The following is a 57,671-nucleotide window of genomic DNA, read 5'->3' on the forward strand; positions in this document are numbered from 1 at the left end:
TGTTCCGGAATAGGAGGTGAGAACATTGGCAATCGTTCAAAACCGGCTGCTTGAATTGCTTCGGGATGATTTGAACGGCCATGTGGCAAATGCTTTGGTAAACGTCGACGGGCAGGTAAAAACCTACCCCATTTTCAAGACAAGCATCAACGGGATGAAGGTCACCAAATACATCTATTTGGACGACGTGCAAGCCCAGGGACAAATTCAGGCAGCGTCTTTGGTCGATAGCACCGGAAACGCCCTGGCGACGAAACCCCTAAGCATCACAAAAGGCGACAGCGGCTTGCTGATCGCTTTTGAATTTGAAGTAAAAGTGGAGGTGAGCACATCATGAGCTATCAAAAGAATACATGGGTCGACCATATCATCGACCCGAGCACTGGCGAAGTTGTCCAGCAGGGGACAAAGGTAACGGCGAACCGCCTCAACAACCTGGAAAGCGGAGTTGAGAAGGCGCACCAGTTGGTTGAAAGCCTCGCCCAGAGCGTTATCGGCAGCTCTGTCATTTCGGGACTGACCTTCATAGCAAATGGATTGATCGCAAGTTGGACGTCGGGGTCAGCCTACGTGAACGGCGTGCGCTTCGATGTCTCGGCCGGCAGCATCGCGCTGAACCCGACACAGGGCCAATACATTTACCTTGATTCCGACGGTGTGGTCAAAATCACTACGAACCAAGCAACCGCGCAAGCGAAATGCCTTCTTTGGTATTTTGCTACGGATGCCAGCAGCGTCATCACATCTAATGACCGGCGCGCAGTCGTTGACAGTTCCACGTTTGTCAAGCAAACCGAGGTGGCTGCGAATGGAGCAAACAAGATTCCTCGGCTGAACAGCACGGGGAAAGGTGAGTTCTCCATTACCGGAGATGCTGACACCGTGGACGGCAAACACGCCTCCGACTTCGTCCAGCAGTCCGAAGTAGCAACGAACGGCGCCAACAAGGTGCTGCGCCTGGGGGCGGACGGTAAAGCAAACGTGAGCATCACAGGTGACGCGGCCAGTGTGGGAGGCAAGACCGTGGGAACCGGCGCCAATCAAGTCCCTACGAGAGACGGGTTCGGGAGGATCGTGGCCGACAAGTTGGCCAACTACAAGGTATCCAAGAGCGGGAAGGACGCGAACGGCATCTTCACCACCGTGGAATACCGCCGCCAGGACGACACACTGTTCATGCGCTCCGTCCTCAGCAACCCGGACGCAAATGGAAACTACCAGACAGACACTTGGACCTATTACAAGGCAGACGGCGTAACGGTAGCAGAAACAAAAGTCTGGACGATTACGTACGACGTCGACGGCGACATTATCAGCATAGCGTAAAGGGGTGAGAGCATGGACGTAATGCAAGTGTTGGCGGCACATGGCGGTGCACTAGGTGGCGGGAAATACCGAAAAGGGGGCAAAATCCCTGCAACAAATCTCATTCCGCCCATCGTTCCAACGTTGGTTTCCGATTTTGCGCTGTACGTTCAAACATCATCGACATTAAGCATGTCGTATGATCCTTTTGAGGACTTAATTATCGCTACCCACTATTCGTCGACATCTCAATCAAGGATCTTGCGTTGCAAACCGAACGACATGAAAGCGATCAATAGCGTTTATATTTCAAGCGATAACAGCGGGAACAACCCATCGAACAAATTGTCGCATTGTAATGTTTATGCAAATGGGAAGTATTACACAACTTTCTCTGTTTACCCAACGTCCCAATCATCTATCCGGGTACATGATGCCGCTACTGGATCGTTAATCAAGACCATTAACGGTACAGGAATCGATTTGATTTTGCAGAGGACGGCCGACTATGTAATTTATTTCTGCAGTTACCACAAAAAGATTCACAAACTCAATTTTGCAGACGACTCAGTCAATGTCATTACTGACCTCAACTCGTACTCGAATCCATCAGCTTTGGTTGTGCATGGGTGGGACAAATTCATCATCAAAGATAATGGCAAGTCGTATCTCTATAATTACGACGGGACGTATTCCGGCACGGTGATAAATAACCAAAACATCATCCAGCCAGCTTTCTACCACCCACCGTCCAACACGATCATCTGCATGAGATACAAGTACGCAACGACCGGCGGTCATTTTATGGAAAAATACGATCCAACAAATTTCGCGTTGATTTCAAGCAAGAAGTTGACAGACAGAAACCAAGTGTCAAGTAGCGGATGGGGACCAAATTGCTACTACGATGTGGGATCAAAAGCTGTGTTGGTAACAATGACGGATTACAACACGCCCATTACCTACCTATTCCCGATTGCAGACGACGGCATTACCATCGTTGGATGGGATTACGCTCAATTACCGGGGACCAATTTGGGTAAATATGGGGGCGTGAAAAGTGGATCGTTTGAAGTTGTTACGAGGGACGGCATCGCTTCCAGGATATACGTTGATCCGGGAAGTACCGACTACACCCATGAGGTACTGCACATGAGAACGAATTTTTTGATTGGGGGTTAGAAATATGATTTTTGTCAGAGTGAAAGATAGTGATGTTTTGGAGATTCATTACCAGCCATTTGATCCAGTTTATGGTTTGGGAAAGACCGAAGAAGAATTGTTGAAAGAGGGAATTTTGGTTGATTCGGTGCCGGAGCCGGAATACATCGAGGGAAAAGCATCTGTTTTGAAATACGACCAGGCCGAAGGGAAATTGTACTATGAGTATGAGGATATTCCTTTGACGGGGGAAGCACTTCTGGAGCAAAAAGTAAAGCAATTGGAAGAACAACTTCGAATCACCCAAGAGGCAGTCGATGCCCTTCTGTTAGGATGAGAAAGGAGGAATAACCGATGGCAAGCAAACTTTATTCCTATTGTTTAATGCGCTGGCAATCTGGCGCATGGGGTGAGGATCAGCTCACCACGGCTGTGCAAAAAGGCTACATCACTGAAAACGAAAAAACGGAAATCATCACCAATCCACAACAAACAACAGAGTAAAATGACGTCTTTTCCACAGCGGGAAGGGCGTTTTTTCATGGGGAGCTGCGGCTCCCCTTTTGCATCAAGACCGTGAGTCCGCCCCGTTCCGAGCGGGGCTGTCATTTTGCCCTGGGGGCGAGGAGGATGAAGCACATTGCGCTTTGTACAAAGACTTGAACTGGAGAATATTGCAACCCAAGCAAACGCCATTGCAGCGGCGGCGGGGGCGGTGATTGCCCCTGTGTTTCATTACTTCTATGGCACCGGTCGAACTGACATTATCGTGGTGCTTTTGTTTTGTATCGTGCTGGATTGGATAACCGGCATCCAGGCAGCCAAGAAGAAAGACAAAACGTACTCGTCGGAATATGGCCTGAGTCGCATTCCGCGTACCTTGTTTCTGCTGGCCCTGCCGGCGTTGGGCAACTTGCTTGACCGTGTTATGGGAACGCCTGGATTTCTTTTTTACGGCGTCACGTTCGGCCTCATCTATCACACCTGGAACAGCCTGACGGCCAACGCAACACGAGCCGGCTGGCCGGTGCCAAAGGCAGTCGCCAAACTGGTGGAGTCCGAGATCAAAGCAAAGACTGATCGGGCCATGAGACAAAAGGAGGGCAAGTGAGATGAAAAGAGTTATTATGATCGACCCCGGCCATGGCGCGGAAACAGCCGGTAAACGCTCCCCGGACGACACGCTGCGGGAGTATGAGTTCAACCGGAATGTCGCTCGCCGGCTGGTGAAAAAACTCCAGACGTCCGGGTTCGACGCCCGACTGACGGTGAACGACGACACAGACATGCCTTTGATTCAGCGAACGAACCAGGCGCGCGACTTGAAATGGCAGGGATATGACGTCCTGCTCGTGTCGATCCACGCCAACGCCGCCGGTAATGGAGGTTGGAGTACGGCGAAAGGGATCGAGACATACACGAACGACCAGGCGGAGAAGCTGGCTCAGATCATCCAGCGTCGCCTCGTAGCTGATACCAGTCTGCGGGATCGCGGGGTGAAACGAGCTGACCTTCATATCACCAGAGAAACCGCAAAATACGGCATTCCTGGTGTGCTTTGCGAGCTGGGATTCATGACCAACCGGGACGAGTGCATGCTGTTGAAAACAGATGCCTACCGGGAGAAGTGCGCCACCGCGATTGCAAAGGCCATCTGCGAGCACTACGGAGTGCCTTTCAAGACATCAACAGAAAATCCACAACCGGCACAGAAACCTAAGGTTGCCATCGAAATTAACGGTAGCCGCCTGCCGGTCCAAGGATACCTCCGTGACGGCGTATCCTGGTTGCCGATCCGGGCCGTAGCCGAGGCAGCCGGCGGGAAAGTGGAGTGGTGCGCTTGCACGAAGCAGGTCCGCGTGAACGGAAAAGACGTGACGGAGACAATCGAGAACGGCACGTCGTATGCTCCGGCTAGGGAGCTGGCCGCCATCCTCGGTCTGGCTGTCGAGTGGTGCGGGCAAACGAAAACCGTGAAACTGAAGAAAGGGTGTGCGTAACATGAAGAAAGACGGAAACATCGTGGTGCTGATCACTGGCCTGCTGGGCGCCGCCAAACTGGCGCTGGAGGCGTTCGGATACTCGATCATCACGGACGAGCAGATCAACGCTATTGCGAACGGGGCGGCTGCCGTGGCGACGGTGGTCGCGGCGTTCTTGAACAACCGTAAACCGAAAGCAGAGTAGTAAGTGAATCCCTCCAGTGGAGAAATCTACTGGAGGGCATTTTTATTGTCTTCTTTTGTATCTAAAGTAGCAGGATTTTAGTAGTAAGTGTGGTACATATTACTTCAGGATTGGAAATCATTTCATGGAGGAGCAGCTATGTACTTTCAAAAAACCTTTGCACACATTGAAGGTAACCCTAATCGTGAGCCACAAATTCAAGCCTCCCCGAAGTCATTGAATATGAGGGAAACCCCTAACACCTTAAGTCAACCCTAAATTTTATCTCTTATATCCATCATCTGATGAAACATAATGCAAGAGGAGATCGGATTCGGTCAATCAGATAATAAATTTTTGTCTGTTCCTGGGGAGGAGTTCGAGTGGAAAGACCAGATATTATGTTAAAAGCATTAGGATTCACATTTGTCTTTTGTATTATCTTGGAAATATTAGCTGCTGCTTCTGGATTCGATCCTGCCAAGTGGATTGCCCGTGCAGCTGTATTCATAAGTCTTTATCAAGCTTTAAAAAAAGATAGTAAATAATTTTTATGGGTAAATATCTTTAAAATGACCCTTGCACCTGGTAATGTACATGCTCTTGGAATCAAGAATGATAATACTCTATGGGCATGGGGTTACAATGCTCACGGGGCATTGGGAACTGGAGAAAATACCCCATCCACGAAATTGCCTGTGCGTGTACTAGGATTTTAACTTAAAGATAGGTAGCCCTCTGGCGTTATTCGCTAGAGGGCATTTCTGCTTTCTTGGTCCTTCCTCTTCTACGCGGTGTATCGATCCACGTCTGTATTTGTTCCCGGAGCCACAACGGACCACAAGACAACGTCTTCACCGGTTCCGGAAATTGACCGCGACGAATGTACTCCTGAATATACCCCTTGGACTTTCCTGTCATTTCACAGACCTCGCCGAATCCCAACAGATCATCAAGTTCAACCTGCACGTTAATCCCTTCTTCCCATCGCTGCTGTTACCCACAAGTATGCCACCGCGACAACCAGGATAGCCTTCTGCCACCACTGATCAGTGGGCGAGTATGTGCCTAGAAGGGCTAACCCTAAAACTCCACGGGTGGAAACCAGATTTCGGACGTCTATTTTTCTTTCCTTCATGCTATACTTAGGATGGTGGGGGGAGGTTTCCCTCCCCGGTGTTACTTGCGGCGTTTACCTTGACGGGGGCGCCGCTTTCGCTTTTTCTTCCGCTTTTTCAGCTTCGGGTGTACCCAATCTTTATAGATCGTGTACAGGAAGATGATGAGCGGAAGCCAATCCTTTAACCACCCCAAGTTCTCACCTCCTTTCTGACTTTATTATACCATAATAGTTGTACAAAGTACAACAATTATTTTACAACAATTGGATTATTCCCTACAAAACAGCAGCCCTCTGCCGGTAGATCGGCGGAGGGCTAATTCAAACAAAAATAAAACAGACCCCGAGCAGAAGGATCCCACGCCTATTGGCGCTGCCGTCATCAGACGACCTTCCGTTTATCTCGCGCAAGTCTGTACCTTTATTATAACTCAATATAATCAATTGTAAACAACATTCTGAGAAAAATTGGTTAACCAAGGATATTGTTCAATTAACTGTGCTGAAGTAATTGGGTCAGGGAAAAATTTTAAGCCGTACGACGAGTAGTTTCCGTTTCGTTTATAAATGAATGGTTTTAGCTTTTCTATATATGAAGGTTCGTGTAGTCCAAGTTTTGTAATTTCAAGTGCTTGAAATAGTGAACTGGTTATTGCATCTGCGATTTGTAAATTTTTAGACTGAGCTTTTGCTAACGGTTTGAATGATTGAATGACATTCTGTCTAATTTTGTTTCCGGGCATGTTGGTAACCATATGAATATAAGACTTCAACTCGTCATATGATGTGTTACTCCTATTCTCGAAGATTAAGTTTGCTTTACCTTTCTCGTCCCCAACGAGCCAAGTGATCCTTTCCAAAAGATACCTTGTACAGTAATTATAAAGGAGGGGGCGTTTTTTTAATGGGGTGTTTTCGTCTAATGCTTCTTTTTTAACCGCAACGTATGTACAACGAAATAGGCCTACGTCAGTAATCGTCTTAATTACGAATTTTTTTCTTTCATGGGATAAGTCAGTAAAATGTAATGGTTTGGTTGGTTTTAATCCAAGAGTTTCTTTGATTACATTAATAGAACGAGAAACTGTAAGGTCGTTTGTGCTTCTAACTATGAAAGCTCCCATAACGAACCACTGAGAACTGACCCAAATGCCGTTCTTCCTTGTAAAACCTTCATCGCCAGCTTCGTCTATATATACATTAAAGACTCTTTGGTCTATCACGAATATTTTCACCTCTAAGTATTTTCCAAATCATACTTAATATACTATACTATAGATTGAATAGATAGGAAAATAGACCCTATTTATTATTCGTATCTTCATTTTTTTAAAACTAGTTAAAATTGAGCCACAAATCATTTAGGGGTGCGACTACTATGTTGAAGCAACGCTATGTAGCCTTTATGGATGTATTAGGATTCAGAACTATTGTTAGTGTTAAGGGAGAAGAATTCGTAGGACAGCAACTTTCAAGTTTGTTTAATCATGCACTAGTAGCTGCCTTAAATAACGAGACAACTACTGTCGAAGATAGACTTGTAAATCCACAAATAAAGAGTAATATTGAATTTGTTCTTTTTAGTGATTCAGTTCTTCTATATACTCCGGACGACAGCCCTGAATACCTCGAAGAAATGATTTATATCCTTAATCGCTTTATGACTAGAACAATATTTCACGGTTTCCCATTGCGTGGTGGATTAGTTAAAGGTAATCTTTATGTCGATCCGCCAAACTTTGTTGGACAAGCTCAAATTAAAGCATATGATTTGGAGCAGGTCCAAGAATGGTCTGGAATCATTGTACATGAGTCATGCTTCGAAACATCAGCTGAAATGCAAGTAAGAGACAAGCTCTTAGCTAGTAAGGATATTATTGAAACACTTGTGCCCGAGAAGGGGTTTATTACCAAAAGGAAGAGGATTAAAGAACGAGTGAGATTGAAGAGAAGAGTTGTCATCAACTGGCCTGAATATGCGGGTGTTTGGTTTAGGGGTAAAGAAGACTTTAAGAGAAGGTTTTCTGAAAACACGGGTGAACCAACAAACATTAAAGCTAAACGAAAGCGTGATTACACAGTCAAATTTTTGATGGAGAACCTAGGTGCTTCTAAAAAACCTCCTGCTTTACAGTTTAAAGCCGAATTTCCGGCTAGCTTAACTATCCCTCCAAGCAAATAAAACAAAAGCCTTTCGTCTTTTGAAAAGAACTTTCAAGCCTTTAAAACCCCCGCCTGATGACGGGGGACTTTCTGGCACTATTTGCTCAACTTGTAGAGCATATATTGGTTCAAACTTACGCCTTCCAATTGTGCCTCGACAGCAAGCTGCCGATGTAGTGACTTCGGCATACGCAGATTGATCTTGCCGCTGTACTCCTCTTGCGGTTCCGGGATCGGATCGCCATGTTCCAGCTTAACCTCTAACCAACCGCGCTTTGCTTCTTCCAGGTTACGAAGCAGTTCCTCAACCGTCTCGCCATGTGACTGGCAGCCGTCCAATTCCAGGTATGTTCCGTAATAGTACCGGCCAGATTCGTCGTCCATCGGTTTAATGACAAGTGTGTAGGGTAAACTGAGGTAATGATTCAGGTCTTTGTTTGCCATACTTATTTGGCAGAGGTTATGATTAGGGTGGAGAGGGGAGGCCGCTACCTCCCGATTCTCCTCAATACATCTTTGACGTACACCGCCTTGATGGGGTTGTGATTAGGTATCGTGATCAAGTCGCCTTCTCTGTTGCGGAAGTGGTGGTGTGAACCGGACACCCTCACTTCTATGTAGCCGTGGTGCTCAAGGACTTTGGCGATTTCACGGAACCTTACTCCATTGGGGCGGTGTATCATCTTTTCGATGATCTTTTCAACCCCTGCCATCACTTCCCTCCTTTCACCTTTATAGTACCGTATATGGTACTATAAATCAAGCTGTTTGACAGAAAATTCTTTTTAAAGGGACCTCTTTGTCTTGAAAACAGAACTAATGTTCGTATAAAATACAAACAAATGTTCTTATTCACGGAGGGAACGACTATGCTCGGGGACTTGCAGCGCTATATGAACAGCGATCATCTTGTCGAGATCATCTATTTGGATCGCCACGGCTGAAATGGATTTTAAGACTATTGATGGAGGGAAAATTATGGGGGCAAAAGTTGAAAAAACATTAAGTGCATTAAAAGAAAGAATTGCGAAAAATCAAACGTTTATACAGCAGGAAGATGGTGAGACATTTGAAGTAGATTACGTATGGAACGAGCCAGCAACGGAAGCTGAGATTTTGTCCTTAATTGAAACTACAGGCTGGATGATTCCAGAGGATTATAAAGAATTTTTACTTCTACATAATGGAGCTTCTTTATTTGTAGCTGAAATGTCAGCAATGAAACTCCACTCTATCAATGAAATTTTGACTTATTTCGAGGAATATGAGGAATTTTATAAATACTCTTATCCGAAAAGTTGGTATATGATTGGTACTTATCATGGATATGGAGAGTATTTGTTTATTGATTCAGAACGAGTTAAACAAGGAAAGAAGGACTATCTTGTTATTGTTGAAGAGGGAGATACGCAAAGAGTACCTTTAAATTTTGAAGAATGGATTGATAGATTTATTGTTTGCCAAGGGGAGCATTTTTGGAATTGGAATAGAGAAATTTAGCAGTTCGTTTGGGTATTTCAACATGGGCGAGAAGACCGACCGTGGCGAATGCTTCGTCAGGTGGCGATAGGGCGGCCAGATGGAAATGCTTCGGATCCACGAGGCAAAGCTGCGGGTCGAGGTGCAGAAGAAAATCGACGAGTTGATGATTAGGTTGGCGGAAGGACGACAATAATGACAGAGGATACCCTCTTTCACCATCCCTCGCTATTGCGGGGGATAATTTTTGCTTGTTGAGGTATGATGGTGGCAGGAGGGGATTGCCCATGTGCGGTCGTTTCACGCTGGTCACCGACCCGGAAAAACTGATGAGCCGATTTCAACTACAGGAGATCCCGCTTGATCTGAAGCCGCGGTACAACATCGCCCCCGGTCAGACGATCCCGGCCATACTTGCTGATGGAGGGCGCCGTAGAATCGGCCAACTACGCTGGGGCTTGGTTCCGTCGTGGGCGCAGGATGAGAAGATCGGATACAAGATGATCAACGCGCGCGCCGAAACGCTGCAGGAGAAGCCGGCTTTTCGGAGGCTGTTTGAACGCAAGCGCTGCATGATCCCCGCCGACGGCTTCTACGAGTGGAAGCAGATGGACCGGGGGAAACAGCCGGTGCGAATCACCATGCGGGACGGAGAACCCTTTGCCTTCGCCGGCCTGTTTGACACCTGGACAGCTCCCGACGGTCAGAAGCTTCACACCTGCACGATCATTACCACCCGGCCTAACGAGGTCGTCGCAGACATCCACGACCGGATGCCGGTGATCTTGAGGCAGGAGGATGAAGACCTTTGGCTTGACCGCGAGAGTTTTGACCCTGAACTGTTGCGGTCGCTCCTCGCCCCATATGACGCAGGCCAGATGAGAGCTTATCCGGTGCCCACAATAGTTGGGAGCCCCAAAAACGACTGTCCGGAATGTATTAAGGAGGTTTCATGGCAGTAGCCAAAACCTCCTGATTTTCGCCAAAGGATTCGATACGGTGAATGCCGAGGCACATGCATTTTTGTAAAAACATTGTCCGGGATTGAATCACTTCTCAAGCAAACGAGCTCCTAGTCAAACAGTGTCGTTGTTTGTTGAAAATTGCATTCAAAATCCTGCTTGTTTTTTATTGCAAGCCAATTTTGTCTGATCCCATTAAAATCAGGAATTTCGCAGGTTTTCGTGATTTGTGGCGTTAAGTGCTATTAACGGTGCTCAACTGGAAGTTAAGTTCTCTACTGCAGTCGACGAATCTTCTGTAATTGATTCCGCCGATGGTACGCTGAAAGATGGTGTATTCACAATTGATGAATTGACGACTGATGGTGTTGCAGCTAACGCTGTGGATGATGCAGACAATTTGAAAGCAACATTAAGCGAAGACGGAAAGACCCTTACAATTAATGCAGACACCTACTTTGATGGACGGTACGAACTCCATATTAAAGCTGACTCTGTTGCGACTGAAGACGGCACAAAATTGTCTGCTTATTCTACGGTAGTTACTGTAAAAGACACCGTTAAACCAACAGTAGTTAACGTAACCTATCCGAACAATAAAACTGCGCGTGTAAACTTCTCTGAACCTCTTTCTTATGAAGGCACTGTTACCGCAGTTTATGCTGATGGAACCAGTGCAACCGTTTCTGCATCTTTGAATCCTGGCGACAAGTACATTGATTTGGACTTGACTAGTGTCACGGCTAACAAAGATGTTACTGTTACAATCGTAGGTGCAAAGGATAAAAAAGGTAACCTTACTTCCCCGAACCCAGTAACTGTTACGGTTAAGAAAGATACGACTGATACAACTGCACCTACGGTACAATCCATTACACCGGTATCTTCTACTGCTTTTGACATTAAACTCTCTGAAGCAGTAAAATTGGCAACTACAGCGGATGTAACCACACCTGGTAAAATCTTGGTAGGAGCTACAGATGTAACTTCTAAAGCAACAGTAGATACTACTGATCCAACTGTTATTCACGTAACCGGAATTACTGCTGTGTCTGGTTTGCAAACTATCACGGTTGAAGCTGACGCTCTGGTTGACATGTCTGGAAACCCGAATGCTCAGACATCTAAAGTTGTAAACTTTAGCGCAGATACGACGGCACCAACAGTAACTTCTACGTCCGTACAAACCATTAATAATGTTAAGTACCTGGTTGTAAACTTCAACGAATATGTTACACCTCAAGCCGGCAAATTGCTTGTATTTGAATATGTAAATGAAAATGGTGAAAAAGATAGCACAACCATTACCACAGCAACATCCGGTGGAGGTCAAGGTGAAGCCACCCTTTACAACCCGGTCAATGGTAAATCCAAGTCTATCAAAATCAATATTAATAACCTGGCTTCTGAAGAGTACACTGTAGACTTGGTAGAAGGATTGGTAAAAGATTTGTTTGGCAACGACTCTGAACTTAAGTCTGATGTTGCTGTAACTATCGCGTCTGCTCCAAAACAAGAAGTATTGTTAGACGCAGATGGTTCTTCTGGCAATGACGATGACAACGGTGTAGAAGTAGTTGATAACAACACTTTGCGTGTACACTTTAAATACCCGTTGGATATCACATCTGCAACTACTGCAAGCAACTACACCGTTGAGGGTGCTACTGTATCTAAGGCCGAGATCTATAAGAACAACAGCACCGATGGTTACATCGTCGAACTGACTTTGGCGGATAATACCGTTGAAATTGATGGTGAGTATGAAGTTACGGTTCGAAATGTAAAAGCTAAAGATGGCTTGGCGATGGAAACTGCGTATACTTCTACTGAAACATTGGTTGAAAACGTAGTTCCGACCATCGTGAAAGCCGAATTGACGGACCTGGATACGATTACGCTGACCTTCTCTGAACCTGTTACAAATGCGGCTGCAGACACCGATGACTTCGAGCTCTTGATTGGTGGCGTAAAGGTGGCAGCTAATGATACCATTACCACTGCGGCACAAACCACTGCTGCGAAAACCCTCACTTTGACATTGGAAGCTAACGTAACACCTGACGATCTTGCTAAAGGACTCTCGATTAAAGCTCTTGACACTATCGATGTTCAAGATGCAAACGGTAACGTAGCGGTTGTTGCTACCCCGGTAGCTGTTACTCAGTAACCGTCGAGAAGTGGTGTGCAGTCACGCGCCAAATATCACGAAAGGGTCTACCCTGAATGGGGGTAGGCTCTTTCTGTTTCGCTTCAAAAAATAGCCCGATTGCTCGGGCCATTATCCCCCATACTTCTCCAAAAACTCCTCCACCGCCTTATTCACCACATCCTTCACCGTGTAACCGGTGCTGTTCACAAAACCCGTCAACCGCTCCGAAAGCTGCGCCTGGATCTGAATCGTCTTGGTCACAGCCGGTCCCCTGTACCGTTTCATATGTAGTGGCTTCGGCTGATCTGCGACCATGTTGAGAAGCGGCAGTCAGACTCACTGCAAAATCTTTTCAGGTCTCACTGAATAACTCTGAGAATCACTGATCGGAAAGCGACACTTTAGAAAAGTCAAGCGGAGTGCTCCTTTCTCCTCTCTGAAACCTCGCTGAAGAATATTAAAGAATGCAGTAAGCTCACCCAAAAACGCATCAGCAAGGAAAATAAGCTGTTAATATTAATGTAGATAGAATCCCTACATCGAAAAGGATGTAGGGATTTTTTCATTTTCAAACACAGAAAGGATGAGTAAGTCATGTTGTTTCCGAATTTGCCGATCAAAACGGCGGGAGGCAAAGTGTTTTGGGACACCCTGGACAGGAGAAACGGGTGGAAGCTGCAGCAGAACCTCTTCACTGGACATTTCCGCATCCTTGACCCGGACGACGTCAGACAGGCGTGGGGAACGGACGAGAGCGAGATGTGGCGGACGTTTCGCAACTTCACTGGATCAAGGAGCGAGTAGACCCGAAGGCTGACAATGACCTTCGGGATTTTTGCATTTCGGGAGGTGTCAGAAGATGGACGTGATCAGCCAGTTCGAACAGTACCTCGTCGAGAACGGGATCGCGCCGAAGACGATCGAATCCTACGTCGGCGACGTGAAGGTCTTCGCCGAGTACCTGGCCGGAATGGGCGTGGAGAATCCGGCTGACTTGAAACGCTTCTACATAGCCAGCTACAAGAACCACCTGATTGAAGCCAAGTACAAGGTGGCGACGATCAACAAGAAGATCAACTCCCTGCAGGCGTTCAACTTGTTCCTGATCAAGCGTCAGCTGGCGAAGGAACTGGTGGTGACGCTGAAGAAGGATCGCATAAAAGTAGCGGCAGGTAGCGAAGGCGAAGTGGAGGTGTTCACCGAGCAGGAAGTTAACCAGCTGCTCTTTTTCGTCCAGGACAGGAGCAGGGTGAGTCTTCGCAATCAGCTCATTGTCCACCTGCTGCTCTACACCGGCGTTCGGGTGAGCGAGCTGTGCGGCATTCAGCTCGGTGACATCGACTACCTCACCAGCACGCTCCGTGTGACGGGCAAGGGAGGGAAGTACCGGGAGATACCGCTCCGTCCCGACCTGATCGACCTGATCAAAGAATACGTCCGGACGGATCGGCAGGAGAGCAAGCACAAGGAGAGTCCCTTCCTGCTGGTCAGCCAGCGGGCCGACAAGTTGCACAAGGACGCGGTCAACACGATGCTGGAGGGTCTGGGAAGGAAGTTGGGGCTCCGGATGTACCCGCACAAGTTCCGGCACACGTTCTGCACCATGCTCCTGAAGAGAGGGGTGCCGCTGACGACGGTGAGCAAGCTGGCCGGACACGCCCACATCCAGACGACGGCGCACTACTACATCAACACCAGCAAGGAGGAGAAAGAGAAGGCGGTCGCGCTGCTTTAGGACAATTTGAATCAATTGCTGACAATCAATCAAAGGCTTCTTCCTTGACGAAAGGGAAGGTGCCTCTTTTCGTGTGAGGAGGAAACCGATGAGAACGATTAAGACGCACGCAGATTTGCGGTGCCTGCGGCAGGCCCAGGTGTTTTCGGAGCCGTTCACTTCCTACCTGGAAGAGGAATTTCTTCAGCTGAAAGAGGCGTTCGATTTTGACGGCGCTGACGAACAGTTCACCTTGGACATGTACGGCTACATGGTCGTGCTGGAGAAGGGGGACAACCTGCGGGATCTGAGTGTCGTCGGCTTGAGAAGGGAAGAAGGCGGTCTGCTCGGAAGTCTGCCGGAGTTCGTCGAGAAGATCGAACGGGATGGGGAGCGCTGGTACAAGGTGGTTGTGATCTACACTAACGAGTACGGAATGGCCTTCTTCGTTCCGGCGGAAGCCATAGCAGACGACGAGCAAGTCGCGTCCTGGCTGGAGGAACAGGCGGACAACCAAGCGTAAGGAGGAAGAGTACATGAACAAAGAAGAACTGATCAGACAATACAAGCAGGAACTGAAAGAGGGCAAAGTGGTCCTCGTTGAAGAGAACCGGGAATTGTTCGTGAAAAACGGACTGCTGTACATGAGGCGTACGGACGGAACGCGGGAAATCCAAGTCCACGTCGATCAGGCTCGGACGGCTCTTGAAGAGCTGGCGAAAAAACGCATCCGGGAAATGGAGCAGGCCATCGAAGTGCAGCGGTTTCTCGACGAGTAGGGTTGTGCTGGACAAAGGACAGGGGACTTCTTTGCAATGGGGAAGTCCCTTTCGATTTTTGACGGGAGGAGATCAAATGAGCGACATTTTGGCTACCAAAACAAGCCGTACACCGGCGAAACGGGTGGACATCGTGCGGATTCAGATGGTGAAGGAGGCGAGCCTTCTGTACCCGGCGAGACGAGTCAGGATGGCGAGGGACGTGGTGGACCTGTTCCGTGAGTTTCTGCAGGAAACCGATAGGGAGCAGTTCTTCCTGCTGTGCCTGAACACGAAAAACGAGCCGACGGCGATCCACACGGTGTCGATCGGATCGCTGGATTCCAGCCTCGTACACCCGAGAGAAGTGTTCAAGGCAGCGATTCTCGCCAATTCCGCTTCCGTGATCGTAGCACATAACCATCCTAGCGGCGACCCTACTCCCAGTAATCCAGATATAGAAGTGACAAAGAAGCTCCAAGAGGCCGGAGAGCTTTTGGGGATCACCCTACTCGACCACATCATCGTCGGATCGGAAGGAGCCTACTGCAGCCTGAAAGAGAGAGGAGACATGTAAGCATGGGAAACAAAGCGACGTTTTCAGGGGACAGGTACGCCACCAGAGGGATCGCGGATCGGATCGAACCGGCCATACAGATGGCGCTCTGGCGGGCAATTGAGGTACGCAAGGCGAGAGGCGACGAGCTCGATTACCTGCAAGTGTTCGAGCTGTCGGTGGAGATGGTGGACGGGGAGCCGCTGCAGAAAGTGCTGAATCGGCAGGAGCAGCCTGAGCATCGGGAGTCGTTCTACGTGGATGGCGTCCAGGAACCGATCGGCGGTGTGACGATCTGGGTGATAGATTCAGAGACGTACTGCACGATGCTTTTCCCAGATGAGTACTAGGGGGGTGAAGAGGTGGTAATCCAGATCCTGATCATCATCCTGCAGGTGCTACTTGGCGCAAAAAAGTAGAGAGGCAAACAAGTAGCCGTCGTTCAAAGAAACCAGGGCAACCGCGTTTGCCCATTTTTTTGCCTTCACACGCAGAGAAACAATCTGATAAAGTCGTCGCGCCCGACGACGTCAACGTCGACATGCAAAGAAGCGGAGGGATCAGAATGTTTCAGCGACGCAAACGAAATTTGAATCTGTCAGGGACAAAAGAGCCAATCAGGAATGATCCATCGACACACGGAATCAACTGGGGCAGGAATCAGCGGCAAGAAATGAACATTGCCAACGAGTCAACATACGACACGGAGATGGAATCTAGCTGGGAAGAAGTCGACGAGGAGACAGGCATGGGATCAGAACGTGAAAATTTCAGAGAGCACCCTCCAAAAGGTCAGTCTGAACTGGCCTTTTCGGAACGCCAAAACGCGAAAATCGATCCCTTTCTGCGACCCGATCCTTTCTACCCCGGCCTGCAAAAGCGACCGGATTTCTACGAGCAGCACAAGAAACTGACTGTCTACGTCGAAAAGGAGCTGTTAAAGACAATCGAGACACTGAAAAAGGGGAGGTACGTCCCAAGCTACAGCTGGCTGGTGACGGAAGCAATTAAGCAATTCCTTGGTGACAAACGTGAAGGATGACAATTCAAGGCGAAGAGGGAAATACCCTGTTCGTCTCCCACTCTTTTCAATTCGATCAAAGACTTTCGTTTCACACTGCATCTTGTTACGATAAAACTAACACACGGAGAGGGGAAATAACCGTTGTTGTTAGACATTGTAGAACAGAAAGTAGAATCACTCGCAAGGATCATCGTCAAAGGGAAATTTCACATCGGCCTGGACGCGGTAAAGAGGTACGTCCTGTTTTGGTGCATGACCAATTACATACAGGAGCAAGAAGAAAATCAAGAAATGAGCATTTTCCAATATGCCCAAAGTGTCAATCCATTGAAACTAAAGGATAACAAGGACTTGTACCTTGACGATAAAGTAAAAGAGTGGAACAAGTTCTACGAGAGGAAAGTGGATCACTACAATACATTGAACGCAGAAAACAAAGTGAAGCTCCTTATTCGTCAGAAACAAGAATGGCATGATCAGATGAAACAAAAAGAGGAAAAAGGCAAAGGAAAAGAACGTCGATTTGAAGGGCTTTCCCTTTTCCCATTCCAGCGAAATGAGTTTGCGGTGTTAGACGGGATCAAAGAAATGAGAAAACCTTTTAATGAATTGAATCGCACCTACAAACGAATTGTCAGTGACAAAGGTTACCTCAGCAAGATGACGTTTGCACAATACAAGGATTTTGTTTCCCATCTGAAAGACGAGATCAATCAATCCCAAGACCTGCTAAAAAACATTCAGTACTATAAACTTGAAAAGCGGCTTGGCTTCGAAGCCATGAAGGCGGTACTGAAATCTCTTCACGATTGTAGAAAGACAAACCATGTCACTGCTGAAATTGCGGTACGGGATCTGACAACAGTTTTGCAACTACCCTTCTTGTCCGAAAGGCAGCGATACGCAGAAGTCTACCCTGAACTAAGTGAACAAGGCAGAGTAAGGTGGAGGCTTGAACTGCAAGGCATTCAGGCATTTGTGCAAAGATGCATCCTGATGGTACGATCAAAACTGGCCGAGTCTAAAGGAGCCATCTTGCATCCAAAGGATTGGGAGCACTTTCAAGGCCTCTATCTCCCTGAAACTTACGAGAATGACTACAAGCTACGGAAAGATTTTCGTGCAGAGGAATTCTCTCTGTTGATGACAGAACTAGACAAACAGAACAGGCAGACATTTGAACGAATCAAGACCTATATCGAAAAGAGCGAGTTTCCAGACCAGCCCCGTGTGTAACCTGCACGGGGTTTTTTCTTGTGAAAAACCCGCATTTTTCCCAAGAGAGCGTTTGGATAACCTCCCTTATCATTCAAAGTAAGAGATTTGTTCAAAGAAACGATCTCACCAAAATACTTTGAAGGGAGTTTTCCGTATGACATTCTTTCGCTATCAACAGCAAAATCGCCCAGAAGAAGGCTACTACTTCGCGAAGGTCGTAGGCTGCAAGGAGGGCAAACCGAGAAACACCATCATGGGTTTAACACCGACGGTAAACGTAATCTTCAAACTCGATAACGGGATGATCGTTTGTCAGTCCATCCTCGTTTATTGGGGGCCGACTTCCCTTTTCGAGGAGCTAGTTAACTTGACCCTTGGTGAAGACATTAACAAAGTAGAACCCGAAGATCTGATTGGCAAAACATGCGCAGTAGAAATCAGACACAACCATGTCGATGACAAAACATACGCCAACGTAGTTGACGTGTTTCCTGAAAGTGAGCTTGAGACTGGAGATGAAGTTGTAGACGAAGACGAAGGCAATTGGCAAAACGACATGGACGACATGTAAGTCAACGCTTCGACTTCAGGGAGGAGGGCAGCGCCTTCCTCCCATCTACAAGTCACTTGAAAGGAGCCAGCCATGACAAACCAATCGACAGGAACAAGCAACCGACTACGCATTAGTCAAGAAGCCCTCAAGCAGGGACAATCGTTTTCCATCGGCGATTTCACGCTCAAAGACGATGGCCTGTATTTGAAGAAAACCGACAAGGAAACGGGCGAAGAATCGATCTTCAAGGTGTGCGAGCCGCTGTTCGTCAAACAAACGGTGCAGAACCTGGACACCAAGGACGTCCATCTGGATCTGTGCTACAAGTTCAAGGGAGCCTACCATGAGCTGCAGATCGGAATGGGCCAGCTACAGCCGCGTGTGCTGCCCGATCTGATGGGAAAAGGGGTCGACATCCCCCATGAGTTTGTTAAGGTGATCGCCACCTTCCTGCGGGAGCAGCAAAAGCGTGCGCCGCATAAGGTCATTTTCCACCAAGTCGGGTGGCATCGTGACCAGCAAGAGCAGTTGGTGTTTCGCCATCACCGGATCATCTCCGCGAACAATACAGTCGAGGCCATCAATGACAATGAAAGTGGCAACTACAATCTAAAGCCAAAGGGCGACCTCGCCACTTGGGTGAACATGGTCAGGCAGCATGTCGTCGGGTACGCACCGCTGGAGACCATTTTGGCAGCAGGATTCTCCTCTGCCATACTCGGCTACCTCTACTACCTGTACGACGATGTGGATAGCCTCATTTTGCACATGGCCAGTAACAGCACGGAGGGTAAAACGACGGGTGCACTGCTCGGAGTCTCGATCTTCGGGATGCCTTCTCAAAAGGAAAAAGGGCTAGGAAAATCATGGAACGGGACTACCAATTCGCTGATCAACATGCTAGGTGGTAACTTCGGAATCCCCGTCGTCTTTGATGAGTTATCCATGAACGAAGCTGCCTCCCTGACCAGCGTGCTGTACGTACTGGCATCCGGGCAGGAAAAGGGTCGTCTCACAGATTCCATCCAACAACGCAAACAGGGGAAGTGGGCCTTGGTGATTCTCTCTACCGGGGAACAGTCCATCTTCGAACGAACCAATCACAATGTCGGCCTGACAGTTCGGGCCTTCGAGTTCTCAAACGTGAAGTGGACGAAGTCAGCGGAACATGCCGACGAAATTCGAAAAGTGATCCAGGATCACTACGGTCACGCAGGCGAAACATTTGTGAAGTACCTGTTCGATCAAGGGCTTGGCATCATAGACGAGACGTGGCTGGAGTGGCGGAAACGCTGCACGAACGCTTTGCCAGATACGACATACCGTACACGGATCGCAAAAAAGTATGCCATTCTCCTAACAGCAGCGGATTTAGCCAACCGAGCCTTAGATCTCAATCTCCGGCTTGACGCCATTCTCGATTTCCTTGTCCAACAGGAGGAAGGCATCAGCGAGCAGCGCGACATTGGTTTGAAATCTTGGAAGCTGATCACGCAGCTCATCATCCAGCATCAGGCCAATTTCCGCATCGAAGGGATCTACTCCAATCCGATCAATTTCTGGGGGAAAATGATCCCGCAGGGGGACTACACCGAGGTAGCTTTCCTCAAGAACGTACTGGAACAGCAGCTGAGGCAACTAGGGTTTGACGATCCGAAAGTGGTGATCCGTGACTGGAAAGAGAGGAATTGGCTCGTCACCGAAAGCGATCGACTCACGAAGCGCACCCGGATATTTGAAGAGTCGGAACAACGGGAGCGGCAAAAAGCGCTCGGTGAAAAGCCGCCCAAAAAGCCGGAAGACACGACGTACAATCTGAAGATCCCGACCGAACAACTGGAGGGCCTCGTCAGAAGGGGCAGGCTGCCAGATGAACCTGCGCTTGATGAAGAAGAGGACGTGTAAATGGGGAAGGCGGCAAGCCTTCCTCTTTCGATCACATTCTGCCTAAACAAGGAGGATACGCACATGAAAACGATGATTGCCACTGAAAGCATGTTGCTGACAAAGGCCATCCCGCTCTTTTTGGATTGGCTCAAGGCAAGGGGGATGCGAGACGAAACTCTTCGTGGGTACAAGATGGACGTGAGCCAGTTCCAGCGATGGATGGCAGAACGCTCCAATGGCCCGGTGTTTGTCGACGAGGTGACATTGTCTCACGTGGAAGGGTTTGTCGAATACCTGACCAACGAGCGAGATAGCAAGCCGAGAACGATCAATCGAAAAATCAACGCCTTGTCGACCTTTTTCACCTGCCTGAAGAAAAAGAAGCTGGTTCAGGAAAACCCGGTGGAAGATCTGGAGCGGGTGAAGGTGCCGGAATCCGAGCGGATCTACCTCAACAAGGAAGAGATCGAAGCGATCATCGGCGCCATCAAGCATCCGGTCGTTCGCTACTTTGCGATGATGATGGCCCACACAGGCATTCGCGTCACCGAGTGCATCAACCTCACCCTGAACGACGTGGATCTGGAAGAAGGATTTGTGCAGGTGGTCAACGGCAAAGGCGGGAAAAACCGGCGTGTACCCATGAACAAGCAGCTGGTGCAGCACATGAAGGAGTACCTGGACAAGCATCGGCCACCCACTGACTCTCTCTTCTTCTTCGCGCTGAAGAAGACGGGCACGGTTAGCGAGCAGTACTTCAATCGTCTGCTCAAGGAAGCGTGTCAGGAAGTGGGCATCCAGAAGCATGTTACCAGCCACATCCTGCGCCACTCGTTCGCGAGCTACCTCGTGAAGAAGGATACCCATGTGGCCGTGATCCAGCGTCTGCTGGGACACGCCAGCCTCAAGACGACCTCGGTGTACCTGCACGTACAGCAGGATGACTTGCAAGAAGCCGTAAACCGAATCGATTTCTAAGGAGGAAAACGACATGACGCCATTCGATCCCATCGTGTACGAAGATCCGAAAATCAAAACAACGCTCGCCATGTTGGCTCAAGGAAAAAGCAAGCAGGAGATCACGGAGCATTTTGGCCATAAAGGTTGGTTCACGATCGACCAGTACTTCCGTCGAAGGGGATTCCGCTGGAACGGCAACACATTCGTTCCAGACGAAGCGGAAACCACGTCGGCAGTGGACGATGCCCGGTTTTTGAACAGCAAAGCCGGGCAAATCATCCGGCAGCTGAGCCAGAGCAGCGCCAACATCCGTCAGGTCGCGCTCAAGAATGGATTTGCCACCGTCGACGAGATGGGCGACTACATGAGAGGGCAAGGGTTCGTCTGGGACAGCGAACAAGAAAACTACACCTACAGCGAAAGTCTCGCCAAAAAGCAAAGAGACACCCAAACGGCTGCGTCACAGGCGTTTTCAAAGACTCCTGAGGACTTGGAGGACTACAAAGAGCTGCTGGCCTACCTCTTGTCCAGAAAAGACAAACTGTTCGCACTGTTGGAAACCGAAAACGAGGGAACCCTGCCCAGGTACAAGTTCAGGGGATCCAAAGCCAACAAAACACTGGCTTTCCCGACTTCTGTGCTAACACTCCTAAGTGACTTCAGCAAGGAATTCAACGTCACCCAACGGGAAATCATCGAGGTGGCTCTGGCCGAGTTTTTCAGGAAGTACGGGTACGAAGAACAACTGAACAGTGTGCTGCAAGCGTAGCGGGGAGCGGGAAAAATCTCCCCGCTTTTCTTTTCAGGCAGGACAAGGGATTCCCGCAAAACCCGCTTTCCCGCTCCCAAAAGGGTGTCTCTAAAAAAGAAAATCCTCTCAGTACGGAGATAGTGAGTTAACCGTTCTGGGTGGGTGGAGGATCGTTCTTTGGTTCTCTCCGAGTTGCTTTCGTGCTTGTACGACTGTCCATTGACTTTCTTTCGGATTCTTCTTTCCTTCGACATTCCCTCATCTTTTATGTCGTTTTGCTTCCTTATTATATGTCCTTTATTTTTTTTTTTGCCATTTAGCGATTGCTTCGGGTGTTCGGTTCTTTTTTTATTTTTTATCGGGATTTACGGGATTTACGGGGTTTTGATCTCTCACATGGAAAGTGTTGGTTTTTCTTTGCGGGATTTCTACGGTTTTTGCGGGGAGTTTTTCGTCTTTTGCTCGTTCGACTTTCACTCATCTTTTCCTATGCTCTCCAACAATTCACTCAGCTTTCACTCGGCTTTTTCTATGTTGTGAGACAGACCGATTGCCAGACTCCTTGTGTCTATTGGGTTTTGTGACCATCCGGGAAAATGGGAATTTCTGGTTGGTTTTGTGCTATTACCAAGTATGGTGTGGAAATCAAATTTGAAGCACTCACTGAGGCAAAAACTAATGTAACAGTTCAAGTGAAAGATAACAAAGGTAACGTTGTAGCTGTAGTTCCTCAAGACCTTGCAAAAGGTGAAACAAGTGCTTCTTTCGACTTTGTAACTCCTCTGACTGCTGATCCTGAAGGTGTATGGACAGTTAACGGAGTTCAATACGATTTTAATGCAGTCAAACATTTTAATGACATTGTGGCTGCTGCACAATCCGGTAATGAAGTAAAGACCCTGGCTGCATTGAATGCTGCTGGTCTTACAGATGTTAATGAAGAAAACATCTCTGCTTATGTTCAAGCCATTCAAGCTGCAGCAAATAATGGGGAACTGGAAACTCTTGCAGATATCCAAGCCCTCATTATTAAAGTGAATGCGGACAGCATTTCCAAAGATGAGGAAGCTGCTGCTGTTAAAGCAGTAAATGAGGCAACAAACCAAGTTCAACTGCTTGCAGCTCTGCAACACAAAGCATTTGCTCGTGTAAATGCAGATTGGATTAAAGAGTATTCAGATGCGCTTAAAGCAGTAGCTGATCCTACTGATAAAGATGAAGTAAAAGAAATCCAAGCAATTGTTGATGATGTAAACCTTGCACAAATTAATGCTGCGGATAATGATGCTAAGACCTCTGCTGAACAAAACGCAGTTACTGCGTTGATTCAGAAATACATGAAAGATGTATTTGGCAAACTAAATGTGCCGAATTCGGAAATGTGAAAATGCCCAATTGATGAGCATGCCATAGAAAGTAAAAAAACCTTGCCAGCGTTCCCTCATCACTCTACTCTCTTGTTTGGCGACATCAGACAGGAGAGGATGAAAGGAATGCTAGCAATGGCTTATGTTCAGTTTATCAAACATTTGAGAGAGAAAGAAGCGCTCTCTATAAATCAAATTGCAAAGAAATTGGGGATTCATTGGCGAACTGCGAAAAAATACGCAGATTGCGACGACTGGAATCAACCAATGAAGTCGGTGTCACGCCGCTATCGAGTGTTGGAGCCCTATCTCGATATTGTCGATGCATGGCTTCTGGAGGATGGGACACGCCCACGGAAACAGCGGCATACAGCGAAACGAATTTATGACCGGCTGGTTGCCGAACACGGCTTTACTGGCAGCGACCGTACCGTAAGGTACTACGTGGCCAAACGTCGCAAGGAATTGAGACAACAAGACAAAATGGCCTACCTGCGGTTGGAGCATCCTGGCGGCGAGGCTCAAGTGGATTTCGGCACAGTCCAGGTCATCCTCAATGGTCGAGAGCAAACCATGAAGCAACTGACGATATCCTTCCCGTACAGCAACGCCGCGTTTGCCATGTTGTTGCCAGCTGAAAACACAGAATGTTTCTTAGAGGGACTGCGGCGCATATTTGAGCGCATCGGCGGGGTTCCAACACGACTATGGTTCGATAATCTATCAGCTGCCGTTGTATCTGTAGGTCCGGAAGGACAGCGGCACCTGACAGACACATTCGAGCGATTTGTATTACATTATCGATTCGAACCCGTTTTTTGTAATCCGGCAAGCGGTCATGAGAAAGGACATGTCGAGAACAAAGTCGGATATACACGACGCAATTGGTGTGTGCCAACACCGAGCGGATCCAGTCTTGAGGAACTGCAAATCCAACTGGATCAACGCGCAGAACAAGACTTAAATCGACTCCACTACGCCAAGGGAGAGTCGATTCGCAAATTGTGGGAGCATGACCAAAGGAAATTGCTTCAATTGCCGATGATGCCCTTTGAGGCGGTTCGTTTGGGGCCAGCACGTGTGAACAATTACGGGGAAATCAAACTGGATGGTACACCTATTCCCCTTACGGGCACACAGCCAGGTCAAACCGTGTTGCTCAAAATTCGATGGGACACAGTCGACGTGTTGGATGCTCAGCAGCGCGTCATAACGACCATAGCCCGCCCTTACATGCAGCAGGGGCAACCCATTGACTGGGTCACCGTGTTGCGAGCTTTTCAGGCCAAACCACGTGCTCTCCCGTACGCTTCGTTGTTCGGCAACCTGCCGATGGCGATACAAAAATGGTTAACGTCAGCAGAAACGGTTGATGAGAAACGCCGCAGGCTTTCCTGGTTGATTCGCCAGCTCAAAAGTGGAGCAACTTTAGAACAACTCGATCACGTATTAGCAGTCCCAACCCCCGATTGGACGGTAATGGAACATCGGTTATATCGGATGCAGCATCCAGACCGTTCGTTTGAGGTCATTACTGATCCTTACACACCAACGGTGTTGTTACAGCAGGAGCCCGATATCTCCCGATATGACCAACTGAAACGGGCGGTGATGACACCGTGAAAGAGGAACTTCGTCGACTATGCAAAGCCTTACGGCTAGGTTATGTGATGGATCACTATGCCTCACAGCCATTTGAGAGCCGGGAACAATTTTTGTTGGCGGTCTTGCGGGCCGAAAAAGAACAACGAGAGCTGGCCAAGGTGCGTCGTCTGTTGAAAAAAGCACGATTTCATCAGATCAAGACACTGGAGAATTACACATTTGAATCGATCACATTTCCACCCAGCCTGACACAGCACGCGTTGTGTTCGCTTGAATTCGTACACAAGCGACAAAACATTTTGATGTTAGGAGGAGTCGGTACAGGGAAAACGCATCTAGCGACGGCACTGGGGGTAGCAGCGTGCCGGGAAGGATACAACGTGCGGTTCTTCCGGGTAGCAGATTTGGTGGCGCAGTTACAGCAACGTCACCACACCGGGACACTTGCACGTTTCAAGAAGGACATGGAACGATGCGACTTGTTGATCCTAGACGAGTTAGGATTTGTTCCGTTTCACCAGGATGGGGCCGAATTATTGTTTCACTTGATTGCAGATTGTTACGAACGAAACAGCATTATTGTGACTTCAAATCTGGAGTTTGGGCAGTGGACTCGGGTGTTCGGAGATAGCCGCCTAACGGCGGCCTTGGTGGATCGCCTCGTACACCATGCTCACATTCTAGCGTTTACTGGCGAGAGTTACCGATTGCGACATGCGCTTTCGGGACCTGAAAACGCGTGGCAAGGTTAGGCACAAAATGGCTGCCAAATTGAGCATTTTCTACTTGCCAAACACATGAAAGATGATGAAGGCACTGCTACAGATAAAGCAGATAAAATTAAAGACTCTCAAATTAAAGCAGCTGTATTTAAAGTGGTAGAAGCATCGACTCAAACGTCTGTTTACAGTGCACTGACTGCTTTGGCTGCACTTGATCCGGACAATCTGCCGGCTTCTTCTCTGAACATTTACCTGAAAGCAGAGTATCTGGAAGCACAAAAGGCTTACAAGGATACTATTACTGGAACTCCAACTGTAGCTGACATTGCATCCAACATTGTAGATGAGGCAGCAACTCAAGCACTTACCGCAGCGCTGAATGAAGTTAATAATCTGACTAAAAACAGTGCAGCTGCAGACGTCAAAGCAGCGCTCCAAAGACTTGCGAATGTAACAAGCCATGAAACTGATGACGCTGACAAATTCGATATGAGCATTGTGAAAGATGCTCTGCTTGTCAAGTACGCAGAAGAAATTGAAGGTAAAAATCTTGACTTGTCGGCGCTCAAAGAACTTATTGCAGAAGTAAATGCAAATAGCGATATTGAAGGTTCTCTTGAAACCATCAACAGCAAAGCTTCTACCGCTGCTGATGTAAAAGCAGCTTTGCTGGAAATCGCTCTTGCCAAAGAATTTGACGATTACATTGATGCACCGAGCCAGGTTCAACTTGAAGTTGCGCAATTGGTAATTGATAATCGCCCAGCTGGTGGATATGCAAATCTTGATGCCATCCTGGATGGCTCCGGTACTGGTGCATTGAAAGATCAACTGGATGCACACGCGGCAAGAGTACAGAAGTTCAACAACATCGGTGATCTGGCTAACGCTACAACCTCTAGCGTAAAAGCCGCTCTCGATGACTACAAATATGCAGGCTATGTAAGCCTGACTAATACGCAAAAAGTAGCTGTAGCTCAAGAAATTCTGAAGCTGACGAAAGATGTAAACGGCACAGCAACTCCACTTGACTTCTCTGGTGATGATGCTGTTAAATCTTTCAAAGAGGCTGACGATTACATCAAAGCTGCAATTGCTGCTGCTGGTTTTTAATTTCACAATTTGAAATTTCAAAAGGGGCCAACCATATAACGTGGTTGGCCCTTTTTTACAAAAGGGGGAGTATGGTTTGTTGGATTTGGAGAATTATCCAGGTACCCGAGCACAATTAATGAAACCAGAATTAGTCGAAATAAAATTGCAGCCTGCGTTTCGTCTCATTACATCTACACCAGCGTATAATGAAGAATTACTTACAAGGAAAATTTCCCAACTTCTCAATACGTTAGAGCATAGTATCAGCCTTTCCGATGAAGACATTCGTGACCTGAAATCTATGATCACGATATTTCCAAGCAATTCTGAGTTTCGGATGGAAAGCGAGTGTCACCGCCGGGATATAATTGACCCAGGTTCGCCGGAAAGAAAATGACCCACCCATAGCGAATATATCCCCTTCGTAATTAACGGCCAAGTTAATCTTCGGAGGGAGACACATGCTAAGGAGTGGGATAGTGATATCGTTACATACCATGAGGGCAGAAGGCAAGAGTATTCGTGAAATTGCCCGTCTAACGGGGCATTCTCGAAATACAGTTCGCCGATATCTCCGGGGTGAATTCTCCCCCGAAAAGGGAACCCGTAAATCTCGTGGTTCCAAGCTTGATCCGTATAAACCGTTCCTGCAGGAACGTCTTCAAGAAGGTATCTATAACTGCGAGGTTTTATTCGATCTTCTACGAGAAAAGGGGTATACCGGGGGACGTACCATCTTGAAAGACTATGTGAAGGACTTCCGTCCTCCCAAACAAGTTCCCGCTGTTCTTCGTTACGAGACGAAACCTGGTGAATATGCACAGGTCGACTGGGGACTGTGTGATTACGTAGATTTGGACGGTACAGTCCGAAAAGTGCCGGTATTTGTCATGGTATTGGGGTACTCTCGTTCCACCTATATAGAGTTCACTAAGCGTTGTGACATTCACAGCTTTCTTCGTTGCTTGATTCATGCTTTTGAATATTTTGGGGGCATCCCAAAGGTAATGCTGACCGACCAGATGAAAACCGTCGTACTGGGCATGGTAGATGATCGAAAACCTCGCTGGCATCCGCTTTTTGCCGACTTTGCTGCAGCGATTGGGCTTGTTCCAAAAGTATGCAAAGTTCGACGCCCCGAAACAAAGGGAAAAGTGGAACGAGGCGTTCAATACGTAAAAAACAACTTTCTTCCTGGCAAACGCTTCGTTGATTTACAGGATCTCAATCAACAAGCCCTACACTGGTGCGAGCGGATTAACCGCCGTATTCATGGAACAACCGGCGAACGTCCCATCGACCGACTCCGTGAGGAAAATCTGTCGCCTATCCCTTCAGCTGAACGATGGGAAAAATACTTGCATGAACCGAGACAGGTCAGCCGAGACGGATTTGTTAGCTACGATGGTGTACGATATGGGGTTCCATGGAGGTACAGTGGACGTGAGGGTACCGTGCGAGAAGTGAATGGGTGGGTGGAAATCTGGGCCGACGGCACATGTATTGCTCGACACCAAAAGGTCTATCGATCCCGTGCAACTGTTTTTTGTGAAAACCAGTATGCAGGTCTTACGACTGCTCAAGGATATGCCTATCCACGTCCGCAAGCCCGACAGATTTCATCGCAGCAAGTGGAAGTGCGTTCGCTGGATGTCTATGAGCAGCTGACGGGGGTGGGAGCATGATTGAACTGGAACAGGCACGGCTACGTCTTGAGGAACTTGGGCTTCAGCAAGCGGCTCTACTCTTGGATGCCCATTTGGAAGCGGCAAGTCATGGACAGCCCACCTATCTGTCCTTTCTCAACATGCTTCTAGATGCAGAGATAGCGGAACGTCAAAAACGGAATATGGAGGTACGCACCAAACTCGCACACTTGCCTTACCGAAAAACGCTGGAGGAGTTCGATTTTGCTTTCCAACCCAGCATTGACGAACGGTTGATTCGAGAGCTGGCCACGATGACTTTTGTAACCCGACACGAGAATGTCTTGTTCTTAGGGCCTCCCGGAGTAGGAAAAAGTCATCTGGCGGTGGCGTTGGCTGTAGAAGCCATCTCGCAAGGGATATCCGTTTACTTTGTCAGTCTCTCGCAACTCATCGAAGATCTGCGAAAAGCTTACACGGAAAACAGGCTGGATAAACGCCTACGCATCTATATTCGACCAAAGCTCCTGATTATTGACGAAATTGGTTACTTACCGTTTGACAGTTTGGCAGCTAACCTCTTTTTCCAGGTAGTAAGTGCAAGATACGAGAGAGGGAGTATTCTGTTGACCAGCAACAAGAGTTTCGGTGAATGGGGGGAACTGATGGGCGATCCGATACTTGCTACGGCTATCCTGGATCGGCTCTTACACCATTCCCACATCGTCAATATTAGGGGGAATAGTTACCGACTTCGTGAGAAGATGAGGACTGGAGCCTACGGCTCCCCCTCTACCACCTAACCAACAAAAAATCGCCGGGTGGGTCAATTCTAAACCGGCGATGGTGGGTCAAAATAAAGTCGGCGTTGACAGCGAGTATCGGTTGGAGAAATTGCAGGAGTTAAACAGCGCAGTAAAGTTGATAGAGCAAATGAAGTCAAAACTGCTGATGCAAGAAGAATCTCATGAGATTGTGAACTTGTATAAAAAAGCACAAACGCTATTGAACAACTGCAGTGCTGGTCCACTTAAAGTACAATTGGAACAGTTTCTTTCTTCTATTGAGCTAAGTATCGAGGATTTTCCCACAGAAGACCCAACAAATGAGTACACTGCTGAAGATATTGACAATATGGCAATTGAGCTGATGCATCCGCCATATATAGACCTTGAGACAAATACGAGAAAATTGGTTGCTGAAAGACTGTTATCTACAGATATCATACAACTGAATACTGCTGAAGATAAAATTCGCAAGCTTGATGAAATTATTAAAGAAGTACAGGCTGAAATTGAATTGGCCAGGAAATGTGATAACGAACGGCAAATGGGTTCACTTTTGGAAGGAATACTTCCTCAGAAGATGAGGCGTATGTCACCTGATGTAAAGGAAAGGATCGTTAGAACAATCATAAATGCCGACCGGAGCACTTGGGCCAACGTGGGAATAATTGAAAAAACTGTAGACAGACTGATAGAAGATTTTGATCCCCAAAGAAGTAACAAGGGTCTGTCAATGATTTTGTGTAAACTCCAATAGCCGTTAGGCTCAGCGGAGATATGGTTGAACTCGCTCCGGAAACTGAACGGACAGTTGTAACAGAATTTGGCCCCAGTTCTGAACTCTCCCCGTCCACTTTCGTAACACATCCATGGTTGCCAGGTAGAGCATTTTGAGCAGGGCTTCGTCTGTAGGGAAAATGGCTTTTCCTTTGGTGACTTTTCTCAGTTGGCGATGGTAGCTCTCAATGACATTGGTTGTGTAGATCAGTTTGCGAATTTCGGGTGAGTACTTGAAGAAGGTGGAGATTTCCGCCCAGTTCGTACGCCAGGAACGGACAATAAGGGGGTACTTTTGTCCCCACGTCTGCTCGAATTGATTCAGTTCTTCCAAGGCGGCCTCTTCCGTGGCCGCTTTATAAATCGGCTGCAGGGCCGACGTGATCTTCTTGATGTCTTTGTAGGAAACGTATTTGATCGAGTTGCGAATCTGGTGGATGATGCACTTCTGGATTTCCGTGATGGGATAGCAAGCGGAAATGGCCTCGGAGAAGCCGCGAAGATTGTCCACACAGGTAATGAGGATGTCTTGCACGCCCCGGTTTTTCAACTCGTTTACGACATGAAGCCAGAACTTTGCCGATTCATTTTCCCCGATCCAGATGCCAAGTACATCTTTGTGGCCTTCCAAGTCAATGCCAATGGCCATGTAGGCGGCTTTGTTGACGATGGCACCGTCTTGTTTCACCTTGAAGTGAATGGCATCCAGGAACACGACCGCATATACCGCCTGCAAAGGACGGTTTTGCCATTCTTTGATCAGCGGGACGATCTTGTTGGTCACGTTGGAGATGAGGGTAGGAGAAACCTCGATGCCGTAGAGCTGCTGCAGGTGATCCTGAATGTCGCGGGTAGAAACACCCTTGGCATACATGGCAATGATTTGGTCTTCGATACCCGTCACGTTCGTTTGGTTCTTTTTGACGATGGTCGGCTCAAACTCACCGGCCCGGTCACGCGGAACCTGAATGTCCACATCGCAGTACTCGGAACGCACCTTTTTCTTGCTGTAGCCGTTCCGGCTGTTGGTGGTTTTCTTGTTTTTCGTGTCGTGCTTGGCGTAGCCAAGAGATGTCTCCAGTTCGGCTTCCAGCATCTCTTGAAGGGTGTCGGCAAACAACTCCTTCAGGGCCGATTGGACGTCTTCCACCGATTGCATGTTCTTTTCCTTGATCCACTGCTTGAGTTGCTCTTTGGTCATCAGGCTCATGGGCTCTCCCAACCTTTCTTAGAATTCATTGTACTCTATTTTGAAGGTTAGGAGTTTACACAAAATAGTTTATAGACTCAGTAACAAACCCCTAATCATTGATGTTAATAGTCCTGAGATTGAAGAGTTTGACGGGATCATAACCATTAAAAGATAGAGGCTGTTGTTTGTCGCCAGCTAGCTTCGTTGATTGAGCCTATCGCAGAAATGTGCTAGGCCTTTTCTTTATCCTTGGCCAAAAACAAAGAGACCATACGGACTCCTCCACTCCTCTATCACCTTTTTCCATATCTCCCGTCGAGATTATAAATACCTTCCCCCTACTTGGATATGAAATGCTTCGTTTATCTTTCCGCGTTGATGGTAAGCAGCGATGGTCGTCCGATTTCTTTTCCTTGCCGCATTCGGTACTGCACTCCCCAGTCCGTAGGTGAAAAAACAATCGGCCACCCCAAGGTAGGGCAGCCTTCTTGAACTTCTTATACATGGGCAGGTTCGGGCGTTTGCTGATGAAGTGGGGGAGGAACCAACCATCCCTTTTCCTTGTTAATGCGCAGCAGGCGGGCGCCGTATGCGGCTTTCGTCGTATGGAATTGACCAAACATCATCGCGATATCTTCACGAATTGCCTGCCCGATAATTTGGCTGCAAGATACCAACCCGGCAGCCAAGTCCAACGATACACGAGCGGCAATTTCCGGATCGTTGAACCGTGCTCCCACCGGGATGCTTTCCAACGTAGCAGTTGGCCGTTCTGGTGGAGCGGGTGGCAGCCCAATTCCGTTGACCTTGAGCAGCTCTTCAATCTGCTCGATCTCCTGCTTCATATTTTTCGTCAGGTCTTCAAGAAATGTTCGCAAATCCTTGTCGCCCGTATGGTTGATGAACGTTTGATAACCAGCCAACATCCCTTTGGTTACGGTAAGGTAACTCCAAACACCAAAGACTTCCCCATAGTGCATTGGCTCGTTCTGTGGATTTCCGCTTAAAATACCCATAACCGTCCTCCCAGCATTGATTTGCGTTGTAACATTCAAATGGGTTCTCCTGACAACATAGGTAACCCACTGTTATTGTTACCGGGAGTTTGAGGTTTATCATGGAAATGTTTGGCGGATTTGCCTATCGTGTATGATGTTACGCAGAGGTTGTTCGGCGCCGCACGATCCAGCCTGTGACAAGCAGCAGCAGGGCAACTACATCATATGAAAGATCGAACAGGAATTGTTGCGCCCCTGGCTTGACGTGGTGAAGCTGCAAGAGGTGGTGATTTACGATACCCTCCAGCAAATTAAATGAGCCGGCACCCAGTAAAAAGCTGCCCCAGAATGTACGTGGCGAGTCTTGGGGATTCCCTTTCCATAACAGGATGCCTGCCACAAAGATGATCAAGGTCACGAATAAATGAAAAACGCCGTCGCTGATGATTTGGTGTACGCGATCCGTATGCATGTTTACACTGTGCCACTGCAGGATTTGATGAAAGACAATGCCATCCAGCATTCCAATCATACCGACACCAAACAAAAACGCTCCCATTGTTGTTGTCTTCACGTTTTGCTGCCCACCTCCTTTTCCTTCACTAGCATTATGGCCAGTTCAAGGTAAAAAAAGCCCTGCTTTGTCTACAAACGGGAACCACTCGGCAATTCGAGTGGTTTTTTTATGCCTAACTTTACCTATTCGGGTAGAGGAGAGTGTTCATGAACATCGACTGCCTCACATCTGCATGGTCAGTCTCTAATTAAAACTTTACAGAAAGGGAGCAGAGAACATGGGAAGACAAGTGATGAATCTGGTGTTGCTATTTGTTCTGGGTCTTACCGTACTGATTTCACCTGGAGCCACAATGGCCAATTCACCCCCGGCAACTGCCCGTGAAAAACCGCCAGGTATGGGTGATGAGCAACGAGACATTGTACGGGCGGCGACTGACACTCCGTCAGGTAACAAGACGAGTGAGCCGTTCACCTCAGATGGTATCGTGTCTTCTTCTGGCGCTTCGCGCAATTTCACGTACACGTATAATGCCAGAAACCAACTGCAGTACCTGTACGAAAACGGTGTATTGAAAATTGAATTCATCTATGACAACAACGGCAACCTGATCCGGAAAAAAGTATATGAAAACTGACAGTAATAAGGAGGTAGCAATGAGTGTGAAAAAATGGATGCGCAGGTTCATCTCTTCTGTTCTTGCCATATCCCTGCTGGTGCCTTCTGTTACATTTGCCAGGGTGGATGAACGTTTATCTGCGACACCCGTATCTGACGACAGCAACGAACAACCAGCAGACACAAAAGCATGGTTGTCTGCATACAAAGAAGTCTTACAGGCTGCGATAGAGCTGCAACAAAAAAAATCGGACGAAATCCCTTCCTTTACAAAAGATGAAGTGATGGCGATGACATGGGATTCGTTGCCGGCAGATGTCGTCTGGGGCATGTATCAATCGTTTGATCGGAAAACCTTGCAGATTGCTGCCTATTTTTATCCGCTGTTGGACCGCTTCTTGTCCCAGGACGAAAAAGTGGAAAAATACCAGTGGACGGACGAGGCGGTCATGTCCGAAATGGGTCGACTTGGCCAGATACAGTACACATTGCTCAAACAGGCGCTGCCAGTCATCGAGCAGCATTACCAGCGCTGGAAGGAAACCAAGGGAAACAAGGCAAAAGCGCCGCTTTCGTCTCTCGCCGATTCAGGTCTCACTTCCAGCCCGCCAGATGAAGAGTACGAACCTGAAGGGCTAACCTACCGGTATAAGCGCAATACCGAGAACCTTGTCGATGAACTGTACCGCACAGCCAATATTAAAGAGACGGATGTGCATCTGGAAGGAAAACACGGGATGGATCTCAAGCTGGAACGGCAGTATTCCTCTCTGGATGCGATGTTAGGGCGGATTTACTACAAGAGCAAGTGGGGTGAAAACATATGGGTAGGGAATGGAGGATACCACGAAAAGTATCACCTGCCTGTGGGATGGAAATGGAATATCCCCATGATTGAGGAGATCGACAGAGAGAACATCCGCTGCACCTACGATGAAGATTTATCCAAGTATTTTTGCAACCGTACTAATGAAAAGGATAGTAAGCGTTATGTGTTTACGCTGGACGACGGCACAGTGCTTGAGTCTAAATCCAAAGAAGGAGACTGGGTAAACTATCCCTATCTCGGCGCCTCTATGGAGTACAAAAGGTGGGAAATCAATGGCGTGGAACACATTGCCTGGTTGAGGTACAACGGCTACTTGTACAATTTTTCCATAGAGAAGTCATACAATAGTGATGGTGATACGTATGTGGTCACCAAAACCAATGCGTATGGAGATGAAATCGTCTACCGCATTCCGGAAAAGAAGGATAAGCCGATTGAAATCATCGACAGCGTCGGTCGCTGCATCGTCATGGACAAACACATTGGCAACTTGGTTAGCGATCTCAAGGTGTATGCCGATGCGTCCAAAAGCCGCCTGTTGAAGCATATAAAGTACGACTGGAATGAGACCCCTAGCAGGGTCATTGAATACGACGTCAATGGCAATGGCAGCAAGATAATCGCGGAGTATACCTATCACGATTCAGGGGTATTCGGCGAGGCAGAGTTTAACCTGAAACCCGTGTATTCCTTTCCGGCGAACATTCCACTAGACTACAACGGAATGGAGTCGACGGTCTACACCACCGATGACTTTCAGAGACGCGGCACCACAAAGTACAATTTGCTGCGTGAGGTGTCGTACCCGGTGGAAGGCCTGCAGATTACCTATACGTACAGCCCGTATCAGCCGGACGAACCTGATTTTCTCAGCCGCGGCGTGGTCCGGTTGTACCACGATGACGAAAAGCTGACCTATACGTCGTATCATCCGGTGACAGCAGTTGACATTCGCTTTGCCAAGACGCCCCACCCGGAGCGTCAGAAGCAGGGATGGTACTCGCATACAATTTACTATCCGCTGACGAATAAGGAAATCTGGAAGTCGTCCAAGGATTTGTCTGTCCGGCTGAAAAATCAGACCCTGCGGGAAGGGTCGATCGTCAAAACGCAAATTGTACAGTACGGGAACCCGAACCAGGAAAAAGTCTTTACACCCAATCCGGACAAAACATTTTTGCCGCAATCAGTCAAGACGTACATTGGCACTGGAGCGGATACAGACACAATTCTTCTTCCTCTGACGTTAACGGAAGGTGAAAAAGAATACCGCTACCATCCCGTCAGCTATGTAAGCTATCTGTACAGCGGCCGAGAGACGAAGCCACGGTACGAGTACCGCTTTTTGGGGCGTCCCGCTTCGTTTACCGACGATGCGGATGTGTACCAATTTCTGTTGGCACCCGACGTCAATCGTTTGGGCAGTGTTGCAAGCAGGCTGGGCAAGTACGCCCAGGTCACAGCGTACAGCTACAACAGTTACGGTGATTTGACCAAATTGGTGGACCCGCAAGGCAACGAAACGACGTGGAACTACACAGCGACGACCTATTACCTGCGGTTGCTAACGAAGATGAAACGGACAGCAGCCGGAAATCCCAATCATTTTCACGAGGAAACGTATACCTATAATGCTGACAAATTGCTGGAAACGGAGCACATCGTCGATTCGTATCCGGATGGAACGACGACGAAACGGGAAGAAATTGGCCGCGTGTACCAGTACAACAGCCAGAAGCTGGTTTCCACTATCGTGGAAGCGACGAAAGGATCGGATGAGAAATTTTTTGATAAAAAAATTGAATCCTATGACCGCTATGGCTTGTATCCGACGGTCATCAAGCTGGAAGTGGAGACGTCTCCGGAAACGGTGGAGACCCTTACGTACCAGTTTGACTACGACGAATTGGGCAGGGTGGTAAAACGAATCTACCCCGACCAAAGCCAGGCTATGTATCAATACGATTTGCTTGGACGGCTTACCATTGAACTATTTGCGAATGAGGGCCAGTTCCGGACGATTTTCTACGACTATGATGACACACAGCGCAAAGTGACAATGACGTTGCCGGACGGCACGGAGGAATTTACTCATTTCACGCCATTTGGCGAGGTGGAATACAAGGGACAGCGGGGGACCAATGGAGAAGTAAGACCGCTTCTGTACAACACGTACACCTCGGACGGCCGGTTGGAATCCAGTGCTCCGTATGCCGACGACAGCCGGGCAACAAGTTACTTCTATAATGAAGACGGCAGTCTGCTGGGCAAGCAAGATCCCAAAGGGTACACCATGTACTACCGCGCCAATGCCTATCGCGACAGAGACAGCTATTTGCCGGTCGAGACTGTTCGGAGCGTTGAGTCCAATGGCCTCACCGTCACGCACTTTGCCAACCGGCACGGCCAACTGCAAGAGGAAATTCGCGAGACTGGTGACGCGGCACAACGACTGGCGATACGTTACGAGTACAATCCCTTTGATCAAATGACGCAAAAAACGGAACGTGACCAGACGGGCAAGACACGCTCCTGGACCTATCATTACAACATAAACGGCAACCTGGTACGTCTCGTTGATCCGGAACAAAATGTCTACGGATACAGCTATGATGCCTACGGCAACCTGGTATCCGTACAGGAGAATAATACGCTGACGACAGAGTATCACTACAATCCGCTGTCCTGGAAGATCAGCGAAAAAGATGTACCGTCCGGGGCGACGGAAACGTTTCACTACTATCCGAACGGAAAGACGCGCATCTTTACCGATAAGGCAAAAAACCGCCATGAGTATGCGTATACGCCGTTTTATGAGGTGTCCAGCATCACGACAAAAGATACAGCGGGTGTTGTGAAAAACAAGGAAACCTGGGAGTATTACCCGAATACTTCACTCGTGAAGAAAGAGACCAACAGCAATGGTCCCGACACCCGTCCGACCAGCAGCAATTATCGGGAGGTCCAGTACAGCTACGATCCATTCCATCGGTTGAATCGCCAGACGGTATTTGACCGTGATTATCAGATTCGCTATACAGATGATGATGACTTGATGGACCAACTGGTATATCCGGATAACACGGTGGTATCGTATCGCTATGACGACGCGGAGCGCCTGGTGGAAGTATCCAGCAATGTGACGGGGACAATCCGCTATGCGTATCATACGACAAACACGGGAGAAACGTATACGCTCACGTACCCGAACGGCCTGGAGATGGAGCGGAAGCTGGATTCTTTTGGCCAGGTGAAGGAGCTGACGCACAGGAAGCGTACTACGCCGATCTGGACAGAGACGAATCAGTATTCGTTTGGAAACGTGGTCTCCATCACCCGCAATGGAACGACGTTTGCCTATGAGTATGACAAGATTGACCGTCTGACGAAAGAAACACTGCCGAGTGGCACGAATCGTTATGCGTATGACACCCGTGGGAACAGGAAATCCTTTGAGGGCGTCTTGCCGATCGACACCGACACGGTGACGTACACCTTTGACGAGCGGAACCGCCTGCGCAGCTATGCCAATGAACGGACAGGCGATGAGGGTAGCTACACCTACTACGGGAACGGACTGCGTGCGACAAAGGCAGAGAACGGGAACCAGACAAAGTACGTCTACCTGAACGGAAACGTCATCGAAGAGCTGGACAACGCCGGAAACGTGAAGGCCCGCAACATCTGGGGGAACGAACTGCTGTTCCGCAAAGATGTGGGGGCAAACAAACAAGGGTACTATCTGTACAACAGCCACGGCGATGTTGTATCCATCACGGACAGCAGCGGTGCGGAGCTTAACAGGTACGACTACGATTCGTGGGGCAACCTTGTTGCGCAAACGGAAACCATGTCCAACCCGTTCAAGTACAGCGGTGAGATCTTCGACGAAAAAACCGGTTACTACTACCTGCGTGCCCGCTACTATGATCCGAAAATCGGACGGTTTATCTCGGAGGATACGTATAAGGGGCAAGTGGATAATCCGTTGAGCCTCAACCGGTATACGTATGTGCATAATAATCCGTTGAGGTTTGTTGATCCGAGTGGGCATTGGAATCAAGCGATTGGGGCTAACTGGGTTATCAATGAAGCCAAAAATAAATGGACATTAGCACAAACCGAAGGAGAAAAAAGGTATTGGCAAAATTACGCTAATGACATAAGAGCAAAAATGATCAAAGCAGGATATTCCCAGTCAGATATAATGCAATCCACAGATGCTATGATTCCAGATTCGGAAGTAATGAAAATGGCACGAGAATCTGCTCCAGGGCTTACGTTAATTGCAGATTTTAATAAAGCATTATGGGATTACCCAGGAGAAGCAGCTGCAGTAAAAGGTGCGTTCTTTGTCGGTAGTCTATTTAATAAGGGGAAAGGCTTTAGTAAGTTAGAGGAAGGATTAAACTTTACTGGTACAGCTGCAAAACACATGAATGAAGCAGGTAGGTTTATACCTGTTCAAATCCAACAGTCAGTTATTAAATACGGAAAAGGATTTCCTGACCCTAGAGGTACAAATGCTACAATGTATTATGATGTAATGTATAAAAACGGGAAGAAGTACAATGTTGAGGTACTGTATGATGCGGAAACGAATACTGTATTCCACTTCAAGTATACTGACAGAGAAATAAGGAACGGTAATTTTGTCTTGCCTGCTACAAAGTAATCCTTGTAAAATGAGGTGGGGAAATTGAAGGAGCGTACTCCTAGAGAACGGTTATATTGGTTAATTAACCTTTATCTCAAAAAGCAAATTGAACCAGATAGGTTTTGCAATGAGTTTCATATAACTTTTGACCATGATGCTGACCCCAGTGAATTTTCAGTATTGGAAAATAAGGAGTTTAGTGAATTAGCTGAAATGGCGGCTAGATTTTCTCCTCTTGAAGAAGATCTAAAGTTGTACCCAAATGTTTACTACAGTGAAAGAGATATTGAGGACAAGATAATTCATATTGTTCAAGCCTTAAATTTCAAAGTATAACCTACTATTGACCCCAAACGAGTTGCTGATGCTTGTTTGGGGTTTCTTTTTTCTCTTGTTGTTACTGAGTGGCAATTGAAATAGCTCCCAGTGTCAATGAGTCCATATAATTGCGTAAAAACGGAGTCCTTATAAAATTAGAAGAGCCATTACAAAAACTGTCGGCTTGATTGAAGTTGATAAGAACACATTCACCTTTGACGAGCGGAACCGTCTGCGCAGCTATGCCAATGAACGGACAGGCGATGCGGGAAGCTACACCTACTACGGGAACGGACTGCGTGCGACAAAGGCAGAGAACGGGAACCAGACGAAGTACGTCTACCTGAACGGAAGGGTCATCGAAGAGCTGGACAACGCCGGAAACGTGAAGGCCCGCAACATCTGGGGGAACGAACTGCTGTTCCGCAAAGATGTGGGGGCAAACAAACAAGGGTACTATCTGTACAACAGCCACGGCGATGTTGTATCCATCACGGACAGCAGCGGTGTGGAGCTAAACCGGTACGACTACGATTCGTGGGGCAACCTTGTTGCGCAAACGGAAACCATGTCCAACCCGTTCAAGTACAGCGGTGAGGTCTTCGACGAAAAAACCGGTTACTACTACCTGCGTGCCCGCTACTATGATCCGAAAATCGGACGGTTTATCTCGGAGGATACGTATAAGGGGCAAGTGGATAATCCGCTGAGCCTCAACCGGTATACGTATGTGCATAATAATCCGTTGAGGTTTGTTGATCGGAGCGGGAACGCTGTGGAAGCAGGAACTGGAGGAGTCGGCGGCTTTTCATCACGAGAAGAAGAGTACCTGCATTGGGGAAGGATTGCTGCAAAGAAGGCATACGAAGAAGGGATAGAACCAGAGGATGCAGTAAGAAAATATGTACCAACGCAGTATCAGGAGGAAGTTCTTCCGACGGCTATCGTCACATTTAACAATACGGTTGGCATGAATCATGGGGATGTTCTCGATTTGGGATTTGCAGTTCCTGCCACCGGTGCAATAGCTGGGACGTTGAAAAATACATCTAAGGGGATGCCACCTATCGTTCAGTCTCGAATCAATATAACTAACGATGGATGGAAGCATATTGTAGACAGACATTTTTCAAATAAGAATGCTTCAACGTTCACAATTTCTCAGGACGAACTCCGTTCACTATTATCCAGTAAAGATATAGTAAAATCTCCTGTCGTAAGGAGTATTGATAGCGCAGACGGGGTGAGATACGTAAGAGTGGTCACTTTAGATAAGCCAATTGGCCTTGATAAGTTTAATGGGTTCAAGCCTACATCTACAATGACAATTTTAACTGACAGGCATGGTAATTTGGTTACAGCATTCCCCGGTTTACTAAAATCGATAAAGAAATGAGGGTGAAACATGAAACTAATAGGGAGCAGAGTGGAACAAGAAATAAGAGAGCAATTAAAAAAATCTAATCAATCACTATTTAAGAGTGAAGAGAAACGAAGACTACTTGAAGTGATTAGAAGTTCATATCCGGACATGCGTACAGCTTATATCGTTCATTGGATACCTGAGCAGGGTGAGGACATTTATAAGATTCTCATTAACGATAGTATTATCGCAGAAATTGAATTAGGACGCTTTAACGCTGAAATTGAACCAATTGTTGTAACTAAAACGATTTCACAATATTTACAAGGACTCAGTAAACGACATCAAATTACATTAGCGGTTGCTCTTGATTTAGCAAGACAAGACTTGAAGAATATGGACTGACATTGAATAAGTTACTGGATTTGCTTAAAGCCTTTTAAAGAGTTTTTTAAAAAACATGATTATGTTACTTGATTAATTTGAAAAGGCTTGTTCCTACTTAAACGATAAGGAGGAATGAGCCTTTTTCATGCCCAAAAATTAAAACAAGGGTACTATCTGTACAACAGCCACGGCGATGTTGTATCCATCACGGACAGCAGCGGTACAGAGCTAAACCGGTACGACTACGATTCGTGGGGCAACCTTGTTGCGCAAACGGAAACCATGTCCAACCCGTTCAAGTACAGCGGTGAGATCTTCGACGAAAAAACCGGTTACTACTACCTGCGTGCCCGCTACTATGATCCGAAAATCGGACGGTTTATTTCAGAGGATACGTATAAGGGGCAAGTGGATAATCCGCTGAGCCTCAACCGGTATACGTATGTGCATAATAATCCGTTGAGGTTTGTTGATCCAAGCGGTCACTACGTGGACGAAGGAACGGGAGGAATCGGTGGCTTTACATCACCAGAAGAAGAGTACCTGCATTGGGCAGGGGTTGCTGCACGGAGGGCATACACAGAGGGAATAGAGCCAGAAGATGCAGTGAGGAAGTATGTACCAGCGAAGTTACAGGAGGAAGTTCTTCCGACAGCTATCGTCACATTTAATAATACGGTTGGCATGAATCATGGGGATGTTCCTGATTTAGGATTGGCAGCTCCATTAGCAGGGGCGGCAGCAGCTTCTATCAAAAATACAGGTAAGGCGGTTACTCAGGGGATAAGTAAAGTAAACAACATGAAGGAGTTTTTTGAATTAGACTTTGGTAAGTCTCTTGAGAATTCTGCTACCAAGACTAGTGCTCGTTACAATGGACAATCTATCTATCGAATCGATAAAAAGGTTCAAAATCCATATCTCAAAAAAGGAGACGGATTTTATCTAGACTCACTCCATTACGATCATATTGAAGTTGTGGATAGTAGAGGTAAAGTGAAAGCAGTTTTGAACCTAGACGGAACTCTTAATGTGAGTAAAACTGAGCAAGCATTAAAGCAAGGAAGAACGGTAAAATGGTAATGGGAGGCTGATAGCATTGGATGAAAGCTTAAGAAGAATTCTCCAACTACTACAAGATTTAAATTCTCGTGTGAAGACACCAATTATTTCTGAAAGTGAATTCACAGAGGAATACGAAAATCTAGATGAATTTTCTGAGCTACCTAGGCAGATAGAGGTGTTGGTTGGGAAGCTTAAATGTGTAAACAGCGACGATATCGATACAATTGTTGAGAACCTAATTCACCTACATTTGAAACTTTCAGATTGCATTTGGCATTTAGACCAAATTCACGAATTGGTTAAGAGGGTTGCTGGAAATATTAGAGACGTTGCAAATTAAAAAGTCACTTTTACCCCAAACGTGTAATCAACTACGTCTGGGGTTTCTCTTTGCGTTCTGGAACTGTGCCCGCCCGTAAGGGCAATGCCATGCGCAACACGCACCGCCAATGTTAAGCTCGTGAGAAAGCGAAGCTAGGCATTTCTGAGGATTGGGAGCAGGGGAGATACCAGAACACTGCCCGCCCCGCCGCAAAATGGCGTGTCATGGTGCTGTAGAGTGCCACGTATGACGCTAGAATTCCGTAAGGATTTACAGGATAGCAGTTCATGCTTTCGTTGCTGTATTGTGACAAAGTCAATAATGACTTGCTGTCTACTCTCTGGATGGCGGTGGGTATACATATGTGTTAGCCTCTAGCGGTAGCCGCCTAATCTATTAGAGACAAAAACTAATAGAGGGGGTTATGCTCATGAACCATCCAGTTAAAGAATGCATCTCTATGCTGGGAGTATCGCAGGTATCATTTGCCGTGTTGCACGACTTATCGTTTCAACGATTGAAGGCTTGTTTATATGGGCACACTCCCGCCATCCCGCCGAGAATCGTAAACGCTCTAGTACAACATGGCTATGATGAGCAGGAAGCACAGAAGCAGTATCAACAATGGCGTAAATGGAAAGCGGAGCAAGAACTCCTCGCCGCCGCCCGCAAGGGGGAGGTGAAGACAATGAATAGACTACCGTTGGATATTGTCGTCACGTTGATGAGGCGGGAGCAGGTACTCGCTCAAAATGAGATTGACCAACTAGCCGCGCTGTTTGGAAAGCATGTCAAGGACTTGCTGTCTTCGGAAGATGTCGAATACGCTCTTGCCTGTTATCTTGCTAAATCGAAGCACAACGATGTCGTTTACAGGAACAGTGTATTGGAAAAAGTGGTTCGCTTCATGAATCAGTACGGCTGGCATCTATCGGATGACTTCAGAGATTACTATAAGAAATATGCGTTGTTTCGTTGGCAAGAATTAATTGGGACGCGATTGTAGCTAAGAAAAAAATCAATGACTGCCAAGAGATAATCCAATGGCTGACTCGAGAAAAAATAAGTGACTATCGGGTAATACTGCTATGGAATTATTCAGATGCTCCAGCAGTCTCCACTGATTTAAGGAGTGCTCTTCGTGCTTGTCAACGCCGACTTTATTTTGACCCACCATCGCCGGTTTAGAATTGACCCACCCGGCGATTTTTTGTTGGTTAGGTGGTAGAGGGGGAGCCGTAGGCTCCAGTCCTCATCTTCTCACGAAGTCGGTAACTATTCCCCCTAATATTGACGATGTGGGAATGGTGTAAGAGCCGATCCAGGATAGCCGTAGCAAGTATCGGATCGCCCATCAGTTCCCCCCATTCACCGAAACTCTTGTTGCTGGTCAACAGAATACTCCCTCTCTCGTATCTTGCACTTACTACCTGGAAAAAGAGGTTAGCTGCCAAACTGTCAAACGGTAAGTAACCAATTTCGTCAATAATCAGGAGCTTTGGTCGAATATAGATGCGTAGGCGTTTATCCAGCCTGTTTTCCGTGTAAGCTTTTCGCAGATCTTCGATGAGTTGCGAGAGACTGACAAAGTAAACGGATATCCCTTGCGAGATGGCTTCTACAGCCAACGCCACCGCCAGATGACTTTTTCCTACTCCGGGAGGCCCTAAGAACAAGACATTCTCGTGTCGGGTTACAAAAGTCATCGTGGCCAGCTCTCGAATCAACCGTTCGTCAATGCTGGGTTGGAAAGCAAAATCGAACTCCTCCAGCGTTTTTCGGTAAGGCAAGTGTGCGAGTTTGGTGCGTACCTCCATATTCCGTTTTTGACGTTCCGCTATCTCTGCATCTAGAAGCATGTTGAGAAAGGACAGATAGGTGGGCTGTCCATGACTTGCCGCTTCCAAATGGGCATCCAAGAGTAGAGCCGCTTGCTGAAGCCCAAGTTCCTCAAGACGTAGCCGTGCCTGTTCCAGTTCAATCATGCTCCCACCCCCGTCAGCTGCTCATAGACATCCAGCGAACGCACTTCCACTTGCTGCGATGAAATCTGTCGGGCTTGCGGACGTGGATAGGCATATCCTTGAGCAGTCGTAAGACCTGCATACTGGTTTTCACAAAAAACAGTTGCACGGGATCGATAGACCTTTTGGTGTCGAGCAATACATGTGCCGTCGGCCCAGATTTCCACCCACCCATTCACTTCTCGCACGGTACCCTCACGTCCACTGTACCTCCATGGAACCCCATATCGTACACCATCGTAGCTAACAAATCCGTCTCGGCTGACCTGTCTCGGTTCATGCAAGTATTTTTCCCATCGTTCAGCTGAAGGGATAGGCGACAGATTTTCCTCACGGAGTCGGTCGATGGGACGTTCGCCGGTTGTTCCATGAATACGGCGGTTAATCCGCTCGCACCAGTGTAGGGCTTGTTGATTGAGATCCTGTAAATCAACGAAGCGTTTGCCAGGAAGAAAGTTGTTTTTTACGTATTGAACGCCTCGTTCCACTTTTCCCTTTGTTTCGGGGCGTCGAACTTTGCATACTTTTGGAACAAGCCCAATCGCTGCAGCAAAGTCGGCAAAAAGCGGATGCCAGCGAGGTTTTCGATCATCTCCCATGCCCAGTACGACGGTTTTCATCTGGTCGGTCAGCATTACCTTTGGGATGCCCCCAAAATATTCAAAAGCATGAATCAAGCAACGAAGAAAGCTGTGAATGTCACAACGCTTAGTGAACTCTATATAGGTGGAACGAGAGTACCCCAATACCATGACAAATACCGGCACTTTTCGGACTGTACCGTCCAAATCTACGTAATCACACAGTCCCCAGTCGACCTGTGCATATTCACCAGGTTTCGTCTCGTAACGAAGAACAGCGGGAACTTGTTTGGGAGGACGGAAGTCCTTCACATAGTCTTTCAAGATGGTACGTCCCCCGGTATACCCCTTTTCTCGTAGAAGATCGAATAAAACCTCGCAGTTATAGATACCTTCTTGAAGACGTTCCTGCAGGAACGGTTTATACGGATCAAGCTTGGAACCACGAGATTTACGGGTTCCCTTTTCGGGGGAGAATTCACCCCGGAGATATCGGCGAACTGTATTTCGAGAATGCCCCGTTAGACGGGCAATTTCACGAATACTCTTGCCTTCTGCCCTCATGGTATGTAACGATATCACTATCCCACTCCTTAGCATGTGTCTCCCTCCGAAGATTAACTTGGCCGTTAATTACGAAGGGGATATATTCGCTATGGGTGGGTCATTTTCTTTCCGGCGAACCTGGGTCAATTATATCCCGGCGGTGACATTATGTAATCGAATTTTACCATGAAGGAGAAGTTACGATAGGCTTAGCTAACGAAAGATAAGATATATTGATGAACCCCCAACGAGTAACCAACACTCGTCTGGGGTTTTTTCGTGTAATAGGCTTGTCTCCCCCTGCAAGGGCATGGTTGGCTGAGTGTCAAACACAATAAGAAATGATTATTGACGGTTGGGCAGAAGCATTTGTTTAACCACTAATTTTAGGTATAAGTATAATCTTAGTAAGAGTTATTTATTAAATGAGTTGTAAAAAGGAGGAAGAAAGTGAAAAAACACATAAGGCTCACATTCCTGGTAATATTACTCGTCATCGGAAGTCTGGTTGTGTATGAGTTTTATCAGGTGAAGCACAATACATCATTATTGGTGAAAAATATACAATTACAATTAACCAAGCACGACATTGGCCAATTTACAAAAGTAACTGTTCACATTATTGGGGAGATACCCAAGGGGTCCACAAAACTAACGATATTCGCTGATAACAGATATCTTGAATTTAGTCCGAAATCTTTTCAAGAGGAAAACGGAATTACATACGAAGGACAAAAGGCAGGAGGAGCAGATACAATATTTTCCCTTACGCCCGATTTTGATGGAGATCTGACCATAAGCTACCTGAGAAAGGGAGAGATATACAATCCTCCTCTCATCTACGCTTATATCGAATCGCAAATTGACAGTTTCCTATTCCGAGATACGAAAGTTTGGAGTAAAATCTTTGAGCTTAAGGGCTAAGACTTCTTAATTTGAAAGAGTAATAACCAACAAAAAGCGTACGAAAAGAGCATCCTGGTGCCAGTAGTTAAGATTTTTATAACTGCCTTACTGAAACGCTTAACCAACGAGTTGCGCAATAATAGTAAAATCCAACTGGAGTGAGAAAATGAAAAAAGCCACGTATTTTCTTACTGCGATACTATTGATACCAGTAGCCATTATTGGATATCTTGCATTTACTCAAGAAAAGAAATACTACAAGATATCTGATTTTGCCCCTGCTGAATTTGTTGACATGCTGAAAAGGAACGAGCTGGATTTTAAGGTGGAACAAGATGGTTCCCTCTGGTTAAATGTAAACGATGAGGCTGATTATGTGGCTTGTTGTACCTAAGCTGGCTGACTTTCGAACAAGCACGCTAATTTGTTTACAGCATATCCCCGATTATATCTCCCTCAAGCCCAACAAAATCTGTAACAATTGATAAACAACTGGAAATGTGTGAAAATGGAGGGGGAGGAGGCGATTCCCGTGGAAAATATTGTGTTGTGGATCATAATCGCTGCTGTCCAATTCCTTATCCTGTATTGGGTTGTAAAACGCGCAATCGATCGTTCGGAAACCAGTTATGGATTGAAACGAATATATCAAGTGCTAATCGAAATTAGGGAGGAACTGAAAAAACGGAATTAGCAAGTACTATGATTCAGCTATGCAGCGATAAAACAGCCATGAAGCAGGGTGTTTGCATGAACGACTTTGCCAGCGTAGTCGTGTCCATGTTTCCGGATCATTGGAACATAAACGAAGATCCAAAAAGAGATTCCGACGCAAGTACGTTGTTAGTGGAACATTTCGACCTCATTTCTTCCCGCTTTCCAGAACGATCCTTTGTCCTCGACAGATTCCCGAAAACCATTGTAGACAGCAAAAAAGCTGCTTTCCTTGCCTTGTCATTTGGCTTTCTTGAGGATAATCCTTTGCTGCGCAGCAGTTACTTTAAGGAAGAGCAAAAGTTTCTTCGCGTGTTTCAGTTGCTGTGGGCGTATGATCACGTCTGGGTGGAGACATCCCTCCGATACGAAAATACTGAGCGGCTCAAAGAGGTCTTGCAGCATGAGCAGAAGGAAAAGATCGCGACTGCGATTCTGAATAAACTTCATCAGCATGACCGTGATCATGTATATATCGAAGAACTCGCTGACCTGGAAGTTTTGCTGGAGCTGGGTCTGCGGGAAGCTGTTTCGTCTGTATTTGTTTTTGCAAAGATGCAGGTATGTATCTGGTCAAATTATGAGTTGAACATGCCGATGTTCATCGGAAATCCAGAAAGTATGGAGCTGCTTGGAACCATCGTTACAACAGAAGGTTTGTACCTGCGCGATTCGCATGGAGAATCGCGCTGGACTGTCAGCAAATGAACCGGCGTCCGCGGCCGCATGTGGTCCCATACGCCGGTTTTCCTTTTTCGGACATGCTTTTTTCGGCTGAGATGCCGGCTCCGACGATCAGGACGCGTTCAAAGAAATGACAAGGAATGCATGGTGAGATGTGCGCCATATAAGTGGACAATCATGTATAATGATCGTAAAAAATTTCCGTTTTTTGGAGTTTTGTAACTTCGAGTCGTGGGTGAGAGCAGATGAAAACGTTGACTGATCATCAACTGGAGTACCTTCTGTCTAAAACAGACGAGAAGCTGACACGTGTTGTCAAAGAGCTGGCAGATATCAAATATGCGTTGGACCAATCTTCCATTTTGGCCATTACCGATCATCGAGGCATCATTATGCACGCCAATGATCAGTTTTGTGCCATCTCGAAATATACACGGGAAGAACTGATCGGCCAGGATCATCGCATTTTGAATTCGGGGTACCATTCGAAAGAGTTCTTCAAGGAGATGTGGGCGACCATTGGAGCGGGGCAAGTCTGGCGCGGCGAAATACGCAATCGGGCAAAGGACGGTTCCTTTTACTGGGTGGACACCACCATTGTGCCGTTTGTAAACGAACAGGGGAAACCGTATCAGTACGTCTCGATCCGAAATGATATCAGTCTGCGCAAGAAAGCCGAAGAAGAGGCGAGGCAAAGTGAAGAAAAGTATCGCGTGATTGCGGAAAACTGCTCCGATTTAATTGCCATCATTGATTGCGAAGGCACGTTTGTGTACCTTTCTCCATCGCATCAGACCTTTTTCGGCGATGATGCAGGCGAGCTGGGGACAAGTCATTTGCTGCAATGGGTGCATGAAGAAGATCGCGAACTGGTGACGAATTATCTCAAGGAAATCTGTGCAGCGAGAAAAACGTCTTCTCTGCTGGAATTTCGTGTCCGCACCAACAGCGGACGGGTCCTCTATCTGGAAACAAAAGGGAACCCGATCCTGGACTCGTGCGGCGATGTAAAAAACCTGGTGCTCGTCATGCGGGACGTAACGGAAAGAAAACAATGGGAACAAACCATTTTCCATTTGGCCTACCATGATACGTTGACGGATCTGCCCAACCGCAGGCTCTTTGTTGATCGCTTGCGAAAAGAAGTGTACCAGGCGAAGCGATTCCAGTCCCAATTGGCGGTCATGTTTCTCGACGTGGACCGGTTTAAGCAAATCAACGATTCGTGGGGACATGAAGTGGGCGATGTCATCCTCGCAGAGATTGCGAAAAGAATCAAGCAGTGCCTCGGGGAAAACGATGTGGTCGCTCGTTTGGGAGGAGACGAGTTTACCATCTTGCTGCCCCACATATCGGGCAGAGACCAGGTAGATCAAATCGCCCAGAGAATTCGCGAGCGGCTGGAAGAACCGCTGGAAGTGAATGGCCGACAGCACAATCTTTCCTGCAGCATGGGCATTGCTGTCTTTCCTGCAGATGGACGAGAGGCCGACGAGCTGCTGAAACGGGCGGATATGGCGCTGTATTTTGTGAAAGAACGCGGAAGGAATGGATTTGAATTTTTCCATCCGTCCATTGAAGAGAAATCGTTGGAGCGCATCCTGTTGGAAAATGAACTGCGAAAAGCGATGGAGCACGAGCATTTCCACATTGATTATCAACCCAAATATGAGCTGCTGACCGGAAAGCTGGTGGGAGCGGAGGCGCTTGTCCGCTGGAATCATCCGGAATTGGGAAGAATCCCGCCCAACAAGTTTATTCCGATCGCAGAAGAGACAGGGCTGATCGTCCCGATCGGGGAATGGATTCTGCGCCGTGCTTGCGAGCAAAATCGAGCCTGGCAGGCAGAAGGGTACGCCCCTTTTCGCGTATCGGTCAATCTGTCCGTACGGCAGTTTTTTCAACCCGATCTGGTGGAGAGAGTCAGGGAGATTCTGGAGGATACCGGACTGGAACCGCAGTGGCTGGAGCTTGAGATTACGGAGAGCATCTTCGCGGAAACGGACAATGCGGTCCCGATCCTGCAATCGATTCGCGATCTGGGCGTCCATATTTCGATCGATGACTTTGGAACGGGCTACAGCTCGTTCAGCTACGTCAAACATCTCCCGGTCGACACGATAAAAATTGACGCTTCCTTTATTCGGGATGTGCACATGAACAAGGAAAGTCAGGCGATTGTCCGGGCGATCTTGACCATTGCCCAAACCCTGCACCTGAATGTGATTGCCGAGGGTGTGGAAAGGGAAGAGCAGTTGGCTTTCCTGCATGCAGAAGGCTGCCGCGAAGGACAAGGCTATCTGTTCAGCAAACCAATCCCGCGTCAGGAAATAGAAACCTTGCTGAAAGCGGCTGAGGCGTGACCACACACATCGAACTCGTCAGGTTTATTTTCCGAACGATCAGGGTATCTGCAGGAGAGAGGTGAAATCATGGAACTGCATATACCCAATTTCAAGGCACTGCAGAAGGAACGTGCCAAACAATTAATTGAAGAAGTCCTGGCGCTGAACAATTCAGCCGACAGAGTGACTGTGAAACAGTTCATTTTCATCCTGAACGAACTGTTGCGAATAAAGGGGATCGTCTCGCCGGTGTCGGAAGTGATGATTGTCGTTTCACAGAAAAAGCCCGATCTGTATCATGCGGCACGACTGTCGATCTCGCAAGCCAGCCATTTGAAAATGCTGTTTGAAATTAGAGGAGATGCAGCGTTGGCTGAAGAACGGTTGCTGGCATTTTGTTCAGGCATCGCAAAAGCGACATGACAGCAGTCACTCGGAAATCGAGTGGCTGTCAGCGTGTAGTCAAAGTTCGCGGCGCATGGGAGATCGGACCGGCTCGCTCGCTTGACGCCCAGCACAGAAGCGAATGATGTCCGCTCCAAAACGAGACGCGGGCAGGGGACAAACATCTGGGTATTTCGAGGAAGTGAGACTTGTGTCCCCTGTTGATTCCCGCGTCTGGCGTTTTTCCGCTGAGTCGGTCGTCAAAGGAGCTCGCTTGGCCCATCCCGCCATGCGATGCCCATTGTCTTCCGCTTCGGTTGATGAATGGGCAGGCCTTTCGGCCTGGAAATCATTTTTTGTGGACGCTAACTCAATGAACCGTTTGTCTTCAGTCTGGCAGTCACTCGGAAATCGAGTGGCTGTTTCTTTTGCAGCGGCCACGTACTCTCAATCACTTATCCACAGTTTGTTAATAACTCTGTTGGTAAATGTGTGAATACTTTTATTTCATGCACAATCAAGTCGTTGGAATCGAGCGGAACGGTTTTCTTGTGCCTGTTGTTGGTCTGTCACTGACCGAAAGCAGTCCAGAGCGTATGTGGTATAAATTGTTGATGGCCAATATAATTGACTGGTGCCATAATACGAGACAGCATGATATCAAAGTCATAGAATCGGGAAAAGAGTCATGAAACGAAGCATTGGTATTGCCGCATTAACGCTGATTCAAATCGCGCTGACAGTCTGGCTGGTCATGCAGGTGCCTGTGAGCGTCGCCTGGCTTGTATTGGTAGCCGCTGCCCTGCTGTACGGTCTGTTCCTGTACTTGTCCCCACTCGGCTCCTTCACCTTGCTGGTCGCCGTCATTTTGCTACACGCCTTTTTTGCTGTGGCACAGGGGTGGAAATTGGGGTGGGACATTGGTACGCAATCCCAATCCATCGTGTATCAGCTTGGGGTGTTGGTGCTGATGGCTGCGACATGGGCGCAGGCGACTGAGCTGCGCAGGTGGGCACGTCAATATGAGGAAGCGCAGCGGCAGATTGCCGCGCTGCGCAAAATGGACGAGGCGGTGTCTGTACTCAGTGCAAATGAGTTTAAGGACCGCTTGAAAGCGATCATGGTCTCCCTGCGCCGGCGAAACGAACCGGGCATAATTGTGTTTGTGCCCGTTCCTTCATACGTTGACGGGTTTGGCGGTCAGCGCTACACGCCGGAAACGGTGCTGCAGGTGGTGGGAGAGGCGGCGCTTAAGTCCGTGCGCGATCAGTTTGACATTGTGGGACGCATTTCGCCCTCGACGATCGCGATTGTGCTGCAGCGCTGCGACCGGGAAGGGGCTCATCGCATGCTGCGGCGGTTTCACCGGCTGCTGCACCAGCAGCGCAGGATTCGCGCAGACCTGGTCATGTCGTGGGTGCGGCTTGAAGACTTGTTCGTGTTCCAGGACTGGTCTGCGGTGGAGGCCCTGCTGGAAGAATGGAGTGCGGATTATGACGCATCCGTGCAGCGGAGAGGAGTTCCTGAACCGTGTCAGTGATCCTGCCTGTTATTGCGGCCTTGTTTTGGCTGCTGCTTCTCTATTATTCGGTGCTGTGTGTCGCCGGTCTTGCGTTCCGGTCAAAAACGGCTCCATCCCCTCCGCTTGACGAATACCCCAGCGTCGCCATTCTCATCGCCGCCTACAATGAGGAAAAGGTCTTGGCCCAGACGCTGGATGCCATGGCGAGACTAAAGTATGACGGGCCGCTGACGGTGTATGTACTGAACGACAGTTCCTCCGACGCCACCGGGGACATCGCCGACTATTACGCGTCGATGTTTCCCCACATTCGTCATGTCAAAGTCCCCCCGGGAACGCCGAAGGGAAAGGGACGGGTGCTGAACTACGGTCTGACGCTGGCGCGGGAACAATACATCGCCGTGTATGACGCCGACAACCAGCCGGAGCCGGACGCCCTGCGGCTGTTGATCGAGGCGGCCGTGCAGACGCCGGGGGCGGCAGGGGCTGTCGGCTACGTGAAAACCCTGAACGCGGAGAAAAACGGGCTGACGCGAATGATCGCCCTGGAGTTTGCCGTCTTCCAACTGCTGATGCAATGCGGACGGTGGTATTTGTTTGGCTTGGGAACGCTGACCGGAACCAATCTGGTGGTGAAGCGCGAGGCGATTGTCGCCGCTGGCGGCTGGGATTCGTCCGCCCTGGCCGAGGATGCCGACCTGTCGATCTCGCTTGCCGCTTTGGGAGGGAAGCTGCCGATTGTACCGCAGGCGCGCTCATGGGAGCAGGAGCCTCAGACATTTGCCGTGTGGCTGAGACAGCGAACGAGATGGATGCAGGGCAACTTGCAGTTGATCGGTAAAATGTTTGAACAGCCGGCGTGGCGCGAGCGGCACGTTGTTTTGCACGCGGTTCACATTTTGTCCATCTACATTGTGTTTGCGGCTGTCTTGTTCATTTCCGATGCGTGGTTTCTGTTGGGCGTGCTGGGGATCGTCCACACGTCGTACACGGTCCCCCTGCTCCTGCTGTGGTTTGAGGCGTGGCTGATCTACGTGATCCAACTCTTGAGCGCGGAAGTGGCGGACGACATGGCAAGTCCCGTCAATCTGGCCGTCTCCTTTATCATGTATGTTACCTATTCGCAGCTGTGGCTGTTCCTGCTGGTGCGCGCCGCTGTCCTGGAGTACAAGCGTCGGCGCGTGAACGTGGAGCCGGTATGGGACAAGACCCTCAGATTTTAGACAGGCGATATTACTGGCCCTTCGTCGTTTACCGGCGAAGGGTATTTTTTTGAAAAGAGTGGTGAGCCGGGCGAGCGCATGACAGGGGGCATTGACCATTACGCGTTCTCATGGTAGTTTGATACTATCTTCTCTTTGGTATTTTTTCCTATCTGACAAGGTCGTGAGCGAACAGTCTGAGACGCAAGTCCCTATCAATCGGAGGAGTAGAGACATGAGATGGACGATTGGCAGAAAAGTAACCGCCGGATTTTTATCAGTCGTACTTCTTTTGGTAATGGTAAGCGGCCTGTCACTTTACTTCCTCAATAAAGTGGACAGTTCGTTCTCTGAAGTCATGAACCGAAGAGCTGTCATTCTCTTGAACGCGAAGAACATTCAAGTGAACGCGACCCAACTGAACAACAGTTTGCGAGACTATTTGCTGACCCACAATGCAGCATCGCTGCAGCGAGTGGAGGATACAAGCAAGACGTTGTCGGAATTGGTCTCAATCTCCATGGAACTGGCCGATACGCAGGAAACCAAAGTGTATCTCAGCCAGATTGAACAACTGAACAAGCAGTTCCAAAAATCGAAAAGTCTGATCGTTTCAGTAGGGAACGAGCAGGCTCTGGCCTTTGCCACGACCTCATTGTTTCCGATTTCACGGGATATGCAAACCATCGCGGAACAGATCAGTGAACGACAGCAGAAGCTCATGACCCAGGCCACTCAGGAAAACGCCGCGATGGTAAACAGCGTGGAGATAACGGTATGGGTGATCAGCGGGATCGCGGTCATCCTGGCGATTGGCATTGGCTACGTGGTATCCCGACTGATTTCGCGGCCCGTTGTGCGGCTCAAGTCCTCGGTCGAAACGATTGCGTCCGGCGACCTGACGGCAGACGATCTTTCTGTAACCAACAAAGACGAGATCGGGGAATTGGTTCATTCCTTTACGGTCATGAAAAACAATTTGCGCGGCTTGATTCAGCAGGTGCGCATCAGCGCCGAGCAGGTGGCTGCTTCCGCTGAAGAGCTGACAGCCAGTGCGGAGCAAACAAGTAAAGCTACGGAGCAAATCGCCTCCACTGTGCAGGAAGTCGCCTCAGGCTCCGAGCAGCAGGCCGTCAGTGTGGGGCAAAGCGCCCAGATTGTTCAAGAGATGGCGCAGGGAATCCAACAAATTGCGGCAAACGCCCAGCAGGTATCCGCCTCGTCCATACAGGCAGCCCAGGTGGCAGAGGAAGGGAATCGGGCGATCCAAACCGCCGGCGAACAGATGGGATCGATTCACGACAAGGTGAACGATCTGGCAGCAGTCATCAAGGAATTGGGCGAACGTTCCGCAGAAATCGGCCAGATTGTTCAGGTGATCTCCGACATCGCCTCTCAAACCAATCTGTTGGCGCTGAACGCAGCCATCGAAGCGGCAAGAGCGGGTGAGCACGGGCGGGGATTTGCGGTCGTTGCCGATGAAGTGCGCAAACTTGCGGAGCAGTCGGCGGCGTCTGCAAATCAAATCCACGACGTCATTTCGTTGATCCACGGGCAGATGGAGAAGGCGGTCACTTCCATGGATCAGGTAAAAGATGAAGTGAACGAAGGAATGGACGTCGTGACCCAGGCAGGGACGTCTTTCGCGCACATCCAGCGCTCCGTGAATGATGTAGCCGTGCAGATTCAGGAGGTTTCCGCCAGCGCGCAGCAGATGTCGGCGTCTGTGGAAGAAATCGTGCGTTCCATCACCTTGATCCGGGAAGTGGCGAATGAAACAGCCGCTGGAACGCAGAATGTGTCTGCCGCTGCGGAAGAGCAGTTGGCCTCGATGGAAGAAATCTCGTCTTCCGCCCTGGCGCTGGCAAAAATGTCTGAGGACTTGCAGCAACATATTTCGCGTTTTCGGGTGTAGAAAAACGTGTTGGAAAAGAACCTCATCGTTATTGATGGGGTCTTTCTGTTGAGTGTGCCTCTTGACATCTTGAAGCACTCGGACAGCTTCGTGATAAAATTGAGAAAGAGTCGCGTTAGCTACCCGCTTTCGAATACTTTCTCGGGAGGGAACGAAGATGAATTACCGTCGTCTCGGAAACTCGGGATTGAAAGTGAGCGAAATCAGCCTGGGAAGCTGGCTGACGTACGGAGGCTATGTCGGCAGGGAGGAGGCGATCTCCACCATCGACAAGGCCTATGAACTGGGAATCAACTTCTTCGACACAGCCAACATTTACATGAAGGGGGAAGCGGAGAAGGTGGTCGGTGAGGCCCTGCGGAAGTATCCCCGCGAGTCGTACGTGTTGGCGACCAAAGTCTGGGGACCGATGGGCGATCGACCCAACGACCGGGGATTGTCCCGCAAGCACATCATGGAACAGTGCGAAGCGAGCCTGAAGCGGCTCGGTCTCGATTACATCGACGTGTACTACTGCCACGCCTTCGACAACGACACCCCCATGGAAGAGACGCTGCGGGCGATGGACGATCTCGTCCGGCAGGGCAAGGTGCTGTATGTCGGTATCAGCAACTGGACAGCGGCGCAAATCGCCGAAGCATTATCGATCATGGACAAATACCTGCTGCACCGGATCGTGGCGAATCAACCGCTGTACAACATGTTTGCAAGAGAGATTGAGAAGGAAATCATTCCGCTGTGCGAGCGAAACGGCATCGGACAGGTCGTCTATTCGCCGCTGGCGCAGGGCGTGCTTGCCGGCAAGTACCGAACGGTGAATGAGGCGCCTGCGGGCAGCCGGGCGGCCGACAAACGCGGCAACCAGACAGTGAAATCGTGGTTGAAAGAAGAGAACCTGCACAAGGTGGAGCGTCTGCGTCCCATCGCCGAAGAACTGGGGCTTTCCTTGGCCCAGCTTGCGTTGGCCTGGACGCTGCGCCAACCGAACGTCTCCAGCGCGATCATCGGAGCGAGCGTGCCCGAGCAGGTGGAACACAACGTGAAAGCCTCCGGGATGACGATTCCGGACGAGACGCTGGCCACTATCGACAAGATTCTGGAACAGGCATGATGCCTTTACCCGGCGCCCCATTTCCGTGGGGCTTGCTGTTTTTTAGCCGGCCCTCTTTCCCCTATCAAGTTCCCGCCGATTTGCCGATATGGTAAACAGAGCACGTATTACTTCTGGTGCAAGCGGGAGGGACATTTGATGAAGAAATGGCTGTCTGCAAGTTTGGTGCTCACCCTGCTGGCCTGTACGCCGCTGGCCGCGGTCCATGCGGAAAAACCGGTAAAAGAAGCCCAAAAAGGGAACGGTGGCGGTCAAGTGGACAAAGACGCCAAGGGAAAGGGCAAGGACAAGGGAAAACCGGATAAGGACAAGCCTTCCGGTTCGACCGCAGGAGGCGTGTCTCCAAAAGAAGCCGTCCAGCAAGCTGTCAAGACCAAGAAGGAACTGATCGAACTGCGTCAGCAGTTGAAGCAAGTCAAAGAGGCAACGGAAGAACTGAAAGCGAAATACGAAGAGCTGACCAGGATGCTGGAGCAGCAGTCCGAACTGAAGCAGGCGCTGGACGTTCAAAAAGAACTGCTCAACCGCTTCTATAAACCAGGCGATCAGAAACTGTTCGACAAGCTGGGCGAACTGTACGAGAAAACGGGCGACACGTCGCTGAAGACGTTTGTCAATGGAAAAGAAGTCGTGATGGACACCGCCCCGTTCGTGGAAAAGGGACGCGCCCTGGTGCCTGTGCGTGCCATCGGCGCTGCGCTGAAGGCCGAGGTGAAGTGGAACGGGGAGACCCGCACCGTCGAAGTGGTGCGCGGCGACAACAAGATCACGCTGTATCTCGATTCCGGCGAAGCGGAAGTGAACGGGGAGAAGATCAAGCTGGAGACCCCGCCGGTGATCAAAAAAGGCCGCCTCTTTTTGCCGCTCCGTTTTATCGGGGAAACGCTGAAGGCAAAAGTCGGTTATCAGGAGAAAGGGGATCTGATCATCATCGAGGATGGCAGCCTGACGGGAACCGACGATATTGACACCACACCGGAGACACCGGCACCAAGCGGAGAAGGGGAAGAACCAGCGCCCTCACCGGCAGCAGACGCGAGCGAAGCGTCAAACACATCGGAATCCGCTGCCTCAGAAACGGCACCAACCGGCGAGGCTTCCGAATCGGCCGGCTCCGGCACACAGACGGTGACGACGCCGTAAAGACAACACTCTGAGTCAAAACGAGAGGGCGAACCATACGCAGGTTTTGCCCTCTCAATTTGTTTTAGAAGGCACCGTGCCCGCATCCAACACGCGTTCCAACGGATACCAAGTTTTCGATGTTGCATTAAGGGCTCACTGTGCTATAGTTGAGTACGAACAGCATCTCTATAAACCTTTACATATAGATGTAGAGAAAAGTTGGGAGAGACGTTATGTTATCCTTTTTGAAAAACATATTGGGGAAAACGCCGACGCCGGAAGATGTGAAAAAACAGGTGCAGGAGGAGTCGGTATTGCCGGCAGCGGATACCGACGTGTCCGAGAAGGCGCCGGAGCAAAAAGAGACGGAGTCCAAGGCGGCTGGGGTGACTACATCCCTGTCGCTGCACGAGTCGTGGG

63 protein-coding genes and 1 pseudogene (2 of these 64 cut by a window edge) are annotated in these 57,671 nt (G+C 48.4%); 54 read left to right on the forward strand and 10 right to left on the reverse strand.

The window, feature by feature from the left end; all coding sequences use genetic code 11:
- The 11 genes from Q7F15_RS01695 to Q7F15_RS20530 form a co-directional block, all read left to right on the forward strand.
- Nucleotides 1–13, forward strand: the end of a protein-coding gene (locus Q7F15_RS01695; RefSeq protein WP_304414985.1) for a putative phage tail protein. Its footprint begins 635 nt before the window's first position; 13 of the gene's 648 nt are visible here — the last part of the coding sequence; its start codon lies off the left edge, out of view; it ends in the stop codon at nt 11–13.
- Between the two features lie 3 nt (nt 14–16).
- Nucleotides 17–337 (forward strand): hypothetical protein, encoded by a 321-nt coding sequence (locus Q7F15_RS01700; RefSeq protein ID WP_304414986.1) that lies wholly within the window; start codon nt 17–19, stop codon nt 335–337.
- Nucleotides 334–1,326, forward strand: coding sequence for a hypothetical protein (locus tag Q7F15_RS01705; protein ID WP_304414987.1), 993 nt, complete (start codon nt 334–336; stop codon nt 1,324–1,326). The genes Q7F15_RS01700 and Q7F15_RS01705 overlap by 4 nt, the downstream gene beginning before the upstream one ends.
- Before the next feature lie 12 nt (nt 1,327–1,338).
- Complete coding sequence (locus Q7F15_RS01710; RefSeq protein ID WP_304414988.1) at nt 1,339–2,487, forward strand: hypothetical protein; 1,149 nt, start codon at nt 1,339–1,341, stop codon at nt 2,485–2,487.
- 4 nt (nt 2,488–2,491) lie between these two features.
- Entirely contained in the window at nt 2,492–2,803 is a 312-nt protein-coding gene (locus Q7F15_RS01715) for a hypothetical protein (RefSeq protein ID WP_304414989.1), read from the forward strand.
- 17 nt (nt 2,804–2,820) lie between these two features.
- Complete coding sequence (locus Q7F15_RS01720; protein WP_304414990.1) at nt 2,821–2,970, forward strand: XkdX family protein; 150 nt, start codon at nt 2,821–2,823, stop codon at nt 2,968–2,970.
- 136 nt (nt 2,971–3,106) lie between these two features.
- Entirely contained in the window at nt 3,107–3,577 is a 471-nt protein-coding gene (locus Q7F15_RS01725; RefSeq protein ID WP_304414991.1) for a phage holin family protein, read from the forward strand.
- 1 nt (nt 3,578) lies between these two features.
- Complete coding sequence (locus Q7F15_RS01730) at nt 3,579–4,466, forward strand: N-acetylmuramoyl-L-alanine amidase (protein WP_304414992.1); 888 nt, start codon at nt 3,579–3,581, stop codon at nt 4,464–4,466.
- A gap of 1 nt (nt 4,467) precedes the next feature.
- Nucleotides 4,468–4,653, forward strand: a complete 186-nt coding sequence (locus Q7F15_RS01735) for a hypothetical protein (RefSeq protein ID WP_304414993.1) — start codon at nt 4,468–4,470, stop codon at nt 4,651–4,653.
- A 362-nt stretch (nt 4,654–5,015) separates the two neighbouring features.
- On the forward strand, nt 5,016–5,180 hold the full coding sequence (locus tag Q7F15_RS01740; RefSeq protein ID WP_304414994.1) for a hypothetical protein: 165 nt from the start codon (nt 5,016–5,018) through the stop codon (nt 5,178–5,180).
- 24 nt (nt 5,181–5,204) lie between these two features.
- Complete coding sequence (locus tag Q7F15_RS20530) at nt 5,205–5,351, forward strand: hypothetical protein (RefSeq protein WP_368509248.1); 147 nt, start codon at nt 5,205–5,207, stop codon at nt 5,349–5,351.
- 460 nt (nt 5,352–5,811) lie between these two features.
- Here Q7F15_RS20530 and Q7F15_RS01745 read toward each other — a convergent pair whose 3' ends face one another.
- Nucleotides 5,812–5,946, reverse strand: a complete 135-nt coding sequence (locus tag Q7F15_RS01745; RefSeq protein ID WP_255433643.1) for a hypothetical protein — start codon at nt 5,944–5,946, stop codon at nt 5,812–5,814.
- A gap of 246 nt (nt 5,947–6,192) precedes the next feature.
- Nucleotides 6,193–6,975 carry a DUF3800 domain-containing protein gene (locus Q7F15_RS01750; RefSeq protein ID WP_304414995.1) on the reverse strand — a complete coding sequence of 261 codons (783 nt, stop codon included), beginning with the start codon at nt 6,973–6,975 and terminating at the stop codon, nt 6,193–6,195.
- A 155-nt stretch (nt 6,976–7,130) separates the two neighbouring features.
- Between Q7F15_RS01750 and Q7F15_RS01755 the strand changes: the two genes are divergently transcribed.
- The gene (locus tag Q7F15_RS01755) at nt 7,131–7,934 is read left to right on the forward strand and encodes a hypothetical protein (RefSeq protein ID WP_304414996.1); all 804 of its coding nucleotides are present in this window, start codon (nt 7,131–7,133) and stop codon (nt 7,932–7,934) included.
- A 77-nt stretch (nt 7,935–8,011) separates the two neighbouring features.
- On the opposite strand, the gene Q7F15_RS01760 is transcribed toward Q7F15_RS01755, so the two are convergent.
- Both Q7F15_RS01760 and Q7F15_RS01765 read right to left on the reverse strand, forming a co-directional pair.
- Nucleotides 8,012–8,359, reverse strand: coding sequence for a type II toxin-antitoxin system HicB family antitoxin (locus Q7F15_RS01760; RefSeq protein ID WP_044899263.1), 348 nt, complete (start codon nt 8,357–8,359; stop codon nt 8,012–8,014).
- Between the two features lie 44 nt (nt 8,360–8,403).
- Entirely contained in the window at nt 8,404–8,628 is a 225-nt protein-coding gene (locus Q7F15_RS01765) for a type II toxin-antitoxin system HicA family toxin (RefSeq protein ID WP_304414997.1), read from the reverse strand.
- A 265-nt stretch (nt 8,629–8,893) separates the two neighbouring features.
- Between Q7F15_RS01765 and Q7F15_RS01770 the strand changes: the two genes are divergently transcribed.
- The 3 genes from Q7F15_RS01770 to Q7F15_RS01780 all read left to right on the forward strand — a co-directional run bounded on the left by Q7F15_RS01770 (nt 8,894) and on the right by Q7F15_RS01780 (nt 12,526).
- The gene (locus tag Q7F15_RS01770) at nt 8,894–9,415 is read left to right on the forward strand and encodes an SMI1/KNR4 family protein (RefSeq protein ID WP_304414998.1); all 522 of its coding nucleotides are present in this window, start codon (nt 8,894–8,896) and stop codon (nt 9,413–9,415) included.
- A gap of 266 nt (nt 9,416–9,681) precedes the next feature.
- Complete coding sequence (locus tag Q7F15_RS01775; RefSeq protein ID WP_304414999.1) at nt 9,682–10,356, forward strand: SOS response-associated peptidase; 675 nt, start codon at nt 9,682–9,684, stop codon at nt 10,354–10,356.
- Between the two features lie 229 nt (nt 10,357–10,585).
- The gene (locus Q7F15_RS01780) at nt 10,586–12,526 is read left to right on the forward strand and encodes a hypothetical protein (protein WP_304415000.1); all 1,941 of its coding nucleotides are present in this window, start codon (nt 10,586–10,588) and stop codon (nt 12,524–12,526) included.
- Nucleotides 12,527–12,637: 111 nt separating this feature from the next.
- Here Q7F15_RS01780 and Q7F15_RS01785 read toward each other — a convergent pair whose 3' ends face one another.
- Complete coding sequence (locus tag Q7F15_RS01785; RefSeq protein WP_304415001.1) at nt 12,638–12,769, reverse strand: hypothetical protein; 132 nt, start codon at nt 12,767–12,769, stop codon at nt 12,638–12,640.
- A gap of 333 nt (nt 12,770–13,102) precedes the next feature.
- Between Q7F15_RS01785 and Q7F15_RS01790 the strand changes: the two genes are divergently transcribed.
- The 20 genes from Q7F15_RS01790 (at nt 13,103) to Q7F15_RS01885 (ending at nt 29,906) form a co-directional block, all read left to right on the forward strand.
- Entirely contained in the window at nt 13,103–13,312 is a 210-nt protein-coding gene (locus tag Q7F15_RS01790; protein WP_304415002.1) for a hypothetical protein, read from the forward strand.
- Nucleotides 13,313–13,367: 55 nt separating this feature from the next.
- Nucleotides 13,368–14,243 (forward strand): tyrosine-type recombinase/integrase, encoded by an 876-nt coding sequence (locus Q7F15_RS01795; RefSeq protein WP_304415003.1) that lies wholly within the window; start codon nt 13,368–13,370, stop codon nt 14,241–14,243.
- 88 nt (nt 14,244–14,331) lie between these two features.
- On the forward strand, nt 14,332–14,745 hold the full coding sequence (locus Q7F15_RS01800; protein WP_304415004.1) for a hypothetical protein: 414 nt from the start codon (nt 14,332–14,334) through the stop codon (nt 14,743–14,745).
- A gap of 13 nt (nt 14,746–14,758) precedes the next feature.
- The gene (locus tag Q7F15_RS01805) at nt 14,759–15,001 is read left to right on the forward strand and encodes a hypothetical protein (RefSeq protein ID WP_221843765.1); all 243 of its coding nucleotides are present in this window, start codon (nt 14,759–14,761) and stop codon (nt 14,999–15,001) included.
- A gap of 76 nt (nt 15,002–15,077) precedes the next feature.
- Nucleotides 15,078–15,557: a JAB domain-containing protein gene (locus Q7F15_RS01810; protein WP_304415005.1), complete on the forward strand. Its 480-nt coding sequence runs from the start codon at nt 15,078–15,080 to the stop codon at nt 15,555–15,557.
- 2 nt (nt 15,558–15,559) lie between these two features.
- Nucleotides 15,560–15,886 (forward strand): DUF960 family protein, encoded by a 327-nt coding sequence (locus Q7F15_RS01815; RefSeq protein ID WP_304415006.1) that lies wholly within the window; start codon nt 15,560–15,562, stop codon nt 15,884–15,886.
- 215 nt (nt 15,887–16,101) lie between these two features.
- Nucleotides 16,102–16,578 (forward strand): CopG family transcriptional regulator, encoded by a 477-nt coding sequence (locus Q7F15_RS01820; protein WP_304415007.1) that lies wholly within the window; start codon nt 16,102–16,104, stop codon nt 16,576–16,578.
- A gap of 123 nt (nt 16,579–16,701) precedes the next feature.
- On the forward strand, nt 16,702–17,796 hold the full coding sequence (locus Q7F15_RS01825; RefSeq protein WP_304415008.1) for a hypothetical protein: 1,095 nt from the start codon (nt 16,702–16,704) through the stop codon (nt 17,794–17,796).
- Between the two features lie 136 nt (nt 17,797–17,932).
- On the forward strand, nt 17,933–18,349 hold the full coding sequence (locus Q7F15_RS01830; RefSeq protein WP_304415009.1) for a hypothetical protein: 417 nt from the start codon (nt 17,933–17,935) through the stop codon (nt 18,347–18,349).
- A gap of 72 nt (nt 18,350–18,421) precedes the next feature.
- A complete protein-coding gene (locus Q7F15_RS01835; RefSeq protein ID WP_304415010.1) occupies nt 18,422–20,236 on the forward strand; it encodes a DUF927 domain-containing protein in 1,815 nt (604 codons plus the stop codon).
- A 63-nt stretch (nt 20,237–20,299) separates the two neighbouring features.
- Complete coding sequence (locus Q7F15_RS01840) at nt 20,300–21,196, forward strand: tyrosine-type recombinase/integrase (RefSeq protein ID WP_304415011.1); 897 nt, start codon at nt 20,300–20,302, stop codon at nt 21,194–21,196.
- A 13-nt stretch (nt 21,197–21,209) separates the two neighbouring features.
- On the forward strand, nt 21,210–21,947 hold the full coding sequence (locus Q7F15_RS01845; RefSeq protein ID WP_304415012.1) for a hypothetical protein: 738 nt from the start codon (nt 21,210–21,212) through the stop codon (nt 21,945–21,947).
- A gap of 578 nt (nt 21,948–22,525) precedes the next feature.
- On the forward strand, nt 22,526–23,314 hold the full coding sequence (locus Q7F15_RS01850; protein ID WP_304415013.1) for a hypothetical protein: 789 nt from the start codon (nt 22,526–22,528) through the stop codon (nt 23,312–23,314).
- Between the two features lie 108 nt (nt 23,315–23,422).
- On the forward strand, nt 23,423–24,919 hold the full coding sequence (istA, locus tag Q7F15_RS01855; RefSeq protein WP_212388566.1) for an IS21 family transposase: 1,497 nt from the start codon (nt 23,423–23,425) through the stop codon (nt 24,917–24,919).
- Entirely contained in the window at nt 24,916–25,653 is a 738-nt protein-coding gene (gene istB, locus Q7F15_RS01860) for an IS21-like element helper ATPase IstB (RefSeq protein WP_212133733.1), read from the forward strand. The genes istA (Q7F15_RS01855) and istB (Q7F15_RS01860) overlap by 4 nt, the downstream gene beginning before the upstream one ends.
- Nucleotides 25,654–25,698: 45 nt before the next feature.
- Complete coding sequence (locus Q7F15_RS01865; protein WP_304415014.1) at nt 25,699–26,736, forward strand: hypothetical protein; 1,038 nt, start codon at nt 25,699–25,701, stop codon at nt 26,734–26,736.
- Between the two features lie 76 nt (nt 26,737–26,812).
- Nucleotides 26,813–27,115 (forward strand): hypothetical protein, encoded by a 303-nt coding sequence (locus Q7F15_RS01870; protein WP_304415015.1) that lies wholly within the window; start codon nt 26,813–26,815, stop codon nt 27,113–27,115.
- A gap of 64 nt (nt 27,116–27,179) precedes the next feature.
- Nucleotides 27,180–28,403 (forward strand): IS21 family transposase, encoded by a 1,224-nt coding sequence (istA, locus tag Q7F15_RS01875; protein ID WP_304415016.1) that lies wholly within the window; start codon nt 27,180–27,182, stop codon nt 28,401–28,403.
- On the forward strand, nt 28,400–29,167 hold the full coding sequence (gene istB / locus Q7F15_RS01880; protein WP_008409491.1) for an IS21-like element helper ATPase IstB: 768 nt from the start codon (nt 28,400–28,402) through the stop codon (nt 29,165–29,167). The genes istA (Q7F15_RS01875) and istB (Q7F15_RS01880) overlap by 4 nt, the downstream gene beginning before the upstream one ends.
- Before the next feature lie 82 nt (nt 29,168–29,249).
- Nucleotides 29,250–29,906 (forward strand): hypothetical protein, encoded by a 657-nt coding sequence (locus Q7F15_RS01885; protein ID WP_304415017.1) that lies wholly within the window; start codon nt 29,250–29,252, stop codon nt 29,904–29,906.
- Nucleotides 29,907–29,915: 9 nt separating this feature from the next.
- Here Q7F15_RS01885 and Q7F15_RS01890 read toward each other — a convergent pair whose 3' ends face one another.
- The 3 genes from Q7F15_RS01890 to Q7F15_RS01900 form a co-directional block, all read right to left on the reverse strand.
- Nucleotides 29,916–31,136: an IS256 family transposase gene (locus Q7F15_RS01890; protein WP_304415018.1), complete on the reverse strand. Its 1,221-nt coding sequence runs from the start codon at nt 31,134–31,136 to the stop codon at nt 29,916–29,918.
- Between the two features lie 479 nt (nt 31,137–31,615).
- Nucleotides 31,616–32,134, reverse strand: a complete 519-nt coding sequence (locus tag Q7F15_RS01895) for a DUF3231 family protein (RefSeq protein WP_230077496.1) — start codon at nt 32,132–32,134, stop codon at nt 31,616–31,618.
- A gap of 139 nt (nt 32,135–32,273) precedes the next feature.
- Nucleotides 32,274–32,690, reverse strand: a complete 417-nt coding sequence (locus tag Q7F15_RS01900; RefSeq protein WP_311838041.1) for a DUF2243 domain-containing protein — start codon at nt 32,688–32,690, stop codon at nt 32,274–32,276.
- 235 nt (nt 32,691–32,925) lie between these two features.
- On the opposite strand from Q7F15_RS01900, the gene Q7F15_RS01905 reads away from it, so the two are divergent.
- The 8 genes and pseudogenes from Q7F15_RS01905 to Q7F15_RS01940 all read left to right on the forward strand — a co-directional run bounded on the left by Q7F15_RS01905 (nt 32,926) and on the right by Q7F15_RS01940 (nt 43,198).
- On the forward strand, nt 32,926–33,270 hold the full coding sequence (locus Q7F15_RS01905) for a hypothetical protein (protein WP_230077493.1): 345 nt from the start codon (nt 32,926–32,928) through the stop codon (nt 33,268–33,270).
- Nucleotides 33,271–33,289: 19 nt separating this feature from the next.
- Entirely contained in the window at nt 33,290–38,755 is a 5,466-nt protein-coding gene (locus Q7F15_RS01910; RefSeq protein WP_304415019.1) for an RHS repeat domain-containing protein, read from the forward strand.
- A gap of 24 nt (nt 38,756–38,779) precedes the next feature.
- Nucleotides 38,780–39,073 carry a magnesium and cobalt transport protein CorA gene (locus Q7F15_RS01915; RefSeq protein ID WP_230077490.1) on the forward strand — a complete coding sequence of 98 codons (294 nt, stop codon included), beginning with the start codon at nt 38,780–38,782 and terminating at the stop codon, nt 39,071–39,073.
- A 166-nt stretch (nt 39,074–39,239) separates the two neighbouring features.
- Entirely contained in the window at nt 39,240–40,451 is a 1,212-nt protein-coding gene (locus tag Q7F15_RS20625; RefSeq protein WP_438286230.1) for an RHS repeat-associated core domain-containing protein, read from the forward strand.
- A gap of 9 nt (nt 40,452–40,460) precedes the next feature.
- Nucleotides 40,461–40,823 carry a hypothetical protein gene (locus Q7F15_RS01925; RefSeq protein WP_212133766.1) on the forward strand — a complete coding sequence of 121 codons (363 nt, stop codon included), beginning with the start codon at nt 40,461–40,463 and terminating at the stop codon, nt 40,821–40,823.
- Between the two features lie 141 nt (nt 40,824–40,964).
- Nucleotides 40,965–41,294: pseudogene (locus Q7F15_RS20630) on the forward strand (RHS repeat-associated core domain-containing protein); the annotation flags it as partial.
- 610 nt (nt 41,295–41,904) lie between these two features.
- Nucleotides 41,905–42,210: a hypothetical protein gene (locus Q7F15_RS01935; RefSeq protein ID WP_122906943.1), complete on the forward strand. Its 306-nt coding sequence runs from the start codon at nt 41,905–41,907 to the stop codon at nt 42,208–42,210.
- 412 nt (nt 42,211–42,622) lie between these two features.
- Nucleotides 42,623–43,198, forward strand: coding sequence for a hypothetical protein (locus Q7F15_RS01940; protein WP_304415021.1), 576 nt, complete (start codon nt 42,623–42,625; stop codon nt 43,196–43,198).
- Nucleotides 43,199–43,409: 211 nt separating this feature from the next.
- Here the strand turns inward: Q7F15_RS01940 and istB (Q7F15_RS01945) are convergent, their stop codons facing one another.
- Together istB (Q7F15_RS01945) and istA (Q7F15_RS01950) are read right to left on the reverse strand one after the other, a co-directional pair.
- On the reverse strand, nt 43,410–44,177 hold the full coding sequence (istB, locus tag Q7F15_RS01945; RefSeq protein WP_008409491.1) for an IS21-like element helper ATPase IstB: 768 nt from the start codon (nt 44,175–44,177) through the stop codon (nt 43,410–43,412).
- On the reverse strand, nt 44,174–45,397 hold the full coding sequence (istA, locus tag Q7F15_RS01950) for an IS21 family transposase (protein WP_008409807.1): 1,224 nt from the start codon (nt 45,395–45,397) through the stop codon (nt 44,174–44,176). The genes istB (Q7F15_RS01945) and istA (Q7F15_RS01950) overlap by 4 nt, the downstream gene beginning before the upstream one ends.
- Before the next feature lie 396 nt (nt 45,398–45,793).
- Here istA (Q7F15_RS01950) and Q7F15_RS01955 point away from each other — a divergent pair, with 396 nt between their 5' ends.
- The 11 genes from Q7F15_RS01955 to Q7F15_RS02005 all read left to right on the forward strand — a co-directional run.
- Nucleotides 45,794–46,267 (forward strand): hypothetical protein, encoded by a 474-nt coding sequence (locus Q7F15_RS01955; protein ID WP_212133464.1) that lies wholly within the window; start codon nt 45,794–45,796, stop codon nt 46,265–46,267.
- A 148-nt stretch (nt 46,268–46,415) separates the two neighbouring features.
- Nucleotides 46,416–46,643, forward strand: coding sequence for a hypothetical protein (locus Q7F15_RS01960; protein WP_212133463.1), 228 nt, complete (start codon nt 46,416–46,418; stop codon nt 46,641–46,643).
- A gap of 356 nt (nt 46,644–46,999) precedes the next feature.
- Nucleotides 47,000–47,671, forward strand: coding sequence for a hypothetical protein (locus tag Q7F15_RS01965; protein ID WP_304415022.1), 672 nt, complete (start codon nt 47,000–47,002; stop codon nt 47,669–47,671).
- A gap of 221 nt (nt 47,672–47,892) precedes the next feature.
- Nucleotides 47,893–50,010 (forward strand): bifunctional diguanylate cyclase/phosphodiesterase, encoded by a 2,118-nt coding sequence (locus Q7F15_RS01970; protein ID WP_304415023.1) that lies wholly within the window; start codon nt 47,893–47,895, stop codon nt 50,008–50,010.
- Nucleotides 50,011–50,079: 69 nt separating this feature from the next.
- A complete protein-coding gene (locus Q7F15_RS01975) occupies nt 50,080–50,415 on the forward strand; it encodes a hypothetical protein (RefSeq protein ID WP_171564159.1) in 336 nt (111 codons plus the stop codon).
- 649 nt (nt 50,416–51,064) lie between these two features.
- A complete protein-coding gene (locus tag Q7F15_RS01980) occupies nt 51,065–51,916 on the forward strand; it encodes a nucleotidyl cyclase domain-containing protein (protein ID WP_304415024.1) in 852 nt (283 codons plus the stop codon).
- Entirely contained in the window at nt 51,907–53,121 is a 1,215-nt protein-coding gene (locus tag Q7F15_RS01985; protein ID WP_171564161.1) for a glycosyltransferase family 2 protein, read from the forward strand. The genes Q7F15_RS01980 and Q7F15_RS01985 overlap by 10 nt, the downstream gene beginning before the upstream one ends.
- Before the next feature lie 214 nt (nt 53,122–53,335).
- Nucleotides 53,336–55,015, forward strand: coding sequence for a methyl-accepting chemotaxis protein (locus tag Q7F15_RS01990; RefSeq protein WP_171564162.1), 1,680 nt, complete (start codon nt 53,336–53,338; stop codon nt 55,013–55,015).
- A gap of 157 nt (nt 55,016–55,172) precedes the next feature.
- Nucleotides 55,173–56,126 carry an aldo/keto reductase family protein gene (locus Q7F15_RS01995; RefSeq protein WP_171564163.1) on the forward strand — a complete coding sequence of 318 codons (954 nt, stop codon included), beginning with the start codon at nt 55,173–55,175 and terminating at the stop codon, nt 56,124–56,126.
- A 138-nt stretch (nt 56,127–56,264) separates the two neighbouring features.
- Nucleotides 56,265–57,269, forward strand: coding sequence for a copper amine oxidase N-terminal domain-containing protein (locus tag Q7F15_RS02000; protein ID WP_171564164.1), 1,005 nt, complete (start codon nt 56,265–56,267; stop codon nt 57,267–57,269).
- 215 nt (nt 57,270–57,484) lie between these two features.
- Nucleotides 57,485–57,671, forward strand: partial view of an accessory Sec system S-layer assembly protein gene (locus Q7F15_RS02005; protein ID WP_171564165.1) — the 5' end (the start) only. 764 nt of this gene lie beyond the right edge of the window; the window shows 187 of its 951 coding nt (coding positions 1–187); the start codon lies at nt 57,485–57,487; its stop codon lies off the right edge, out of view.

The sequence above is a fragment of the Brevibacillus aydinogluensis genome (assembly GCF_961514395.1).
Lineage (GTDB): Bacteria > Bacillota > Bacilli > Brevibacillales > Brevibacillaceae > Brevibacillus > Brevibacillus aydinogluensis.

What these genes read in the sequence shown, in the direction of transcription:
- Q7F15_RS01705 (WP_304414987.1), top strand. Translation starts at nt 334, where the DNA reads ATGAGCTATCAAAAGAATACATGGGTCGACCATATCATCGACCCGAGC.
- Q7F15_RS01710 (WP_304414988.1), top strand. Translation starts at nt 1,339, where the DNA reads ATGGACGTAATGCAAGTGTTGGCGGCACATGGCGGTGCACTAGGTGGC.
- Q7F15_RS01715 (WP_304414989.1), top strand. Translation starts at nt 2,492, where the DNA reads ATGATTTTTGTCAGAGTGAAAGATAGTGATGTTTTGGAGATTCATTAC.
- Q7F15_RS01720 (WP_304414990.1), top strand. Translation starts at nt 2,821, where the DNA reads ATGGCAAGCAAACTTTATTCCTATTGTTTAATGCGCTGGCAATCTGGC.
- Q7F15_RS01730 (WP_304414992.1), top strand. Translation starts at nt 3,579, where the DNA reads ATGAAAAGAGTTATTATGATCGACCCCGGCCATGGCGCGGAAACAGCC.
- Q7F15_RS01735 (WP_304414993.1), top strand. Translation starts at nt 4,468, where the DNA reads ATGAAGAAAGACGGAAACATCGTGGTGCTGATCACTGGCCTGCTGGGC.
- Q7F15_RS20530 (WP_368509248.1), top strand. Translation starts at nt 5,205, where the DNA reads ATGACCCTTGCACCTGGTAATGTACATGCTCTTGGAATCAAGAATGAT.
- Q7F15_RS01755 (WP_304414996.1), top strand. Translation starts at nt 7,131, where the DNA reads ATGTTGAAGCAACGCTATGTAGCCTTTATGGATGTATTAGGATTCAGA.
- Q7F15_RS01760 (WP_044899263.1), bottom strand. Translation starts at nt 8,359, where the DNA reads ATGGCAAACAAAGACCTGAATCATTACCTCAGTTTACCCTACACACTT.
- Q7F15_RS01765 (WP_304414997.1), bottom strand. Translation starts at nt 8,628, where the DNA reads ATGGCAGGGGTTGAAAAGATCATCGAAAAGATGATACACCGCCCCAAT.
- Q7F15_RS01770 (WP_304414998.1), top strand. Translation starts at nt 8,894, where the DNA reads ATGGGGGCAAAAGTTGAAAAAACATTAAGTGCATTAAAAGAAAGAATT.
- Q7F15_RS01775 (WP_304414999.1), top strand. Translation starts at nt 9,682, where the DNA reads ATGTGCGGTCGTTTCACGCTGGTCACCGACCCGGAAAAACTGATGAGC.
- Q7F15_RS01790 (WP_304415002.1), top strand. Translation starts at nt 13,103, where the DNA reads ATGTTGTTTCCGAATTTGCCGATCAAAACGGCGGGAGGCAAAGTGTTT.
- Q7F15_RS01795 (WP_304415003.1), top strand. Translation starts at nt 13,368, where the DNA reads ATGGACGTGATCAGCCAGTTCGAACAGTACCTCGTCGAGAACGGGATC.
- Q7F15_RS01800 (WP_304415004.1), top strand. Translation starts at nt 14,332, where the DNA reads ATGAGAACGATTAAGACGCACGCAGATTTGCGGTGCCTGCGGCAGGCC.
- Q7F15_RS01805 (WP_221843765.1), top strand. Translation starts at nt 14,759, where the DNA reads ATGAACAAAGAAGAACTGATCAGACAATACAAGCAGGAACTGAAAGAG.
- Q7F15_RS01810 (WP_304415005.1), top strand. Translation starts at nt 15,078, where the DNA reads ATGAGCGACATTTTGGCTACCAAAACAAGCCGTACACCGGCGAAACGG.
- Q7F15_RS01815 (WP_304415006.1), top strand. Translation starts at nt 15,560, where the DNA reads ATGGGAAACAAAGCGACGTTTTCAGGGGACAGGTACGCCACCAGAGGG.
- Q7F15_RS01820 (WP_304415007.1), top strand. Translation starts at nt 16,102, where the DNA reads ATGTTTCAGCGACGCAAACGAAATTTGAATCTGTCAGGGACAAAAGAG.
- Q7F15_RS01830 (WP_304415009.1), top strand. Translation starts at nt 17,933, where the DNA reads ATGACATTCTTTCGCTATCAACAGCAAAATCGCCCAGAAGAAGGCTAC.
- Q7F15_RS01835 (WP_304415010.1), top strand. Translation starts at nt 18,422, where the DNA reads ATGACAAACCAATCGACAGGAACAAGCAACCGACTACGCATTAGTCAA.
- Q7F15_RS01840 (WP_304415011.1), top strand. Translation starts at nt 20,300, where the DNA reads ATGAAAACGATGATTGCCACTGAAAGCATGTTGCTGACAAAGGCCATC.
- Q7F15_RS01845 (WP_304415012.1), top strand. Translation starts at nt 21,210, where the DNA reads ATGACGCCATTCGATCCCATCGTGTACGAAGATCCGAAAATCAAAACA.
- Q7F15_RS01850 (WP_304415013.1), top strand. Translation starts at nt 22,526, where the DNA reads ATGGGAATTTCTGGTTGGTTTTGTGCTATTACCAAGTATGGTGTGGAA.
- istA (WP_212388566.1), top strand. Translation starts at nt 23,423, where the DNA reads ATGCTAGCAATGGCTTATGTTCAGTTTATCAAACATTTGAGAGAGAAA.
- Q7F15_RS01865 (WP_304415014.1), top strand. Translation starts at nt 25,699, where the DNA reads ATGAAAGATGATGAAGGCACTGCTACAGATAAAGCAGATAAAATTAAA.
- istA (WP_304415016.1), top strand. Translation starts at nt 27,180, where the DNA reads ATGCTAAGGAGTGGGATAGTGATATCGTTACATACCATGAGGGCAGAA.
- istB (WP_008409491.1), top strand. Translation starts at nt 28,400, where the DNA reads ATGATTGAACTGGAACAGGCACGGCTACGTCTTGAGGAACTTGGGCTT.
- Q7F15_RS01890 (WP_304415018.1), bottom strand. Translation starts at nt 31,136, where the DNA reads ATGAGCCTGATGACCAAAGAGCAACTCAAGCAGTGGATCAAGGAAAAG.
- Q7F15_RS01895 (WP_230077496.1), bottom strand. Translation starts at nt 32,134, where the DNA reads ATGGGTATTTTAAGCGGAAATCCACAGAACGAGCCAATGCACTATGGG.
- Q7F15_RS01905 (WP_230077493.1), top strand. Translation starts at nt 32,926, where the DNA reads ATGAATCTGGTGTTGCTATTTGTTCTGGGTCTTACCGTACTGATTTCA.
- Q7F15_RS01910 (WP_304415019.1), top strand. Translation starts at nt 33,290, where the DNA reads ATGAGTGTGAAAAAATGGATGCGCAGGTTCATCTCTTCTGTTCTTGCC.
- Q7F15_RS01925 (WP_212133766.1), top strand. Translation starts at nt 40,461, where the DNA reads ATGAAACTAATAGGGAGCAGAGTGGAACAAGAAATAAGAGAGCAATTA.
- Q7F15_RS01940 (WP_304415021.1), top strand. Translation starts at nt 42,623, where the DNA reads ATGAACCATCCAGTTAAAGAATGCATCTCTATGCTGGGAGTATCGCAG.
- istB (WP_008409491.1), bottom strand. Translation starts at nt 44,177, where the DNA reads ATGATTGAACTGGAACAGGCACGGCTACGTCTTGAGGAACTTGGGCTT.
- istA (WP_008409807.1), bottom strand. Translation starts at nt 45,397, where the DNA reads ATGCTAAGGAGTGGGATAGTGATATCGTTACATACCATGAGGGCAGAA.
- Q7F15_RS01960 (WP_212133463.1), top strand. Translation starts at nt 46,416, where the DNA reads ATGAAAAAAGCCACGTATTTTCTTACTGCGATACTATTGATACCAGTA.
- Q7F15_RS01965 (WP_304415022.1), top strand. Translation starts at nt 47,000, where the DNA reads ATGAACGACTTTGCCAGCGTAGTCGTGTCCATGTTTCCGGATCATTGG.
- Q7F15_RS01970 (WP_304415023.1), top strand. Translation starts at nt 47,893, where the DNA reads ATGAAAACGTTGACTGATCATCAACTGGAGTACCTTCTGTCTAAAACA.
- Q7F15_RS01975 (WP_171564159.1), top strand. Translation starts at nt 50,080, where the DNA reads ATGGAACTGCATATACCCAATTTCAAGGCACTGCAGAAGGAACGTGCC.
- Q7F15_RS01980 (WP_304415024.1), top strand. Translation starts at nt 51,065, where the DNA reads ATGAAACGAAGCATTGGTATTGCCGCATTAACGCTGATTCAAATCGCG.
- Q7F15_RS01990 (WP_171564162.1), top strand. Translation starts at nt 53,336, where the DNA reads ATGAGATGGACGATTGGCAGAAAAGTAACCGCCGGATTTTTATCAGTC.
- Q7F15_RS01995 (WP_171564163.1), top strand. Translation starts at nt 55,173, where the DNA reads ATGAATTACCGTCGTCTCGGAAACTCGGGATTGAAAGTGAGCGAAATC.
- Q7F15_RS02000 (WP_171564164.1), top strand. Translation starts at nt 56,265, where the DNA reads ATGAAGAAATGGCTGTCTGCAAGTTTGGTGCTCACCCTGCTGGCCTGT.